This window comes from Pseudomonas sp. GW823-FHT02C02 (assembly GCF_058797635.1).
In genome coordinates this window covers 1-55,337 of sequence record NZ_JBXAJV010000008.1, presented here as the reverse complement: position 1 = coordinate 55,337, position 55,337 = coordinate 1, and the positions used below count along the sequence as shown (strand labels likewise).

Genomic DNA, 55,337 nt, shown 5'->3' with positions numbered 1-55,337 from the left:
TTCCTGGCGCTGATCGTGCTGCTGACGATGCTTGCCCAGCGCATCGAATGGGACGAAGTGTTCCACACCCTGGCCAATTTCAAGGTGCGCACGCTGATCATTGCGTCCGGCCTGACGCTGGTGAGTTTTCTGGTGTATGCCTGTTTTGATCTGATCGGCCGCACCTACATCCGCCAGGACCTGACCTGGAAACAGATCCTGCCGGTGGGGATCATCAGCTACGCCTTCAACCTGAACCTGAGCGCGTGGGTCGGCGGGATTGCCATGCGTTATCGCCTGTATTCGCGGCTAGGGGTGAGCAAAAGCAACATCGCGAAAATCCTCGGGCTGAGCCTGGCGACCAACTGGTTCGGCTACATGGTGATTGCGGGCGCCGTGTTCAGCAGCGGACTGGTCAGAATGCCGCCGGGCTGGAAGTTGAGCAGCGGTGCCTTGCAAGTTGTGGGCGTGTTGTTACTCCTGGTGAGCGCGGGATATCTGGCGGCGTGCCAGTTCTCCAAACGTCGGGAATGGGCGATACGCGGGGTGGAAATCAACCTGCCGTCCTTGCGCATGGCGATGCTGCAACTGGCCCTCGGAGCGCTGAACTGGTCGCTGATGGCGGCGGTGATCTTCACGTTGCTGCCGAGCAAGCTGGATTACCCATTGGTGCTGGGCGTGTTGCTGATCAGTGCGATTGCCGGGGTGATCACGCACATTCCGGCCGGGTTGGGTGTGTTGGAGGCGGTGTTTGTGGCACTGCTGCAACATGAAGCGTCGCGGGGGAGCCTGGTGGCGGGGTTGCTGGCTTATCGGGCGATCTATTTCATCTTGCCGTTGCTGATTACGTTGGTGATGTATCTGGTGGTGGAGGCCAAGGCGAAGTCGCTGCGGATTGCCAAGAAACCTTCCTGAGATTGTTGGGGAGGCGGATGACGCTTTCGCGGGCAAGCCTTCGAAAGCGTCCGCAAACCCACCACTCATTTCGACTGAATAATGCTCAACCGCTCACCCACGACCATCTCGGTAATCCAGTCCACCAGGATCGAGGTGTAGGCCTGTTGCGACACCGGCTCGCTCAACGCATGGTCGGCGCCGTCAATGATCCGGTGCGTCAGCGAATGCGTCTGCTGGCACGCAGCGCGGTAGCTCATGATCGTCGCGTGAGGCACATAGTCGTCGGTCTCGGACTCCACGAGCAGCACATCCCCGGTGAATTGCGAGCACGCATGCAGCGCACGATTGCTGTCGGCGCGTACCAGCGTGTTGCGGTAATCGCGCAAATCAGCCTTGTCCAGTTCACGCTTGGGCGTATGCCATTGATCGTCGCGATACAGCGCCGGCACCCGCAGCGCCAGCCAGCGCACCGGGCGCAATGAAGTCAGTATCGAGGCCAGATAACCGCCATAACTGGTGCCGACCACAGCAATGGCGGAGGTGTCGAGCGCCGGGTGGGCGAGCAAGCGGTCGTATGCCGCCAGCAGGTCGCGCAGGTTGTCTTCGCGCGTTACGCGAGTAAGCGGGATGCCGGTGCCGCCGGTGTGCCCGCGCAAGTCGAACGTCAGGCACACGCATCCCAGACCGGCGATGCCTTTGGCCCGCTCCAGGTCCCGCTCCTGGCTGCCGCCCCAACCGTGCACAAACAACACGCCGGGGACTTTCGATTTGGGGCTCAGAAAGGTCCCGCTCATCTGTTCATCGTCGATGTCGATCTGAATGGTTTCGCTTCTAGCCGTCATAGGATTTGACCGTCACGTACTTGAGAAGAAAGTCACTGTTTTCCGCGGGCCCGCGATACACCTCAATGGCGTCCGGCGGCAGCGGTTGGTCGATGTAGGTTTCCACTGAAGACACGCGAATCGCGCGCATCCCCGGGTTGTTGACGAAGCTCTGCAACGCGGCCACTTCGGCGCTGCTGGCACCGCCCATGCGCCAGGACTGTTCGAGCACGCCGCTGCGCTGTTTGCCACTGCTGTCCAGGCCTTGGGCGATGTCATAGTTGCGGCGCGAGGCGTAAAAACCGGGATAGGCCTCGTCCGCGGCGCTGTCGAACACTTGCGCTTGCCGGATCGCCAGTTGCACATCGTCAGGCAGGTCCAGTTTCAGCAGGTCTTCGTAATACCCCTGCACCACCAGCAGATTGGAACCTCCATAAACCTGCTCGCCCTGACCGTCTTCGGTCAAGTATTGATCACCGCAATAACTCAGCACCTTATCGCCGATAAAACTCTGGCCAACACTGTGGGTGACGACGTTGTCGAGATCCTGTTCAAGCACCACGCCTTCGCTGAACAGTGCCCTGGCATCGGGGCGAGCCAGAACGGCGTCGAACTGGTCGAGGCTTTTGATCACTTCCTGCCCACGTCCGGCGCAGGCATGAATCGGCTTGATGCGGATCGGGCCGGTGTAAAGCAAATGCTCTGCGGCCGGCCGCGCATCGTCGAGCGAGAACACGCTGAGGCCATCGAGCACGACGTTGCGCACACGCTCGGAAAACAACGGAGACCAGCCTTGCGGGGCGTGCGCATGTTGATTGCGCAACCCGTGGCTGATGGCTTTGGTGCAGATGAAATCGTGGTCGACGTAACCGCCCCACAGATCTTCCGGCCCGGTGACGCCCAATGCCCGGGCGGCAGCGACGCCGACCAGGGTCTGGGTCGGCAAGAGATAAAGATCTCGGGCCTTGTGAAGTCCGGGGTCGTAGCTGCCACCGAACTTGAGCCCCAGGATGTGCGCCAGCCAACGGGCCAGCGCGTGATTGGTGTCGACTTCGTGCTGGGGCGCCTCGGGGCGGACTGAGTGGGCGACTACCAGTTTCTTGCGGTTTGTTGGGGTCATGCGTCCCCCTTCAATCGGCTTTTGATGAATGTAGTTGAAGGGGTGCAGAGATCAAGCCATTGAGGGTTGGATAGAAACGGGTTTCTAATCAGGCAGTTGCTGCGAAGGTGATGGCACTGAGCCTGTTTTATTCTGCACGAAGGGTTTTTCTACCCCTGCATTTTGCACGACCAAGCCTTGCACTGAGCCAATGCGGGAGAGAGCCTGCTCGCGAATTCGGCGTGGGTCAGCCTGCATCTAAGTCACTGACATTGCGCCTTCGCGAGCAGGCTCGCTCCCACATTTGGCTTGGCGGTGATCTGGCTACCGCGCGACAGCTGCACCCGGCGTCACGCCAAACCGCGCCCGGTAATCACTTGGCGCCAGCCCGGTGATTTTCTTGAAGGTCGCGCGAAACGCACCGGGGTCTTGATAACCCACGGTCCACGCAATGTGATCGATGGTGCCGTTGGTGAATTCAAGCATTTCCCGCGCCTTGCCGACCCGCAGATGCTGGCAGTACTCGGTGGGTTTCAACCCGGTCGCTGCACGGAAACGGCGCAGGAACGTGCGCTCTTCCAGCCCCGCCCGCTCGGCCATCGCCGTCAGCGATACATCGGTGGCCCCGGTGCTTTGCAGCCAGTGCTGAACCTTGAGAATCGCCGCATCGCCGTGGCTGAGAATCGGTGAAAAATTGCTGCCGCACTCACTCGCGCTGTCGCTGTGTTCCACCACCAGAAAACGCGCGGTGCCGGTGGCAATGCTCGGGCCGAGCAGGCGGTCGACCAGCCGCAACCCCAACTCGGACCAGGCCATCAACCCGGCGGTGGTGATCAGGTCGCCGTCGTCGACGATAGGGGTATCCGCCTTGAGCTTGATGGCCGGGTAACGCTCGGCGAAGGTTTTGGCCGAGGTCCAGTGGGTGGTGGCGCTGCGGCCGTCAAGCAAGCCGCTTTCCGCCAGTAGAATCGAGCCCACGCAGACGCCGCCGAGGGTCGCGCCCCGGGCGTGTTGCTGACGCATCCAGTGGATCAACGCCTGCGGTGCCTGGCCTTCGGAAAATCCGGCAATCGATGGCGGAATCAACACCGCCACCAAGGCGCGGTCGGGCCCGGGATGACTGTCGTACACCCGCTCGGGCGCCTGCTCGCCATCAACTTGCCAATGGCTGACCCGCAGCAGCGGCAATTGCGCAGCCTGATGCTCGGCGGCAATCCGGTTCGCCACCCCGAACAGGTCCGTCAACCCGTGCACCGCCGCCATCTGCGCGCCGGGATAAATCAGCACGCCGAGTTCGACGATTGCCCTTTCTGCGTCCATTGTCAGTTTTCCCCCTTCTATTGTCGGTGCGGCCAATCCTCGGAAGGCCTGCCACGGACAATACTTCTTTCCACGCCCAACCCACACATTTCGAGGAATCAGGCATGGCCAAGCAATCACTCATCGTAGTTGATATCCAAAACGACTACTTCCCTCAAGGCAAGTGGCCGCTGGTCGGCGCCGACGCTGCCGCCGACAACGCCGCCCGTCTGCTCAAAGCGTTTCGCGACGCGGGTGATTCGGTGGTGCACATCCGCCACGAATTCACCTCCGAAGAAGCCCCCTTCTTCACCCCGGGTTCCGAAGGCGCGAAGCTGCACCCCAAAGTTCTGAACCGTGCCGATGAGCCGGTGGTGCTCAAGCACTTCGTCAACTCGTTTCGTGAAACCGAACTGAAATCGATCCTCGACGAGCAAGGCATCAAGGAATTGGTGGTCGTTGGCAGCATGAGCCACATGTGTGTGGACGGCATCACCCGCGCCGCCGCGGACTTTGGCTACACCGTCACGGTGATCCACGACGCCTGCGCCTCACGCGATCTGGAATTCAACGGCGTTACGGTGTCCGCCGCCCATGTTCACGCCGCCTTCATGTCGGCCCTGGGTTTCGCCTATGCGAGCGTGATTTCCACTGATGAATTCCTGGCGGCTAACCACTAACCACATAACGTATTGATCAAATTCCAAAAAGGGCCCGCAGCGTTTTAGCGCTGCGGGCCTTTTTCATGGAGCGGAAAATGTATGACAAGAAATCTCACGCGTGAGCTATTGAGCGTGGCAAAAATTGCCTGTAGTGTTTCTCACGCGTGAGTTTTTCACAACGAGGTCAGCCCCATGAAAAGCAGCTCTCCATCGAGTCCTCCCACAGGGCCCGATACCGATTCGGCAAGCCGCAAGGGAGAGCGCTCCAAACCGTCCGCGAAAAAACCATCGAGCTTTTACATGAAGCAGATGCGCGCGGGCCTGGGTGCCGCCGGTTATGTGAAACACGAGACTTGGGTGCTTCCCGAAAACCGAAGCCTGCTCAAGCAGATGGAGAAACAGCTTCGCCAACCGATTCTGGCTGGCTCATTCATGTCGGAGAATTACATGAGCGCAGGTACAAACTGGAACATCGACCGCCTCTTCAGCGCCCTTCAAGCCCTGGACGAAGTGGTTTCAAACGACATCACGCTTTCTCTCGTTCAAGGCTCCGAGTCCAGCATCAAGCTGGAAATGAACGACTTCGGTGGCTTGCCGATTTACATCGCGGTGGTGGGCGAACAGATCATCGTCGACACCGTTCTGGTCGACATCGAGTCCATCAATGACGTACCGGCCTTCAATGACGCCGTGCTGCGCAGCCGGGAGATGTTCCCGCTGTCCTCGATCGGTATCGAGTCCATGCCGAACGGGCAGATTGTCTACAACATGTTCGGCGCTCTGAGCTCCGACTCCAGCCTGACGAACATCGTGACCGAGGTCAAAACCCTGGTCGACAACGTCCAGCGCGCCAGCGAAGCCTTCGAACGTTTCTTCAATTAATTATTCGGGAACAGGAAATATCCAATGACTCAGTCCATCTGGAGCAAATTGTTCACCGCGCTGCGTGGCGGTGCCAACGAAGTCGGCGAATCGATCGTCGACCAACAGGCCCTGCGCATCCTCGATCAGGAAATTCGCGATGCGGACAGCGCCCTGGCCAACGCCAAGCGTGAGCTCGTCACCATCATGGCCAAGCACAAACTGTCGGCTGACCGCGTCAGCGAGTACAACGCCAAGATCAAGGACCTGGAATCCAAGGCTCTGGCCGCCATCCAGGCCAACCGTGAAGACCTGGCCCTGGAAGTGGCCGAAGCCATTTCGACCCTGACCAACGAGCTGGACGTCGAGCAAAAGCAGGCCACCGAGTTTGGTGGTTACGCTGAAAACATGCGCAAAGACATCACCAAGGCTGAAAGCCGCATCAAAAGCCTGCGCCAGCAAGTGGACATGGCCAAGGCGCGCGAAAGCGTACAGAAAGCCCAGGTCAGCGCTTCGATTGCCAGTGGCGGCGCCAACGGCAAGCTGGAAACCGCCGTCGGTACGCTGAACCGTTTGCAGGCCAAGCAGCAGCAACGCGCCGCTGAACTGGAAGCCCAGGACCAATTGGCCGATGCGTCGACGGGCACTGACCTGGAACGCAAACTGCGCGATGCCGGCATCACCCCGGACGCAGGCAGCGCCAATGCGATCCTGGAGCGCCTGAAGCAAAAATCGGCCGAATAACCGACTCTCGAGTCGAACGCATAACCTGTGGGAGCTAGCCTGCTAGCGATTGCGGTTTGTCAGAAAACATTGATGTCGACTGACACTCCCCCTTCGCGAGCAGGCTCGCTTCTACATGGAATGTGCTGAACTGACAGACATTCAACTGTCGAGGTCAAGGATGGATGCCCTGAAGGGTTTCAAGACAATCGCAGGCCTGGCGCTCTTCATGGTCGCGTTGCAACTGTTCAACGTCGCGACCGGCTACAGCCTCATGGCCTTCGGTTTGATCCCGAGAACCGTGCACGGTCTGCTCGGCATCATCACCTCGCCATTCCTGCACGCTTCCTTTGCGCACCTGAGCGCGAACCTGATTGCCTTTTTGATTCTGGGTACCCTGGTCATCATCGAAGGACTCAACCGGTTCATTGCGGTCAGCGCGATCATTATTCTGCTGGGCGGCGCGCTGGTCTGGCTGTTCGGCTTTGCAGGCGTACACATCGGCGCCAGCGGCTGGGTGTTCGGACTGTGGGCATACCTCTTGTCCCGCGCCTGGTTCCACAGGAGCTGGGGCAACCTGATAACAGCCGGCGTCGTGGCCCTGCTCTACGGCGGTCTGATTTTTGGCTTCCTGCCTCGCCAGGGTGTTTCCTTCGAAGGCCATCTGTTTGGTGCACTCGCCGGATTTATTGCAGCCAAGGTACTTTTCTCGGCGCCGCGCAACAGGTTTAATGCCGCCGGTTGAACGCACTTGCGCAGTCAGACGCCGAGGCGATGACGTCGCCAGGAACAAGTACCCACGGAGTTAGGGACGAAATGTCGATTTTCCTTTTATTGCGCATGTATGCCTCGTCCCTCTTCCACCGTTTCGGCTGGGCAGGCCTGGTCATTGCCTTGGGCGTACACCTGAGCACGGCGTATCTGGGCCTGGTGTTATTGGGCGAACAACACCTCACCGCGCCCGCCACGTTTACTTACTTCTATCTGACCACCACACTCACCGTCGGTTATGGCGATCTCGCGCCGCAGACAGCGGCGGGACGGATATTCGTGGCCACCTGGGTCATGCTCGGGGGCATTGCGCTGCTGACGGCAGCCATCGGCAAAACCACCAGCAGCGTCATCGATGCATGGAGAAAAGGCATGAAGGGCAAAGGCGATTTCACCGGCAAGGTCGGCCATACGGTTCTCATCGGCTGGGAAGGCGCGTCCAGCGAGCGGGTCATTGAGTTGTTGCTCCAGGACGAAACCTCGAACGACAACCTGATCGTCATTTGCGATTGCACCCTTGAAGAAAACCCGATGCCGGGCAAAGCGAGCTTCATCAAAGGTGAAAGCCTGTCCTCCGTGGCCTTGTTGCTGCGCGCGGGCGTTCCCGGTGCCGAGCGCGTTCTGGTGCGAACCCATTCAGACGACCTGACCCTGGCCACCGTGCTGGCGGTCAATCAACTGCAGCCTGTCGGGCATGTGGTCGCCCACTTCAATGACAGTGAAATCGCTGCGCTCGCCAGCGCCTACGCGCCCAGCCTGGAATGCACTTCCAGCATGGCCATCGAGATGTTGGTGCGCGCCTCGCAGGATCCGGGCTCGTCAGTGGTCATCAATGAACTGCTGTGCGTGGGCCAGGGCGCCACTCAATACCTGATGAAACTGCCCGAGGCCTTTGAAGCGACGTTTGGCGATCTGTACACACGGATGAAAGAACATCACAACGCCACGCTCATCGGCTATCGCGCCAAAGGCGCCCGACAACCGTCGATCAACCCGCCCGGCGCCACACGCGTTGAGGGCGGCGAGCTCTTCTACATCGCCTCCACTCGCCTCAAGGAAATCTCCAATGGGATGGTTTAAACAGTTGATGGGGCTTGAGGCCCCGAACGCGACGACAGAGTCGAAATGGACCGCCAGCGAATCCCTGCCCGTCACCGGTCCGCTGGACCTGGCATTGGGCAAAGGCGTGATGTTCGACACCACCCTGAAATTGTTGCTCGACGGCAACACCACGGTGACCATCCCGGGCTCGCAGCAGATCTGGAGCAACGGCACCGTCGATCTCGGGCAGTCGACCTGGCTGTCACGCTACTACATGAACGAGGAAGACTACTGGCTGCAGGTGCATACCACCGGCGAAATCGCCGGGCAGGTTGAGTCGGTCATCCTGTTCAATTACCTCAGTTACATCACCATCAGCAGTGAAGCGGAGTTGCGCCGATTGGCCGGTCCGCAAAGTCTGATCGGGCTGCCGACCTACACCCACAACGGCGTCGAATACACCCGCGAATGGGGCACCGAGGATGGCCAGACAGAATTGGTGGCGTTGAGCGAGCAGCTGAAAAACCCGGAGGAGTCCTACGGCATCGAGCACCGTTCGATGCTGTACGCCCGCGAAACCGGCCTGACCGACCGCCGGGAATTCCTGCTGTTTTCCGTTGAGGAAGACGCCGAAGGCACCATCAGCTTGAGCACGTCGCTGGGCATTTCGCTGTACACAACCGACCTGAATACGTTCTAAAAAAGGAAGCAGTCCATGCTAGAAGCACTCTCTATCTCCTTGAACAAAGCCGCCGTGTTCGGGTTTGTTTCGTACATCCTCGGCGCCGCGGTATTGTTCGCACTGTTCCAGTTCATCTACACCCGCATCACCCCGCACAAGGAATTCGAACTGATCCGTTCCGGCAACGTAGCCGCTGCGATCGCCCTCGGCGGGGCCATCATCGGTTTCGCCATTCCGGCGAGCAACGTGATTGCGTACTCGATCAGCATCCTCGACTTCGTGGTCTGGGCAGTCATCGCAGCCCTCGTTCAATTGCTGGCATTTCTGGTCACCAGCCTGGTGCTCAAAGGCACCTCCGAGCGCATCAAGAAAGGTGAAATCGCGGCGGGCATCTACGTGGCAGCCGTGGCCATCAGCGTCGGCATGTTGAACGCCGCGTGCATGACTCCTTCCCAGAACTGATTGCGCCCGGAGATCCCGATGAAACGAAGCAAGTACGTTCAGCTTTCGCTGGCAGCGTCGGTCGCCATGGCGATATCAGGCTGCGGGCCGACGGAAAAAACCTACGCGGTGCAGAAGAAGTACAACTTCCAGTCCGTTCAGCAGTGTGCCGATGAAAAGCTCCCGGTGGACGTGTGCTCGGACGCCTACATGACGGCCATGGCCGAGCATCGCCGCATTGCGCCGGTGTATGACAGCCAGGCCGATTGCGATGCCGACTTCGTCGCCGACTGGTGCCAACAGGATTCCGCCGGCAAGTTCATCCCCAAGCTTGGCGGCTTCGAACTGACCGCTGATGGCCAGGTGACGCAATCCCAGGTGGACGCGGCCAAGGCTCAATTACCCGCCTCGGAAGCGGCAAACACGGGTGGCTCGGGCTTCTCCACCAGCAGCCTGCTGACCGGCCTGCTGATCGGCAACATGCTGAGCAGCAACCGCAACAGTTACTACTCCGAGCCGGTCTACCGCTATCGCGATGACCGCGGCAGCTACTCGAACTCGACGCTCAGCCAGCGGATTGCCAAGGGCTCGACGTTCACCAAGTCCAATCAGGCAAGGTACGGCAGCAGCAACTACGCCGACTCGGTTCGCTCTTCTACCAGCAAGCCGGTCTCCGTTGCCTCGTCCACCTCCCGTGGCGGCTTCGGCAGCAAGGCCAGTGCACGCAGCGGCTGGGGCGGCGGCGGATCGAGCAGTTAAGGAAACCGGGCCATGAAGAAGATCCATTGCGCAGAGCGTCCTGACTGGAAACAGACCGCCGAGAATCTCGGCTTTCTGTTCCACACCATCGACAACGAACCCTACTGGGATGAGAGCGCGTATTACCAGTTCTCGCTCAAGCAGATCGAGAACGATCTCGAAGACCCGACCACCGAGATCCATGGGATGTGCATGGACCTGGTGGCCCGCGTGGTTCAGAGCGAGGAGTTGCTGGAGCGCCTGAGCATTCCCGCGCCATTCTTCGACATGGTGCGCACCTCATGGCTCGAAGGTCACCCGCACCTGTACGGGCGCATGGATTTCTCCTACAACGGCACCGGGCCCGCCAAGTTGCTGGAACTCAATTACGACACGCCGACCAGCCTGTATGAGGCGGCGGCGTTTCAGTGGGGCTGGCTGGAGCAATGCATCGAACGCGGCTTGCTGCCCAAGCATGCCGACCAGTTCAACAGCATCGACACCAAACTGCATCAGGCCTTCGCTCAATTGCAGCTCAAGCAACCCTTCTATTTTGCCTCGATGAAAGACTCGGTCGAAGACAAGGGCACCACCGACTACCTGCGGCTGGTGGCGGAAAAGGTCGGCATCGAATCACGCCACATCGATATCGAAGACATCGGCCTGACCAGTGACGGACGTTTCGTCGACCTCGAAGATCGCTGGATCCCTCACCTGTTCAAGCTGCACGCCTGGGAGTTCATCTTCCACGAGCCCTTCGGTGCAGCGATTGCCCAGAGTGATACGCAATTTTTCGAACCGGCCTGGAAATCCATCATCTCCAACAAAGGCATCCTGCCGCTGTTGTGGGAATTCAACAAAGGTCATCCAAACCTGCTCGCGGCGCACCTGGATACCGAGCCGGGCAAAGCCGTACCAAAAGGCTGGGTGCGCAAGCCGTTCTTCTCCCGGGAAGGTGCCAATATCGAGCTGCAAACTGCTGACGGCCTGATCGTGAAAGAGGACGGCCCCTACACCGATGCGCCGTTTATCCTTCAGGAGTTCGCGCCGCTTCCGCAGTTCGGCGACAGCTTTACGTTGATTGGCTCCTGGGTAATCGGCGATCAGGCGGCGGGGATCGGTGTACGTGAGGACAACAGCTTGATCACCAAGGATTCGAGCCGGTTCTTGCCGCATCTGATACTCGACTGACCGCTCCATCGCCCACTAAAAAGGCCCGGTGAGGACATATCGACAGACGCCCGCAAGACTTATGGCTGAAATGCCGGATAATGGCGGCCATTCGTTTAGCCGTTATTCTGGTAATCCCCCATGGAAATCAAGGTCAACTTTCTCGACAACCTTCGACTTGAAGCCAAGTTCGACGACTTCACGGTGGTGGCCGATCAACCTATCCGCTACAAGGGCGATGGCTCGGCGCCGGGTCCGTTCGACTATTTCCTGGCGTCATCGGCGTTATGTGCGGCGTATTTCGTGAAGTTGTACTGCGACACTCGCAGTATTCCCACCGAAAACATCCGCCTGTCGCAGAACAACATTGTTGACCCGGAAAACCGCTACAACCAGATTTTCAAGATCCAGGTCGAGTTGCCCGCGGACATCTCCGACAAGGACCGCCAAGGCATCCTGCGTTCCATCGACCGTTGCACCGTGAAAAAAGTGGTGCAAGCCGGGCCTGAGTTTGTGATCGAAGAGGTGGAAAACCTCGACGCCGATGCGCAGGCGTTGCTGATGCCTGCTTCTACCTCAGAGGCGAGCACCTATATTGCGGGCAAGGATCTGCCGCTGGAGCAGACCATCGCCAATATGTCGGCCATTCTGGCGGACCTGGGCATGAAGATTGAAATCGCCTCGTGGCGCAATATCGTGCCCAACGTGTGGTCGCTGCATATCCGCGATGCGCACTCGCCGATGTGTTTTACCAACGGCAAGGGAGCAACCAAGGAAGGCGCGCTGGCGTCGGCGTTGGGCGAGTTTATCGAGCGACTCAACTGCAACTTCTTCTACAACGACCAGTTCTGGGGCGAAGAGATCGCCAACGCGCCGTTTGTGCATTACCCGGATGAACGCTGGTTCAAGCCTGGCCGTAAAGATGAGCTGCCGAGCGAAATACTCGACGCGCACTGCCTGAAGATTTACAACCGCGACGGCGAGTTGCGTGGTTCCCACCTGATCGACACCAACTCGGGCAATGAAGAACGCGGCATCTGCGCGCTGCCCTACGTGCGCCAATCGGACGGCGAAGTGGTGTATTTCCCGTCCAACCTGATTGAAAACCTGTTCCTGAGCAACGGCATGAGTGCCGGTAACACGCTGGCCGAAGCCCAGGTGCAGTGCCTGTCGGAGATCTTCGAGCGCGCGGTAAAACGCGAAATCATCGAAGGTGAATTTGCCCTGCCGGATGTGCCCGCCGATGTGCTGGCGAAGTACCCGGGAATACAGGCCGGTATACAGGCGCTGGAAGAGCAAGGGTTCCCCGTATTGGTGAAGGATGCGTCCCTGGGGGGGGAATTCCCGGTGATGTGCGTCACGTTGATGAACCCGCGTACCGGCGGCGTGTTCGCCTCGTTCGGCGCGCACCCGAGCCTGGAAGTGGCGCTGGAACGCAGCCTGACCGAATTGCTCCAGGGCCGAAGCTTCGAAGGCCTCAACGACTTGCCCCAGCCGACGTTTGAAGGTCATGCGGTGACCGAGCCGAATAACTTCGTCGAGCACTTCATCGATTCCAGCGGCGTGGTGTCGTGGCGCTTCTTCAGTTCCAAGTCGGACTACGAATTCGTGGAGTGGGACTTCTCCGGCCAGGGTGAAAACTCGAATGCCGAGGAAGCCGCGACCTTGTTCGGCATTCTCGAAGGCATGGGCAAGGAAGTGTACATGGCGGTCTACGAGCATATCGGCGCGACGGCATGCCGCATCCTGGTCCCGGACTATTCGGAAATCTATCCCGTGGACGACCTGATTTGGGATAACACCAACAAAGCGCTGTTCTTCCGCGCCGATATCCTGAACCTGCATCGCCTGGACGACGAAGAACTGCAAGCGCTGGCTGAGCGTCTGGTGGAAAGTGAGCTGGACGACTACACCGACATCACCTCCCTGATCGGCATCGAGTTTGACGACAATACCGTTTGGGGTCAGCTGACAATCCTGGAGTTGAAACTGCTGATTTATCTCGCCTTGCAGCAATTTGAAGAGGCCAAAGAGGCGGTGGAGATGTTTCTGCAGTACAACGACAACACGGTTGAGCGCGGCTTGTTCTACCAAGCTGTCAACGCGGTGCTGGAGATGAAGCTGGACGAAGATCTGGAGTTGGAAGACTACGAGGCCAATTTCCGTCGGATGTTTGGTAACGAACGGATGGATGCAGTGATCGGCTCGGTGGACGGCAGTGTACGCTTCCATGGTTTGACGCCGACCAGCACCAAACTGGAGGGGCTCGACAGGCACCTGCGGTTGATCGAAAGCTACAAGAAACTGCACTCGGCACGGGCTAATGTGACCCCGTTGGCCGGTTAACAGCGGCAACAAAAAAGCGAAGCCATATGGCTTCGCTTTTTTTGTCTACGGTTCTGAAAAACTGCGGATCAGAACGGGATATCGTCATCAAAGCTGTCGAAATCCGGAGCCGGTTGTGGCGCTGCCTGCTGTGGAGGCGGAGCCTGACGCGACTGCTGCGGTGCTGACTGCTGCGGGCGCGGAGCCTGCTGGCGTGGAGCCGGGGCGGACTGCTGGTAGTTATTGCCCCCGCCTTGTTGGTCGCCCTGCTGTGGACGGCCGCCGAGCAGTTGCATGGTGCCTTGCATGTCGACCACGATTTCGGTGGTGTAACGCTTGATACCGTCTTTTTCCCACTCGCGGGTCTGCAGCTTGCCTTCGATGTAGACCTGCGAACCTTTACGCAGGTATTCACCGGCGATCTCGGCCACCTTGCCGAACATCGAAACACGGTGCCATTCAGTCTTCTCGACCTTCTGACCGGTTTGCTTGTCGGTCCACTGTTCGCTGGTCGCCAGACTCAGGTTGGTCACGGCGTTACCGTTAGGCAAGTAGCGAACTTCGGGATCCTGGCCGCAAGTGCCGACCAATATGACTTTGTTAACCCCACGGGCCATAACGTTCTCCTAGGCTACGCACGCTGCCCCGGCCGGGTTGTTCACCAGGCGCTCAAGGGTGGTGCGATCCAATAGTTCTGTGTCCAATTTGATGTAAATCGCCGCTTCATCAGCAACGATTACCGCATCTGTTACCCCTACGACGGCCTTCAGGCGGTCAACCAACCCCGCTTCGCGGATCGCCTCGGGCGACAGCGGCAAGCGCAGACTCGTCACGTAGGGAGGTTCGCGCATGGTAACAGCAAAGGCCAGCCAAAGTGCAGCCAGGCCGGCGCATCCGAGGAATACAACCGACAAACCGCCGTGCTGGAACATCCAGCCGCCGAGGATCCCCCCCAGCGCCGAACCGAGGAACTGGCTGGTGGAATAAACCCCCATCGCCGTGCCTTTGCCGCCCGCCGGTGAAACCTTGCTGATCAGCGATGGCAACGAAGCTTCCAGCAAGTTGAACGCGGTAAAGAACACCACCGTCCCGATCACCAGAGCCCGCAGGCTGTCGCCGAACTGCCAGAAGAATAGCTCAGTGAGCATCAGCGTCAGCACTGCGCCCAATAAAACTCGTTTCATTTTGCGTTTCTTCTCGCCGTAGATAATGAACGGGATCATGGCGAAGAAGGAGATCAGCAGCGCGGTGAGGTAGACCCACCAGTGCTGCTCTTTGGGCAGCCCGGCTTTTTGCACCAGAGCCAGGGGCAATGCAACGAAGCTCGACATCAACATCGCGTGCAACACAAAAATGCCAAGGTCCAGGCGCAGCAGGTCCGGGTGCTTTAGCGTCGGCATCAGCGCCGAACGGGCGACGCCGGACTCACGGTGCTGCAACGGTCCGGTGGAACGCGGCACCATGAACATGACGATCACGATGCCGAACAGCGCCATGCCGCCCGTGGCGAGGAACAACCCCGACAGGCCGAAGGCGCGGGTCAACAGCGGCCCGACAACCATGGCCACTGCGAAGGACAGACCAATCGTCATGCCGATCATGGCCATGGCTTTGGTCCGGTGCTGCTCGCGGGTCAGGTCTGAAAGCAACGCCATCACTGCGGCGGAAATAGCCCCGGCGCCTTGCAGGATGCGTCCGGCGATGACGCCCCAGATCGAATCGGCATTGGCTGCCAGCACGCTACCGAGGGCGAAGATGATCAGCCCGAGGTAAATCACCGGACGACGGCCGATGCGGTCGGAAATGAAGCCGAAAGGAATCTGAAAGATTGCCTGGGTCAGGCCGTAAGCGCCAATCGCCAGTCCGATGAGGGCCGGGGTCGCTCCTGCCAGATCCATCCCATAGGTCGCCAGTACCGGCAACACCATGAACATGCCAAGCATACGGAAGGCGAACACCAGGGCCAGCCCGCTTGCTGCGCGGGTCTCACTGCCACTCATGCGTTCGCTGTGGGGATCGTGCATGGAAAAACCTCATGTGAACCGGCGGCGATTCTACCAGTCCCATCGATTGACGGGGTATATCGCGACGCTTTGACGCGCTCCGCTGACAGACTCTTCATGTAAGACACAACTCCGCTCGTTTGATAGTGTGCATCCATCCAGTATTTGGCCGTATACTCCTACGTTTTCGACGCCCGCCAAGCGAGGCCACTTTGGACAAGATCCTGATTCGTGGGGCCCGAACCCACAACCTGAAGAACATCGACCTGACCCTGCCACGGGACAAACTGATCGTCATCACCGGCCTTTCCGGATCCGGCAAATCGTCCCTGGCGTTTGACACGCTGTATGCCGAAGGCCAACGCCGCTATGTCGAATCACTGTCGGCCTATGCCCGGCAGTTTTTGTCGATGATGGAAAAGCCTGACGTCGACACCATCGAAGGTTTGTCGCCAGCCATTTCCATCGAACAGAAATCGACCTCGCATAACCCGCGCTCGACGGTCGGCACCATCACCGAAATCTACGACTACCTGCGCCTGCTGTACGCACGCGTGGGTATTCCACGTTGCCCGGATCACGACATTCCGCTGGAAGCGCAAACCGTCAGCCAGATGGTCGACCTGGTCCTCGCGCAACCGGAGGGCAGCAAGCTGATGCTGCTGGCCCCGGTGATTCGCGAGCGCAAAGGCGAACACCTTTCGGTCTTCGAAGAACTGCGCGCCCAGGGCTTTGTCCGGGCCCGGGTCAACGGCAGGATCTGCGAACTGGATGAGCTGCCGAAGCTGGATAAGCAAAAGAAGCACTCGATTGATGTAATAGTCGACCGCTTCAAGGTCCGCGCCGATCTGCAGCAGCGCCTGGCCGAGTCGTTCGAAACCGCGCTGAAACTGGCGGACGGGATCGCACTGGTCGCGCCGATGGACGACGAGCCCGGCGAAGAGATCATCTTCTCCGCGCGCTTCGCCTGCCCGATTTGCGGCCATGCGATCAGCGAGCTGGAACCCAAGCTGTTCTCCTTCAACAACCCCGCCGGCGCTTGCCCGACCTGCGATGGTCTGGGGGTCAAGCAGTTCTTCGACATCAAGCGTCTGGTGAACGGCGAGTTGACGCTGGCCGAGGGCGCTATTCGCGGCTGGGACAGGCGCAACGTCTATTACTTCCAGATGCTCGGGTCGCTGGCTTCGCACTACAAGTTCAGCCTGGAAGTGCCCTTCAACGACCTTTCGGCGGATCAGCAGAAATTCATTCTGCATGGCAGCGGTTCGCAAAACGTCGACTTCAAGTACCTGAACGACCGCGGCGATATCGTCAAACGCTCGCACCCGTTCGAAGGCATCGTGCCGAACCTGGAACGCCGCTATCGCGAAACCGAGTCGGCTTCAGTGCGTGAAGAGCTGGCCAAGTTCCTCAGCACCCAGCCCTGCCCGGATTGCCGTGGCACGCGCTTGCGTCGTGAGGCGCGGCACGTCTGGGTGGGCGAGAAGACGCTGCCGGCGGTGACCAATCTGCCGATTGGCGATGCTTGCGAGTATTTCGGCATACTGAAGCTCACGGGCCGTCGCGGTGAAATTGCCGACAAGATTCTCAAGGAGATCCGCGAGCGCCTGCAGTTCCTGGTCAACGTAGGCCTCGACTATCTTTCGCTGGATCGCAGTGCCGACACGTTGTCCGGCGGTGAAGCTCAGCGGATTCGCCTGGCCAGCCAGATTGGCGCCGGCCTGGTGGGGGTTCTGTACATCCTCGATGAGCCGTCGATCGGTCTGCATCAACGTGATAACGATCGGTTGCTCGGCACACTCAAGCACCTGCGCGACATCGGCAACACGGTGATCGTGGTCGAGCATGACGAAGACGCTATTCGCCTGGCCGACTACGTGGTGGACATCGGGCCGGGCGCGGGGGTCCACGGTGGGCATATTGTTGCCGAAGGGACGCCGGCCGAAGTGATGGCGCATCCTGATTCGTTGACCGGCAAGTACCTGTCGGGCCGAGTAAAGATTGCCGTTCCAGCCAAACGCACACCGCGCAACAAGAAGTTGTCACTGTCGCTCAAGGGCGCTCGCGGTAACAACTTGCGCAATGTCGACCTGGACATTCCGATAGGTCTGTTGACGTGCGTGACCGGTGTGTCCGGCTCGGGCAAATCGACGCTGATCAACAATACGCTGTTTCCCTTGAGCGCTACGGCACTCAACGGTGCAACGACGCTTGAGGCGGCCGCCCACGACAGCATCAAGGGACTGGAGCATCTGGATAAGGTCGTCGATATCGACCAGAGCCCTATCGGCCGAACGCCGCGCTCCAATCCGGCGACCTACACCGGGCTGTTCACGCCGATTCGCGAACTGTTCGCCGGCGTACCGGAATCACGCTCACGCGGTTATGGTCCGGGACGCTTCTCCTTCAACGTGAAGGGCGGACGCTGCGAAGCGTGTCAGGGCGATGGCCTGATCAAGGTGGAAATGCACTTCCTGCCGGACATCTATGTCCCGTGCGACGTCTGCAAGAGCAAGCGTTACAACCGCGAGACACTGGAAATCAAGTACAAGGGCAAGAGCATCCACGAAACCCTCGAGATGACCATCGAGGAAGCGCGGGTGTTCTTTGACGCGGTTCCTGCGCTAGCGCGCAAGCTTCAGACATTGATGGACGTAGGTCTGTCCTACATCAAGCTGGGGCAATCGGCGACGACGTTGTCGGGCGGTGAAGCCCAAAGGGTGAAGCTCTCCCGTGAACTGTCCAAGCGCGATACCGGCAAGACGCTGTACATCCTCGATGAACCAACCACTGGCTTGCACTTCGCGGATATTCAGCAATTGCTCGACGTACTGCATAGACTGCGCGACCACGGCAACACTGTGGTGGTGATCGAGCACAACCTAGACGTGATCAAGACCGCCGACTGGTTGGTGGACCTGGGGCCGGAAGGCGGCTCCAAGGGCGGCCAGATCATTGCGGTTGGTACCCCGGAGGAAGTGTCCGAGATGAAGCAATCTCACACCGGCTTCTACCTCAAGCCGCTGCTGGCTCGCGACAAGGCCTGAATCGGGCCCACGAAAAAGCCCCTGTCACTTCATCGGTGACAGGGGCTTTTTTGTATAGGGAGCAATCAGGCGTGAGATTGCAGGTAGTTCTCAAGACCGATCAACTTGATCAGACCCATCTGCTTTTCAAGCCAGTAGGTGTGGTCTTCTTCAGTGTCATGCAATTGAACCCGCAGCATCTCGCGGCTGACATAGTCCTGGTGTTGCTCGCAGAGTTTGATGCCCTTGCAGAGCGCGGCGCGGACTTTATATTCAAGTCGCAGGTCAGCGGCGAGCATGTCCGGCACAGTGGTGCCAACATCAAGGTCGTCGGGACGCATGCGCGGCGTGCCTTCGAGCATCAGAATCCGACGCATCAGGGCATCAGCGTGCCCGGCCTCTTCTTCCATCTCGTGGTTGATGCGTTCGTAGAGCTTGGTGAAACCCCAGTCCTCATACATCCGCGAATGGACGAAATACTGATCACGCGCCGCCAGTTCGCCGGTCAGCAACGTGTTGAGGTAATCGATTACGTCTGGGTGCCCTTGCATCGCCCTACATCTCCCTGCATGAAAGTCTGTAGTTTGAACCAAGGCGACTGTTTGGTCACTCCGTTTACGCGATAAAAGCGAAGATATTCTGAGAAAAGTGGTTCAAATAACGCAAAAACCGCCCAAATGAGGGCGGTTCTGCTTCTCGTTTAGACTTCGTTAAGCTGTACACCCAACGCCCTTGCAATTGCTTCTCCATACGCCGGATCGGCCTTGAAGAAGTGCTGCAATTGACGATCAATCACATCACCGGAAACGCCGGCCATGGCTCCGGCAATGTTGTTGGTCAGCAGCGCTTTCTGCTCGTCACTCATGAGTCGGAACAGAGCACCGGCATGGCTGTAGTAGTCGGAGTCTTCACGATGATCGTAACGATCAGCGGCACCGCTCAATGCCAACGGTGGCTCAGCGTAGCGAGGCGCTTGTTTCGGCGAATCGACGTAGCTGTTCGGCTCATAGTTAGGTGCTGCACCGCCATTGCTGCCGAATGCCATCGAACCATCACGCTGATAGCTATTCACCGGGCTGCGGGGCGCATTCACCGGTAGTTGCTGATGATTGGTGCCAATGCGGTAGCGGTGCGCGTCGGCATAAGCGAACACGCGGCCCTGGAGCATGCGATCCGGAGAAAGACCAACGCCCGGGACCATGTTGCTCGGGCCGAATGCCGCTTGCTCGACTTCGGCAAAGTAGTTTTGCGGATTGCGATTGAGCTCCAGCTCGCCGACTTCGATCAGCGGAAACTCTTTCTGCGACCAGGTTTTGGTCACATCGAACGGGTTCTCATAGTGCGCCGCGGCCTGAGCCTCGGTCATGATCTGAATGCACACACGCCATTTCGGGAAGTCACCGCGCTCAATCGCCCCGAACAGGTCACGCTGCGCGTAATCCGGATCGGTACCGGCCAAACGTGCCGCTTCTGCAGGCGCCAGGTTTTTGATGCCTTGCTGAGTCTTGTAGTGCCACTTCACCCAATGCCGCTCGCCATTGGCGTTGATCAAGCTGTAGGTGTGGCTACCAAAGCCGTGCATGTGACGATAGCCGTCAGGAATGCCACGGTCGGAGAACAGAATAGTGACCTGGTGCAGCGCCTCAGGCGAGTGCGACCAGAAGTCCCACATCATCTGCGCGCTTTTCAGATTGCTCTGCGGCAGACGCTTTTGGGTGTGGATAAAGTCCGGAAATTTCAACGGATCACGGATGAAGAACACGGGCGTGTTGTTGCCGACGATGTCCCAGTTACCTTCCTCGGTGTAGAACTTCAGGGCAAAGCCACGCGGATCGCGCTCGGTATCGGCCGAACCCCGTTCGCCGCCAACCGTAGAAAAGCGCAGGAACGTCGGAGTTTGCTTGCCGACCGATTCAAACAGTTTAGCGCTGGTGTACGGGGTGATGTCGCGAGTGACAGTAAACGTGCCGTAAGCACCCGAGCCCTTGGCGTGTACACGGCGCTCAGGGATGTTCTCGCGATTGAAGTGGGCAAGCTTTTCGATCAGGTGAAAGTCGTCGAGCAGCAGCGGGCCACGAGGGCCGGCGGAACGGGAATTCTGGTTGTCGGCGACAGGAGCGCCACTGGCGGTGGTCAGCGTTTTATTTTGACTCATGCGATCTCTTCCTCTGTCAGTCTTTAACTGCCGGCTATCGGCTGAGGGGGAGTATTGATCAGGAACGTTACAGCTACAAATTCATTGCGTTGCGACTATCGATAGAAAATTACTAATTACCTTTCTATTCATGCATTGATGGCAATGCTTTTCGAGCGCGCACAAAAAACCGGGCACTAGGCCCGGTTCTTCGTTTCAGACTGACGTCTTACTCAGCGGATACAGCTTCACCACCGGCAGGACGATCAACCAACTCGACATACGCCATAGGCGCGTTGTCGCCAGTGCGGAAACCGCACTTGAGGATGCGCAGGTAGCCACCCTCACGGGTAGCGTAACGCTTGCCCAGGTCGTTGAAGAGCTTACCAACGATAGCTTTCGAACGAGTACGGTCGAAAGCCAGACGGCGGTTAGCCAGGCTGTCTGTCTTGGCCAAAGTGATCAGCGGCTCAGCAACGCGACGCAGTTCTTTAGCTTTTGGCAGTGTAGTTTTGATCAGCTCGTGCTCGAACAGCGACACCGCCATGTTTTGAAACATGGCCTTGCGGTGCGAGCTGGTGCGGCTCAGGTGACGACCACTTTTACGATGACGCATGGTTCATTCCTTACCAAACACAACGTTCGGTGATTACGACGATCAGGCAGTCGCCTTGTCGTCCTTCTTAAGACTTGCAGGCGGCCAGTTGTCGAGGCGCATGCCGAGGGACAGACCGCGGGAGGCCAGAACGTCCTTGATTTCAGTCAAGGATTTCTTGCCAAGGTTCGGAGTCTTCAACAGCTCTACTTCGGTACGCTGAATCAGGTCACCGATGTAGTAGATGTTTTCCGCCTTAAGGCAGTTAGCCGAACGTACAGTCAGTTCCAGATCGTCAACCGGGCGAAGCAGGATCGGATCGATCTCGTCTTCCTGCTCGATAACCACTGGCTCACTGTCACCTTTGAGGTCGACGAACGCAGCCAGCTGCTGTTGCAGAATGGTTGCAGCGCGGCGGATAGCCTCTTCAGGATCCAGGGTACCGTTGGTTTCCAGATCAATAACCAGCTTGTCCAGGTTAGTACGCTGCTCGACACGGGCGTTTTCCACCACGTATGCGATACGGCGAACCGGGCTGAACGAAGAGTCAAGCTGCAAGCGACCGATGCTGCGGCTTTCGTCTTCATCGCTCTGACGCGAGTCTGCCGGTTCATAACCACGACCACGAGCTACGGTGAGCTTCATGTTCAGGGCGCCGTTAGACGCCAGGTTAGCGATTACGTGATCGGGGTTAACGATCTCGACATCATGATCCAGCTGAATATCGGCAGCGGTAACCACCCCCGAACCCTTCTTCGACAAGGTCAGCGTAACTTCGTCACGACCGTGCAGCTTGATAGCCAGACCTTTAAGGTTCAACAGGATTTCAATTACGTCTTCCTGTACGCCTTCGATGGCGCTGTACTCATGGAGCACACCGTCAATCTCGGCCTCGACTACTGCACAGCCGGGCATTGAGGACAACAGGATGCGTCGCAGCGCGTTGCCCAGGGTGTGGCCGAAACCACGCTCGAGAGGCTCGAGAGTGATCTTGGCGCGGGTTGGACTGACAACCTGCACATCAATATGGCGGGGTGTCAGGAACTCATTTACCGAAATCTGCATGGATGCACCTATTTTCTAGCCCTTACTTGGAGTAGAGCTCGACAATCAGGCTTTCGTTGATGTCGGCGGACAGATCACTGCGAGCAGGAACGTTCTTGAAAACGCCCGACTTCTTCTCAGTGTCTACTTCTACCCATTCTACGCGGCCACGTTGGGCACACAGATCGAGAGCTTGGACAATGCGAAGTTGGTTCTTTGCTTTCTCGCGAATCGCGACCACGTCACCAGCACGAACCTGGTAGGACGGTACGTTTACGGTCTGACCGTTAACGCTGACGGATTTGTGCGATACCAGCTGACGGGATTCGGCACGAGTAGAGCCAAAACCCATACGGTATACAACGTTGTCCAGACGGCATTCGAGCAGTTGCAGCAGGTTTTCACCGGTTGCACCTTTCTTGCCAGCAGCTTCTTTGTAGTAGCCGCTGAATTGACGCTCGAGAACGCCGTAGATACGACGGACCTTCTGCTTTTCACGCAGTTGGGTGCCGTAATCGGACTGGCGACCGCGGCGTTGGCCGTGGATACCAGGTGCTGCTTCGATGTTGCACTTCGATTCGATCGCGCGCACGCCGCTCTTCAGAAAGAGATCGGTGCCTTCGCGACGAGCGAGTTTGCATTTTGGACCAATGTAACGAGCCATTCTTTACAATCTCCTGGATTACACGCGGCGCTTCTTCGGCGGACGGCACCCGTTGTGCGGGATTGGCGTCACGTCGGTGATGCTGGCGATCTTGTAGCCACAGCCGTTCAAAGCGCGGACTGCAGATTCACGACCTGGGCCTGGACCTTTGACGTTAACGTCGAGGTTTTTCAGACCGTATTCCAGCGCAGCTTGACCAGCACGTTCAGCAGCTACTTGAGCAGCAAACGGGGTGGACTTGCGGGAACCGCGGAAACCCGAACCACCGGAGGTAGCCCAGGAAAGAGCGTTGCCTTGACGGTCGGTGATGGTCACGATTGTGTTGTTAAAAGATGCATGGATGTGGGCGATGCCATCAACCACTGTCTTTTTAACTTTTTTACGAGGACGAGCAGCAGGTTTAGCCATGATTAATTTCCTGTCGATTCGCTGGGGCGATTACTTGCGGATCGGCTTACGCGGACCTTTACGGGTACGCGCGTTAGTCTTGGTACGCTGACCGCGCACTGGAAGACCACGACGATGACGCAGACCGCGATAGCAACCGAGGTCCATCAAACGCTTGATTTTCATGTTGATTTCGCGACGCAGGTCACCTTCAGTGGTGAACTTCGCCACTTCGCCACGCAGCTGTTCAATCTGCTCGTCGCTCAGATCCTTGATCTTTGCGGCTGGGTTTACCCCAGTCACTGCACAGATCTTCTGCGCAGTAGTGCGACCAACACCATAGATGTAGGTCAGCGAGATAACAGTATGCTTGTTATCTGGAATGTTAACGCCTGCAATACGGGCCATTCAGTGGGACTCCAATTGACAGCTACCTACGCCCCGGAAGCCAAGAAATAGGGCGCGAGATAATATCGCTGTAATAACAAATAATCAACCCGGTAGCGCACTAGCTACCGGGCTTGAAGCACAATCACACTCAGCCTTGGCGCTGTTTGTGACGCGGTTCCGCGCTGCAAATTACTCGAACAACACCTTCGCGGCGAATAATCTTGCAGTTGCGGCACAGCTTTTTCACCGATGCACGAACTTTCATCACCAACTCCTCGAACCTTATGGGTACTCAGCGCAACATGCCGCTGCCGTAACCCTTCAGGTTGGCTTTCTTCATCAGGGATTCGTACTGGTGCGAAACGAGGTGCGATTGTACTTGGGACATGAAGTCCATCACAACCACGACGACGATCAGCAACGAGGTCCCGCCAAGGTAGAACGGAACGTTTGCTGCAACCACCAGGAACTGGGGCAACAGGCATACGGCCGTCATATATAGAGCACCGAACAGGGTCAAACGAGTCAGAACGCCATCAATGTAGCGCGCAGACTGCTCACCTGGACGGATGCCCGGAATAAAGGCACCGGACTTCTTCAGGTTTTCCGCTACGTCTTTCGGATTGAACATCAACGCCGTATAGAAGAAGCAGAAGAAAATAATCCCTGCACTAAACAGCAGAATATTCAACGGCTGACCAGGAGCGATCGACTGCGAGATGTCCTGCAGCCAGCCCATACCTTCAGACTGACCGAACCAGGTACCCAACGAAGCCGGGAACAGCAAAATGCTGCTCGCGAAAATGGCCGGAATAACACCGGCCATGTTCACCTTCAACGGCAAGTGGCTAGTCTGCGCAGCAAAGACCTTACGACCCTGCTGACGCTTGGCGTAATGAACAGCAATACGACGCTGACCACGCTCAATGAACACCACAAAACCGATAATCGCTACTGCCAGCAAACCGATGGCAACCAAGGCAAAAATGTTGATATCACCCTGACGCGCAGACTCGAAAGACTGCCCGATCGCTCTCGGAAGACCGGCGACGATACCTGCGAAAATCAACATCGAGATACCGTTGCCAACACCACGCTCAGTAATCTGCTCACCCAGCCACATCATGAACATCGCACCAGCCACAAACGTGGATACCGCGACGAAATGGAAGCCAAAGTCACCAGTGAACGCAACGCCCTGCCCCGCCAGACCAATGGACATGCCAATTGCCTGAACGAGAGCGAGGACGACAGTGCCGTAGCGGGTGTACTGGGCAATCTTGCGACGCCCAGCTTCACCTTCCTTCTTCAACTGCTCCAGCTGCGGGCTGACGGCTGTCATCAGTTGCATGATGATCGATGCCGAAATGTACGGCATGATCCCCAGTGCAAAGATACTCATCCGCTCCAGCGCGCCGCCGGAAAACATGTTGAACAAGCTAAGAATGGTCCCCTCATTCTGTCGAAACAGGTCCGCGAGTCGGTCCGGGTTGATACCTGGAACCGGGATGTGTGCGCCTATTCGGTAGACGATAATCGCCAGGAACAGAAAACGCAGACGAGCCCAGAGTTCAGACATACCGCCTTTGCCGAGCGCAGAGAGAGCACCTTGCTTAGCCATTTATTCCTCGAACTTGCCGCCAGCTGCTTCGATAGCCGAACGCGCACCTTTGGTGGCGCCGATTCCCTTTCCGATGGTAACAGCGCGAGTAACTTCGCCGGACAGCATGATTTTCACACGCTGTACGTTGACGTTGATCACGTTGGCATCTTTCAGGGACTGCACAGTGACGATGTCGCCTTCCACTTTAGCCAGCTCGGACAGACGCACTTCTGCGCGGTCCATGGCCTTCAGGGAAACGAAACCGAACTTTGGCAGGCGACGATGCAGCGGCTGTTGACCGCCTTCAAAGCCTGGAGCAATGGTGCCACCGGAGCGGGAGGACTGACCTTTGTGGCCACGGCCACCGGTCTTGCCCAAACCACTACCGATACCACGGCCCGGACGATGCTTTTCGCGACGGGAACCCGGCGCTGGACTCAGATCATTGAGTTTCATCGATTAACCCTCGACACGCAGCATGTAGTAAGCCTTGTTGATCATCCCGCGATTCTCGGGAGTATCAAGTACTTCTACAGTGTGACCGATGCGACGCAGACCCAGACCCTTAACGCACAGTTTGTGGTTAGGGATGCGGCCGGTCATGCTTTTGATCAGCGTAACTTTAACGGTAGCCATGATCAGAAGATCTCCTTGACGCTTTTGCCACGCTTGGCGGCAATGGATTCAGGAGACTGCATAGCTTTCAAACCTTTGAAAGTGGCGTGAACCACGTTTACCGGGTTAGTCGAGCCGTAGCACTTGGCCAGAACGTTCTGAACGCCAGCAACTTCGAGGACAGCACGCATAGCGCCGCCAGCGATGATACCGGTACCTTCAGAAGCAGGCTGCATGTACACCTTCGAAGCGCCGTGACCGGACTTCATTGCGTACTGCAGAGTGGTGCCGTTCAGATCAACTTGGATCATGTTGCGACGAGCAGCTTCCATTGCCTTCTGGATCGCAGCAGGCACTTCACGTGACTTGCCACGGCCGAAGCCAACACGCCCTTTACCATCACCTACCACGGTCAACGCGGTGAAAGTGAAGATACGGCCGCCTTTAACGGTTTTGGCTACGCGGTTAACTTGAACCAGCTTCTCAATGTAGCCTTCGTCGCGCTTTTGGTCGTTATTTGACATAACTTAGAACTCCAGCCCAGCTTCACGAGCAGCATCAGCCAGCGCCTTGACGCGGCCGTGGTACTTGAAGCCAGAGCGGTCGAAAGCCACCTGCGAGACGCCAGCGGCTTTTGCACGCGTAGCGACCAGCTGGCCAACCTTAGTGGCCGCGTCGATGTTGCCAGTGGCGCCATCACGCAGTTCTTTATCCAAAGTCGAGGCAGATGCCAGGACTTTGTTGCCGTCGGCCGAAATGACCTGGGCGTAGATGTGCTGCGACGAGCGGAACACGCAGAGACGCACGACTTCGAGTTCGTGCATTTTCAGGCGTGCTTTGCGAGCGCGACGCAGTCGAGTAACTTTTTTGTCGGTCATTTGCTATGCCCTACTTCTTCTTGGCTTCTTTACGACGGACGACTTCGTCCGCGTAGCGCACACCTTTGCCTTTGTACGGCTCTGGTGGACGGAAGTCGCGGATCTCGGCGGCCACTTGACCTACCAGCTGCTTATCGATGCCCTTGATCAGGATATCGGTCTGGCTAGGAGTCTCAGCGGTGATGCCTTCCGGCAGTTCATAATCCACTGGGTGCGAGAAGCCAAGAGCCAGGTTCAGCACTGTGCCTTTTGCTTGCGCTTTGTAACCAACACCGACCAGCTGGAGCTTACGCTCGAAGCCTTGGCTTACGCCTTGGACCATGTTGTTTACCAACGCACGAGTGGTACCAGCCATTGCGCGAGTTTGTTGATCGCCATTGCGAGCAGCGAAACGCAGCTCACCAGCTTCTTCAACGATCTCAACGGACGAATGGATGTTCAGTTCGAGAGTGCCCTTGGCACCCTTCACCGAAAGCTGTTGGCCTGCGAATTTTACTTCGACACCGGCTGGCAGCTTAACGGGGTTCTTAGCGACGCGTGACATGCTTATCCCCCCTTAGAACACAGTGCAAAGAACTTCGCCGCCGACACCGGCAGCGCGCGCAGCACGATCCGTCATCACACCTTTGTTGGTGGAGACGATAGACACACCGAGACCGCCACGAACTTTTGGCAGATCATCGACGGACTTGTACTGACGCAGGCCTGGACGGCTAACGCGCTTCACTTCCTCGATGACCGGACGGCCTTCGAAGTACTTCAGCTCGATGGACAGCAGTGGCTTGATTTCGCTGCTGATCTGATAACCCGCAATGTAACCTTCGTCCTTCAGGACTTTGGCAACAGCTACCTTCAAAGTAGAAGATGGCATGCTTACGACGGACTTTTCAGCCATCTGGGCATTACGGATTCGAGTTAGCATGTCCGCTAACGGGTCCTGCATACTCATGGGCTAGACGCTCCTAATACAAAAAAATTAGCCTTGCGGCTACTACTTGTCGCCGAGCTCATCCATGCGAAAAAAGCACGGGCTCAGGCGAGCCGGGTATTCTAGACACACCCCACAAATGAATCAAGCCCCAAAAGGGGCTTGATTCAAGTTCAAGGTCACCGGTGGTCAGGATCTTGCGATCCCGAACACCGAGACTTTGATAGTGCTTACCAGCTGGCTTTAACCAGACCAGGTACGTCACCACGCATTGCAGCTTCACGCAGTTTGTTACGGCCGAGGCCGAACTTGCGGTAAACGCCGTGTGGACGACCGGTCAGGCGGCAGCGGTTACGCATGCGCGAGGCGCTTGCGTCACGTGGCTGCTTCTGCAGAGCAACTGTAGCTTCCCAACGCGCTTCTGGACTTGCGTTCAGATCAACGATGATTGCTTTCAGTGCTGCACGCTTTTTGGCGTACTTGGCAACCGTGAGCTGACGCTTCAGCTCGCGGTTTTTCATGCTCATCTTGGCCATTTTCCTACTCCAATCAGTTGCGGAACGGGAATTTGAAAGCACGCAGCAGCGCGCGACCTTCATCATCGTTCTTGGCAGTGGTGGTCAGGGTAATGTCCAGACCGCGGAGAGCATCGATCTTGTCGTAGTCGATTTCCGGGAAGATGATCTGCTCTTTTACGCCCATGCTGTAGTTACCACGACCATCGAAGGACTTGGCATTCAGGCCGCGGAAGTCGCGAACCCGAGGCAGGGAGATCGACAGCAGACGATCCAGGAATTCGTACATACGCTCACGGCGCAGAGTCACTTTGACGCCGATCGGCCAACCTTCACGGACTTTAAAGCCAGCGATGGATTTCCGAGCGTAAGTCACAACGACTTTCTGACCGGTGATCTTTTCCAGGTCGGCAACAGCGTGCTCGATGACTTTTTTGTCACCGACAGCTTCGCCCAGACCCATGTTCAGGGTGATTTTGGTAACGCGTGGAACTTCCATCACGTTCGAAAGCTTAAGTTCTTCCTTAAGCTTCGGTGCGATTTCCTTCCAGTAAATCTCTTTTAGTCGTGCCATGGTCTTCTACCTAGCAGTGTTCAAGCATCAACCGCTTTTTGGGTCGACTTGAAGACACGAATTTTCTTGCCGTCTTCTACTTTGAAACCAACGCGGTCAGCCTTGTTGGTTTCGCCGTTGAAAATGGCGACGTTAGAAGCGTCCAGTGGAGCTTCTTTTTCGACGATACCGCCTTGTACGCCCGACATCGGGTTAGGCTTGGTATGACGCTTAACCAGGTTCAGACCACCAATAACCAGACGGTTATTAGCGAGAACCTTAAGCACCTTACCGCGCTTACCTTTGTCTTTGCCGGCGATCACGATGATCTCGTCGTCACGACGAATCTTTTGCATGTCGGATCTCCTTACAGCACTTCTGGGGCGAGCGAGACGATCTTCATGAACTTCTCAGTACGAAGTTCACGGGTCACTGGCCCAAAGATACGGGTGCCGATCGGCTCTTGCTTGTTGTTCAGAAGAACAGCAGCGTTGCCATCAAAGCGGATAATGGAGCCATCAGCACGGCGTACACCGTGACGAGTGCGGACTACAACAGCAGTCATCACTTGGCCTTTTTTCACTTTACCGCGAGGAATTGCTTCCTTGACGGTAACTTTGATGATGTCACCGATACCAGCGTAACGACGATGGGAGCCACCCAGCACCTTGATGCACATAACACGGCGAGCGCCGCTGTTATCGGCCACATCGAGCATGGATTGAGTCTGAATCATATAATTTCTCCGACCCCTAGTCCTTAGACTTCCACAGCGCGTTCGAGAACATCAACCAGCGCCCAAGACTTGGTCTTGGCCAAAGGACGAGTTTCACGAATAGTGACTTTGTCGCCGATGTGGCACTGATTGGTTTCGTCGTGCGCGTGCAGCTTAGTCGAACGCTTAACGTATTTACCGTAGATCGGGTGCTTAACGCGACGCTCGATCAGAACGGTGATGGTTTTGTCCATCTTGTCGCTGACAACACGGCCAGTCAGCGTACGGACAGTTTTTTCGGCTTCAGCCATGATTACTTACCTGCCTGCTGGTTGAGCACAGTCTTCACGCGAGCGATGTCACGCTTAACTTGCGAGAGCAGATGAGACTGCCCCAACTGGCCAGTTGCTTTCTGCATACGCAGATTGAACTGGTCGCGCAGCAAGCCGAGCAGTTGCTCGTTCAGCTGCTGTGCGGATTTTTCACGAAGTTCATTCGCTTTCATCACATCACCGTCCGTTTAACAAAGGCGGTGGCGAGCGGCAGCTTTGCAGCAGCCAGGGCAAAAGCCTCACGCGCCAGCTCTTCAGAAACACCCTCGATTTCATACAGGACTTTGCCTGGCTGAATCTGGGCAACCCAGTACTCCACACTACCCTTACCTTTACCCATCCGAACTTCGAGTGGCTTTTTGGAAATAGGCTTGTCCGGGAATACACGGATCCAGATCTTGCCGCCACGTTTAACGTGACGGGTCAGAGCACGACGCGCTGACTCGATCTGACGAGCGGTGAGACGACCACGAGCTACAGACTTCAGCGCGAACTCGCCGAAGCTGACTTTGCTACCGCGCTGAGCCAGACCACGGTTGTGGCCTGTCATCTGCTTGCGGAACTTCGTACGCTTTGGTTGCAACATTTGGCGTACCCCTTACTTAGCAGCTTTTTTACGAGGCGCTGGTGCTTGTGGTTTCAGTTCTTCTTGGCGACCACCAATTACTTCGCCTTTGAAGATCCAAACCTTTACACCGATCACACCGTAAGTGGTGTGAGCTTCGTAGTTGGCATAGTCGATGTCGGCACGCAGGGTGTGCAGTGGCACACGACCTTCGCGATACCATTCAGTACGTGCGATTTCAGCACCGCCGAGACGACCGCTCACTTGGATTTTGATGCCTTTGGCACCAATGCGCATGGCGTTTTGTACAGCGCGCTTCATAGCGCGACGGAACATTACGCGACGCTCCAGCTGCTGAGCTACGCTCTGCGCAACCAACATACCGTCGAGTTCCGGCTTGCGGATTTCTTCGATATTGATGTGCACAGGCACACCCATTTGTTTGGTCAGGTCCTGACGCAGTTTCTCAACATCTTCACCTTTCTTCCCGATAACGATACCTGGACGAGCGGTGTGGATGGTGATACGTGCAGTTTGAGCCGGACGATGGATATCGATACGGCTTACGGACGCGCTTTTTAGTTTGTCTTGGAGATACTCACGCACCTTCAGATCAGCGAACAAATAGTCCGCATAAGTCCGACCGTCTGCGTACCAGACGGAGGTGTGTTCCTTGACGATTCCCAGGCGAATGCCAATGGGATGTACTTTCTGACCCATCTCTTCGACTCCGTTACTTGTCAGCAACCTTGACAGTGATATGGCAAGACCGCTTGACGATGCGATCAGCACGGCCTTTGGCACGTGGCATGATTCGCTTCAGCGAACGCCCTTCGTTGACGAAAACGGTGCTGACCTTGAGGTCATCAACGTCTGCGCCTTCGTTATGCTCGGCGTTGGCTACGGCCGACTCCAGCACTTTCTTCATGATCTCGGCGGCTTTCTTACTGCTGAAAGCCAACAGGTTGAGCGCTTCGCCCACCTTCTTCCCGCGGATCTGGTCGGCGACCAAGCGGGCTTTCTGGGCGGAGATTCGAGCGCCCGACAACTTAGCGGCTACTTCCATCGTTCCTTACCCCTTAACGCTTGGCTTTCTTGTCTGCCACGTGCCCACGATATGTGCGGGTACCGGCAAACTCGCCTAGTTTGTGGCCGACCATGTCTTCGTTCACGAGAACTGGAACATGTTGACGACCGTTATGAACTGCAATGGTCAGACCGACCATTTGTGGCAGGATCATCGAACGACGCGACCAGGTTTTAACTGGTTTGCGATCGTTCTTTTCCGCCGCCACTTCGATCTTCTTCAGTAGGTGAAGATCAATAAAAGGACCTTTTTTCAGAGAACGTGGCACTGTCGTATCCCTCTATTTACTTGCGACGACGGACGATCATTTTGTCGGTACGCTTATTACCACGAGTCTTCGCGCCCTTAGTCGGGAAGCCCCATGGCGATACCGGATGACGACCACCAGAGGTACGACCTTCACCACCACCATGTGGGTGGTCAACCGGGTTCATGGCAACACCACGAACGGTTGGGCGAACGCCACGCCAGCGTTTGGCACCAGCTTTACCCAGCGAACGCAGGCTGTGCTCGGAGTTCGAGACTTCACCCAGGGTCGCGCGGCATTCAGCCAGCACTTTACGCATCTCACCAGAACGCAGACGCAGGGTCACGTAGACACCTTCACGAGCGATCAGCTGAGCCGAAGCACCAGCGGAACGAGCGATTTGCGCGCCTTTACCTGGCTTCAATTCGATGCCGTGTACGGTGCTACCAACTGGAATGTTACGCAGTTGCAGAGCGTTGCCCGGCTTGATCGGCGCCAAAGCACCTGCGATCAGCTGGTCGCCAGCACTCACGCCTTTAGGGGCGATGATGTAGCGACGCTCGCCATCTGCGTACAGCAGCAGAGCGATGTGAGCAGTACGGTTTGGATCGTATTCGATACGCTCGACAGTGGCAGAGATGCCATCTTTGTCGTTGCGACGGAAATCGACCAGACGATAATGCTGCTTATGGCCACCACCGATGTGACGAGTGGTAATGCGACCATTGTTGTTACGACCACCAGTCTTCGATTTTTTCTCGAGCAGCGGTGCGTGAGGAGCGCCTTTATGCAGCTCCTGGTTGACCACCTTGACCACAAAACGGCGGCCAGGGGAAGTCGGTTTGCATTTAACGATTGCCATGATGCACCCCTTCCTTACTCAGCACTGCTGCTGAAATCGAGATCTTGGCCTGGCTGAAGGGAGATAACTGCCTTCTTCCAGTCATTACGCTTGCCCAGACCGCGAGCAGTGCGCTTGCTCTTACCCAGAACATTCAGGGTAGTAACACGCTCTACTTTCACGCTGAACAGGCTTTCGACGGCCTTCTTGATTTCCAGCTTGGTTGCGTCAGTTGCAACCTTGAAAACGAACTGGCCTTTCTTGTCAGCCAGAACCGTAGCCTTCTCGGAAACGTGCGGGCCAAGCAGAACTTTAAATACGCGTTCCTGGTTCATCCCAGCAGCTCCTCGAATTTCTTCACGGCCGACACGGTGATCAACACCTTGTCGTATGCGATCAGACTAACTGGATCGGAACCCTGCACGTCACGTACATCAACGTGTGGCAGGTTACGAGCAGCCAGGTACAGGTTCTGATCAACTACTTCAGACACGATCAAGACGTCAGTCAGGCCCATGCCGGTCAGTTTGTTCAGCAGATCTTTGGTCTTCGGTGCATCAACAGCGAAGTCCTGAACCACAACCAGACGATCAGTACGCACCAGCTCAGCAAGGATGGAACGCATTGCTGCGCGATACATCTTCTTGTTCAGCTTCTGGGTGTGATCCTGAGGACGAGCTGCGAAAGTGGTACCGCCGCCACGCCAGATTGGGCTACGGATAGTACCGGCACGAGCACGGCCAGTACCTTTCTGACGCCATGGGCGCTTACCGCCACCACGAACGTCGGAACGGGTCTTTTGCTGCTTGCTACCTTGACGGCCGCCGGCCATGTAGGCCACGACTGCTTGGTGAACCAGCGTCTCGTTGAATTCGCCGCCAAATGTCAGTTCGGAAACTTCGATCGCTTGAGCGTCATTTACATTTAATTGCATGTCAGCTTCCCCTTAACCGCGAGCCTTGGCTGCTGGACGTACAACCAAGTTGCCGCCAGTAGCGCCAGGAACAGCACCCTTGACCAACAACAGATTGCGTTCAGCGTCCACGCGCACTACTTCGAGGGACTGCACGGTCACGCGCTCAGCGCCCATATGACCGGACATTTTTTTGCCCTTGAATACACGACCAGGAGTCTGGCACTGGCCGATAGAGCCTGGAACGCGGTGGGACACGGAGTTACCGTGGGTATTATCTTGCCCGCGGAAGTTCCAACGCTTGATCGTACCCTGGAAGCCTTTACCCTTGGACTGACCGGTTACATCAACCAGTTGACCAGCGGCGAAGATTTCAGCGTTGATCAGATCGCCGGCCTGGTACTCGCCTTCTTCAAGGCGGAATTCCATTACGGTACGACCAGCGGCAACGTTCGCTTTAGCGAAGTGGCCAGCTTGAGCAGCTGTAACACGCGAAGCACGACGCTCGCCTACAGTGACTTGCACTGCACGATAGCCATCGGTCTCTTCAGTTTTGAACTGGGTGACGCGATTCGGCTCGATCTCAATGACCGTGACCGGAATGGAGACACCTTCTTCGGTGAAAATACGGGTCATACCGCATTTACGACCGACTACACCAATAGTCATGTTGTAAACCTCATGAGTGTACGGGGCTTTCACCCGCTATGGCCGCCCATTTCAGAGCGTTACACGACTAAGACCGAGTCTTAGCCGAGGCTGATCTGTACTTCCACACCGGCCGCCAGATCAAGCTTCATAAGAGCATCAACGGTTTTATCCGTTGGCTGGACGATGTCCAGTACGCGCTTATGAGTACGGATCTCGTACTGGTCACGCGCGTCTTTGTTGACGTGCGGGGAGACCAGAACGGTGAACCGCTCTTTACGGGTAGGCAGTGGAATTGGACCACGCACTTGAGCACCAGTACGTTTCGCGGTTTCCACGATTTCCTGGGTGGATTGGTCGATCAGGCGATGGTCAAAAGCCTTCAACCTGATACGGATTTGCTGATTTTGCATTGGATTTCAGACTCCGGCTGCTATTCCCACCGAGCGCAATACGCCCGTTAAAAGGAGGCGCAATTCTATAGACGCCCCATATAGGTGTCAACCCAATAAAAAAGCCCCCGCTAAGCGGGGGCTTTTTCAATTCATCAAAGCCAACTCGAAAAGAGCTTACTCGATGATTTTGGCTACGACGCCAGCGCCGACGGTACGACCGCCTTCACGGATAGCGAAACGCAGACCGTCTTCCATTGCGATGGTCTTGATCAGGGTGACAACCATTTTGATGTTGTCGCCCGGCATTACCATTTCAACGCCTTCCGGCAGTTCGCAGTTACCAGTCACGTCAGTAGTACGGAAGTAGAACTGTGGACGGTAGCCTTTGAAGAACGGAGTGTGACGACCGCCTTCTTCTTTGCTCAGAACGTAGACTTCAGCTTCGAACTTGGTGTGCGGCTTGACCGAACCTGGCTTAACCAGAACCTGGCCACGCTCAACGTCGTCACGCTTGGTACCACGCAGCAGAACGCCGCAGTTCTCGCCAGCACGACCTTCGTCGAGCAGCTTACGGAACATTTCAACACCGGTGCAGGTGGTGACGGTAGTATCACGCAGACCAACGATTTCCAGTGGATCCTGAACCTTGACGATACCGCGCTCGATACGGCCAGTTACAACAGTACCGCGACCGGAGATCGAGAATACGTCTTCGATTGGCATCAGGAACGGCTTGTCGATAACGCGAACTGGATCTGGAATGTAGCTGTCCAGAGTCTCAACCAGCTTACGAACGGCAGTGGTGCCCATTTCGTTGTCGTCTTGGCCGTTCAGAGCCATCAGAGCCGAACCGATGATGATCGGAGTGTCGTCACCTGGGAAGTCGTAAGTGCTCAGCAGGTCGCGCACTTCCATCTCAACCAGTTCCAGCAGCTCAGCGTCGTCAACCATGTCAGCCTTGTTCAGGAAGACAACGATGTACGGAACGCCAACCTGACGGGACAGCAGGATGTGCTCACGGGTTTGTGGCATCGGACCATCAGCGGCCGAGCAAACCAGGATAGCGCCGTCCATCTGAGCAGCACCGGTGATCATGTTCTTCACGTAGTCAGCGTGACCTGGGCAGTCAACGTGAGCGTAGTGACGGATCAGCGAGTTGTATTCAACGTGCGCGGTGTTGATGGTGATACCACGAGCCTTTTCTTCCGGAGCGCTGTCGATTTTGTCGAAAGCAACAACGGCCGAACCGAAAACTTCGGAGCAGACGCGAGTCAGAGCAGCGGTCAGCGTGGTTTTACCGTGGTCGACGTGACCGATGGTGCCAACGTTGACGTGCGGGAGGGTACGGTCAAATTTTTCTTTAGCCACGACAATTAACTCCTAGCCTAAAGGGGCTGAATCAGCCTTGTTTTTTGGTAACGGTTTCGACGATGTGCGACGGAGCCGTATTGTATTTTTTGAATTCCATAGAGTAGCTTGCGCGACCTTGGGACATGGAACGGACGTCAGTTGCATAACCGAACATCTCGCCCAGCGGAACCTCAGCACGAATTACTTTGCCGGAGACCGTGTCTTCCATACCCAGGATCATGCCGCGACGACGGTTAAGGTCGCCCATCACGTCACCCATATAGTCTTCAGGTGTAACAACCTCTACCGCCATGATCGGCTCAAGCAACTCACCACCGCCCTTCTGGGCCAGTTGCTTGGTTGCCATGGAAGCAGCCACCTTAAACGCCATCTCGTTGGAGTCGACGTCGTGGTAAGAACCATCAAACACGGTAGCCTTCAGGCCGATTAGCGGATAGCCGGCCACAACGCCGTTCTTCATCTGCTCTTCGATACCCTTCTGGATAGCCGGGATGTATTCCTTAGGAACCACACCACCCACTACTTCGTTCAGGAATTGCAGACCTTCCTGACCTTCGTCAGCAGGAGCAAAACGAATCCAGCAGTGACCGAACTGGCCACGACCGCCGGACTGACGAACGAACTTGCCTTCAATTTCGCAGCTCTTCGTGATGCGCTCACGGTACGAAACTTGTGGCTTACCGATGTTGGCTTCGACGTTGAACTCACGGCGCATCCGGTCAACCAGGATGTCCAGGTGCAACTCGCCCATGCCGGAGATGATCGTTTGACCAGTCTCTTCATCAGTCTTGACGCGGAAAGATGGATCTTCCTGAGCGAGCTTGCCCAGAGCGATACCCATTTTTTCCTGGTCATCCTTGGTCTTAGGCTCTACGGCAACCGAAATAACCGGCTCCGGGAAGTCCATGCGAACCAGGATGATTGGCTTGTCAGCGTTGCACAAAGTCTCACCAGTGGTGACGTCCTTCATGCCGATCAAGGCCGCGATGTCACCAGCGCGTACTTCCTTGATTTCTTCACGGGCGTTTGCGTGCATTTGCACCATACGACCCACACGCTCTTTCTTGCCTTTAACCGAGTTGATCACGCCGTCGCCGGAGGCCAACACGCCCGAGTAAACTCGAACGAAGGTCAAGGTACCCACGAATGGGTCGGTAGCGATCTTGAACGCCAGAGCCGAGAACGGCTCGCTGTCGTCTGCGTGACGCTCCATTTCCTTGGTCTCGTCATCCGGGTCTGTACCCTTGATGGCAGGAATGTCGGAAGGAGCAGGCAGGTAGTCGATCACGGCGTCGAGAACCAGGGGAACACCCTTGTTCTTGAAGGAAGAACCGCAAACAGCCAGAACGATCTCACCAGCGATAGTACGCTGACGCAGAGCGGCCTTGATTTCCGCGTTGGTGAGTTCTTCACCTTCGAGGTACTTGTTCATCAGCTCTTCGCTGGCTTCAGCCGCAGCTTCAACCATATTGCCGCGCCATTCGTCAGCCAGTTCCTGCAGTTCTGCAGGGATAGGCTTGCGAACTGGAACCATGCCTTTGTCAGAATCATTCCAGTAAACAGCTTCCATAGCCATCAGGTCGATCTGACCCTGGAAGTTGTCTTCGGAACCGATAGCCAACTGGATTGGAACCGGGGTGTGACCCAGACGCTGTTTGATCTGACCGATCACGCGCAGGAAGTTCGCACCAGCACGGTCCATCTTGTTTACATAAACAAGACGTGGAACGCCGTACTTGTTGGCCTGACGCCATACGGTTTCCGACTGAGGCTCAACACCCGAGGTGCCGCAGAACACAACGACCGCGCCGTCGAGAACACGCAAGGAACGCTCAACTTCAATAGTGAAGTCAACGTGGCCCGGGGTGTCGATGACGTTGAAGCGATACTGGTCTTTGTGCTGCTTCTCGGAACCCTGCCAGAAGGCGGTAATAGCAGCAGAAGTAATGGTAATACCACGCTCCTGCTCCTGCACCATCCAGTCTGTGGTCGCGGCGCCGTCATGCACCTCGCCCATTTTGTGACTTTTGCCAGTGTAAAAAAGGACGCGCTCGGTGGTGGTGGTTTTACCAGCATCCACGTGAGCAACGATACCAATGTTACGGTAGCGATTAATCGGTGTAGTACGAGCCATAAAGCCCTCGCAAAATTAGTGACGCTAAAATTAGAAGCGGTAGTGCGAGAAAGCCTTGTTGGCTTCAGCCATACGGTGCACGTCTTCACGCTTCTTAACTGCAGCACCTTTGCCTTCAGCAGCGTCCAACAGTTCGCCAGCCAAACGCAGAGCCATAGACTTCTCGCCGCGCTTACGGGCGAAGTCTACCAACCAGCGCATTGCCAGAGCGTTACGACGGGACGGACGAACTTCGACCGGAACCTGGTAAGTAGCACCGCCTACACGGCGCGACTTTACTTCGACCAGCGGAGCGATGGCGTCGAGAGCTTTCTCGAAGATTTCCAGGGGATCGCTGTTCTTGCGTTCTTTAACCTTTTCCAGCGCGCCATAAACGATACGCTCGGCAACGGCTTTCTTGCCGCTTTCCATTACGTGGTTCATGAACTTGGCCAGGATCTGGCTGCCGTATTTTGGATCGTCAAGCACTTCGCGCTTGGCTGCTACGCGTCTTCTTGGCATGGATAAGCCCTCAAACGGTCTTCAGGTTCGCTCGGAATCGGTGCCCTTTCGGGACGCCTCCGACCTTACTCTTATCGACTCAGAAAAATAGAAAATCAGTTCTTACAAAAAGCCGCTACTACTTAGGCTTCTTGGTACCGTACTTCGAACGACCCTGGTTACGACCTTTAACGCCGGAAGTATCCAAAGAACCGCGTACGGTGTGGTAACGAACACCTGGCAAGTCTTTTACACGACCGCCGCGGATCAGTACCACGCTGTGCTCTTGCAGGTTGTGGCCTTCACCGCCGATGTACGAGGAAACCTCGAAACCGTTGGTCAGACGCACACGGCATACTTTACGCAGTGCCGAGTTAGGTTTTTTCGGCGTGGTGGTATACACACGGGTGCATACGCCACGACGTTGCGGGCAGTTCTGCAGCGCAGGCACGTCGGATTTCTCGACGATACGCTTACGCGGCTGACGTACCAGCTGGTTGATAGTTGCCATCTACTAGCTCCACTGTTGTCTTGCGACGCTATTGTCTTGCAAGAAAAGCAAAATGGCAGGAACGAATTCCCGCCAAATTTAGGGGTACAAGAGTCTAAAGAGGATCTTGTCCCCAGTCAAGGCAAGGCCCCGACCTCCCCGCTCATCCAACCTCGACAAATTGTCTCGATTCGATGAACGGAACGACCGGGGCCCCACACTCATTTACCGCAGAACTCAGTTACCGCTCGAGTTCAGTGCTTCGGTCAGTGCAGCTTCCACTTCACTGGCGCTAACGCGCAACGGTTTGTCAGCATCACGGCGGCGCTTGCGCTCGCTGTGATAAGCCAGACCGGTACCGGCCGGGATCAGACGACCCACGACTACGTTTTCTTTCAGGCCGCGCAGGTAATCGCGCTTGCCGGTTACCGCCGCTTCGGTCAGTACGCGAGTGGTTTCCTGGAAGGAAGCCGCCGAGATGAACGATTCGGTGGACAACGACGCCTTGGTGATACCCAGCAGCACGCGAGTGAACTTGGAAACGAATTTCTCGTCGCCAGCCAGACGCTCGTTCTCTACCAGAACGTGAGTCAATTCCATCTGGTCGCCCTTGATGAAACTGGAATCGCCGGATTCAGCGATTTCAACTTTACGCAGCATCTGACGCAGGATGGTCTCGATGTGCTTATCGTTGATCTTCACGCCTTGCAGACGATAAACGTCCTGGATCTCGTTCACGATGTACTTGGCCAGCGCACTCACACCCAGCAGACGCAGGATGTCGTGTGGATCGCTTGGGCCGTCGGAGATAACTTCGCCGCGGTTTACCTGTTCGCCTTCGAAGACGTTCAGGTGACGCCACTTCGGAATCAGCTCTTCATACGGATCGCTACCGTCGTTCGGGGTAATGACCAGACGGCGCTTGCCCTTGGTCTCTTTACCGAACGCGATGGTGCCGCTGACTTCAGCCAGAATCGAGGCTTCTTTCGGACGACGGGCTTCGAACAAGTCGGCAACACGCGGCAGACCACCGGTGATGTCACGGGTTTTCGAAGTCTCTTGCGGAATACGAGCGATAACATCACCGATCGCGATTTTCGCGCCGTCCGCTACACCGACCAGGGCGTTAGCAGGCAGGAAGTACTGAGCAATTACGTCGGTACCCGGCAGCAAGAGATCCTTGCCGCTGTCATCAACCATCTTCACAGCAGGACGGATATCTTTACCGGCAGCTGGACGGTCTTTGGCGTCGAGTACTTCAATGTTGGTCATACCGGTCAATTCGTCAGTCTGACGCTTGATCGTGATGCCTTCTTCCATGCCCACGTAGGTCACGGTACCTTTCATTTCGGTAACGATTGGGTGAGTGTGCGGATCCCACTTGGCCACGATTGCGCCAGCGTCGACCTTGTCACCTTCTTTAACCGAAATCACAGCACCGTACGGCAGCTTGTAACGCTCGCGCTCACGACCGAAGTCATCAGCGATCGCCAGCTCACCGGAACGGGACACAGCAACCAGGCAACCATCCACTCGCTCAACGTGTTTCAGGTTATGCAGACGGACGGTACCGCCATTCTTCACCTGAACGCTATCAGCTGCGGAGGTCCGGCTTGCCGCACCACCGATGTGGAACGTACGCATGGTCAGCTGGGTACCCGGCTCACCGATGGACTGGGCAGCGATAACGCCGACCGCTTCACCGATGTTCACCTGGTGACCACGAGCCAAGTCACGGCCGTAGCACTTGGCGCAAATGCCATAGCGGGTTTCGCAGCTGATCGGCGAACGCACGATCACTTCGTCGATGCTGTTCAGCTCGATGAACTCGACCCACTTCTCGTCTACCAGCGTGCCGGCAGGAACGATGATTTCTTCGGTACCTGGCTTGAACACGTCACGAGCAATGACACGACCCAATACGCGCTCACCCAACGGCTCGACAACGTCACCGCCTTCAATGTGCGGAGTCATTACCAGGCCATGTTCGGTGCCGCAATCGATCTCGGTCACAACCAGATCCTGCGCCACGTCTACCAGACGACGAGTCAGGTAACCGGAGTTCGCAGTTTTCAACGCGGTATCCGCCAAACCTTTACGAGCACCGTGAGTGGAGATGAAGTACTGAAGTACGCTCAAACCTTCACGGAAGTTCGCAGTAATCGGCGTTTCGATGATGGAACCGTCCGGCTTGGCCATCAGGCCACGCATACCGGCGAGCTGACGGATCTGCGCAGCAGAACCCCGTGCGCCCGAGTCGGCCATCATGTACATCGAGTTGAAGGACTCTTGGTCGACTTCGACGCCATGACGGTCGATGACTTTCTCTTTCGAGAGGTTGGCCATCATCGCCTTGGAAACTTCGTCGTTCGCCTTGGACCAAAGGTCGATCACTTTGTTGTACTTCTCGCCCTGGGTTACCAGGCCGGAGGCGTACTGACTTTCGATCTCTTTCACTTCGTCGGTAGCAGCACCGATGATGCGGGCTTTTTCATCCGGGATAACGAAGTCGTTAACACCGATGGAAACGCCGGAGATGGTCGAATAAGCAAAACCGGTGTACATCAACTGGTCAGCGAAGATCACGGTCTCTTTCAAACCAACCACGCGGTAGCACTGGTTGATCAGCTTGGAGATCGCCTTTTTCTTCATCGGCTGGTTGACGACGTCGTATGACAGGCCAGGTGGAACAACCTGGAACAACAGCGCACGGCCGACAGTGGTGTCGACGATACGGGTGTTCTTGACGCTGCCACCATCGCGATCGTTGACGGTTTCGTTGATCCGCACTTTGACCTTGGCGTGCAGTGCGGCTTCGCCGGCACGGAACACACGGTCAACTTCTTGCAGATCAGCGAACACACGACCTTCGCCCTTGGCGTTGATCGCTTCACGAGTCATGTAGTACAGACCCAATACAACGTCCTGCGACGGAACGATGATTGGCTCACCGTTGGCTGGCGACAGAATGTTGTTGGTCGACATCATCAACGCACGCGCTTCCAACTGGGCTTCCAGTGTCAGCGGTACGTGCACGGCCATTTGGTCGCCGTCGAAGTCGGCGTTGTACGCAGCACAGACCAGAGGGTGCAGCTGGATAGCCTTACCTTCGATCAGTACCGGTTCAAACGCCTGGATACCCAGACGGTGAAGGGTCGGTGCACGGTTGAGGAGAACCGGGTGTTCACGGATCACTTCAGCGAGAACGTCCCAAACCTCTGGCAGCTCGCGCTCGACCATCTTCTTGGCAGCTTTGATGGTGGTAGCGAGACCACGCATTTCCAGCTTGCCGAAGATGAACGGCTTGAACAGCTCGAGGGCCATTTTCTTCGGCAGACCGCACTGGTGTAGACGCAAGGTCGGACCTACGGTAATTACCGAACGACCGGAGTAGTCAACACGCTTACCGAGCAAGTTCTGACGGAAACGACCTTGCTTACCCTTGATCATGTCAGCCAGGGATTTCAGAGGACGCTTGTTCGAACCGGTGATAGCGCGGCCACGACGACCGTTGTCGAGCAGTGCATCGACAGCTTCCTGCAACATACGCTTTTCGTTGCGCACGATGATGTCCGGAGCGGACAGATCGAGCAGACGCTTCAAGCGGTTGTTACGGTTGATCACTCGACGATACAGATCGTTGAGGTCGGAAGTCGCGAAGCGACCGCCATCCAGCGGGACCAGTGGACGCAGATCTGGCGGCAGAACCGGCAGAACGGTCAGCACCATCCATTCTGGAAGGTTGCCGGAACCCTGGAAGGCTTCCATCAACTTCAGACGCTTGGACAGCTTCTTGATTTTGGTTTCGGAGTTGGTTTGCGGAATTTCTTCGCGCAGACGGCCAATCTCGTGTTCCAGGTCGATAGCGTGCAGCAGTTCACGGACAGCTTCGGCACCCATGCGGGCATCGAAATCGTCGCCGAACTCTTCCAGCGCTTCGAAGTACTGCTCGTCGTTGAGCAGCTGACCTTTTTCAAGGGTGGTCATGCCTGGATCGATAACGACATAGCTCTCGAAATAGAGAACGCGTTCGATATCACGCAGGGTCATGTCCATCAGCAAGCCGATACGCGACGGCAGCGATTTCAAGAACCAGATGTGGGCAACTGGCGAGGCCAGTTCGATGTGCGCCATGCGCTCACGACGAACTTTAGCCAGCGCGACTTCAACGCCGCACTTCTCGCAGATCACGCCACGGTGCTTCAAGCGCTTGTACTTACCGCACAGGCACTCGTAATCCTTTACCGGGCCAAAGATCTTGGCGCAGAACAGGCCGTCACGTTCAGGTTTGAACGTACGGTAGTTGATGGTTTCCGGCTTTTTAACTTCACCGAACGACCACGAACGGATCATCTCAGGCGATGCCAATCCAATACGGATGGCGTCGAACTCTTCGACTTGACCCTGGTTTTTCAGCAAATTCAGTAGGTCTTTCAAGGCCTTTCCTCCTGGCGGAGCAGAGAGCGGGCAATCCTGCCCCGCTCTCGATTCGCGTCACGTGTTATTCGGTTTCCAGATCGATATCGATGCCGAGGGAACGAATTTCCTTGATCAACACGTTGAAAGACTCGGGCATGCCCGGCTCCATACGGTGATCGCCATCCACGATGTTTTTGTACATCTTGGTACGGCCGTTCACATCGTCCGACTTCACTGTGAGCATTTCTTGCAGAGTGTAAGCAGCACCGTATGCTTCCAGTGCCCAGACCTCCATCTCCCCGAAACGCTGACCACCGAACTGTGCCTTACCACCCAGCGGCTGCTGGGTAACCAGGCTGTACGAACCGGTAGAACGAGCGTGCATCTTGTCGTCTACCAAGTGGTTCAGCTTCAGCATGTACATGTAGCCAACAGTAACCGGGCGCTCGAACTTGTTGCCGGTACGGCCGTCGGTCAGCTGCATCTGGCCGCTTTCTGGCAGGTCTGCCAGTTTCAACATGGCCTTGATTTCGCTTTCCTTGGCGCCGTCGAACACTGGAGTGGCCATTGGAACGCCACCACGCAGGTTCTTCGCCAGATCCAGGATTTCCTGGTCGGAGAAGCTATCCAGATCTTCGTTACGACCGCCGATCTGGTTGTAGATCTCGTCGAGGAATTTACGAAGCTCAGCGACTTTGCGCTGCTCTTCGATCATCCGGTTGATCTTCTCGCCCAGACCTTTGGCCGCGAGGCCCAGGTGGGTTTCAAGGATCTGACCAACGTTCATACGCGAAGGTACGCCCAACGGGTTGAGGACGACGTCGACCGGAGTGCCATTGGCATCGTGCGGCATGTCTTCAACCGGCATGATCACGGAGACCACACCCTTGTTACCGTGACGACCGGCCATCTTGTCGCCCGGCTGGATGCGGCGACGGATTGCCAGGTAAACCTTGACGATTTTCAGCACGCCTGGAGCCAGGTCATCGCCCTGCTGCAGTTTGCGCTTCTTGTCTTCGAACTTGTCGTCCAGCAGACGGCGGCGATCAACGATGTAGGCCTGAGCCTTCTCAAGCTGCTCGTTCAGAGCATCTTCAGCCATGCGCAGTTTGAACCACTGACCATGCTCAAGACCGTCGAGAACTTCGTCGGTGATGTCCTGACCTTTCTTCAGGCCGGCGCCGCCTTCGGCTTTGTGGCCGACCAGAGCGGAACGCAGACGTTCGAAAGTGGCGCCTTCAACGATACGGAACTCTTCGTTCAGGTCCTTGCGGATCTCGTCGAGTTGAGTCTTCTCGATCGACAGTGCACGAGCATCACGCTCAACGCCGTCGCGGGTGAAGACCTGTACGTCGATGACGGTACCCTTGGTGCCGGTAGGCACGCGCAGGGAGGTGTCTTTAACGTCGCTGGCTTTTTCACCGAAGATGGCACGCAGCAGCTTTTCTTCCGGAGTCAGCTGGGTCTCGCCTTTCGGAGTGACCTTACCAACCAGGATGTCGCCTGCGCCTACTTCAGCACCTACGTAAACGATACCGGCTTCGTCCAGCTTGTTCAGTGCAGCTTCACCCACGTTCGGGATGTCTGCAGTGATTTCCTCTGGCCCAAGCTTGGTGTCACGTGCCACACAGGTCAGTTCCTGAATGTGGATCGTGGTGAAGCGATCTTCCTGAACCACACGCTCGGACAGGCAGATGGAGTCTTCGAAGTTGAAGCCGTTCCATGCCATGAACGCGATGCGCATGTTCTGACCCAGAGCCAGCTCACCCATATCGGTGGACGGACCGTCGGCCATGATGTCGCTACGCTGAACCCGATCACCTTTACGCACCAGCGGACGCTGGTTGATGCAGGTGTTCTGGTTGGAGCGGGTGTACTTGGTCAGGTTGTAGATGTCGACACCAGCTTCGCCGGTTTCAACTTCGTCATCAGCAACTCGAACCACGATACGGCTGGCGTCGACGGAATCGATAACGCCACCACGACGAGCCACGACGCAAACGCCGGAGTCACGGGCTACGTTACGCTCCATGCCGGTACCGACCAGCGGCTTGTCAGCGCGCAGAGTTGGTACAGCTTGACGCTGCATGTTCGAACCCATCAACGCACGGTTGGCGTCGTCGTGCTCGAGGAACGGGATCAGCGACGCAGCAACCGAAACTACCTGCTTCGGCGATACGTCCATCAAGGTGACGTCTTCCGGCGCCTTGACGGTGAATTCGTTCAAGTGACGAACAGCTACCAGCTCGTCGATCAGGACTTTCTTGTCGTTCATCGTGGCCGAAGCCTGAGCGATCACGTGATCAGCTTCTTCGATGGCGGACAGGAACACGATCTCGTCGGTGACCAGAGCGTCTTTCACCACACGGTACGGGCTCTCGAGGAAGCCGTACTGGTTGGTGCGCGCATAGGCAGCCAGGGAGTTGATCAGACCGATGTTCGGACCTTCCGGCGTTTCAATCGGGCATACACGACCATAGTGAGTCGGGTGTACGTCACGAACTTCAAAGCCAGCACGCTCACGAGTCAAACCGCCAGGGCCGAGTGCAGACACACGACGCTTGTGGGTGATCTCGGACAGCGGGTTGTTCTGGTCCATGAACTGGGAAAGCTGGCTGGAACCGAAGAACTCTTTCACCGCCGCAGCCACTGGCTTGGCGTTGATCAGGTCTTGCGGCATCAGGCCTTCGCTTTCAGCCATCGACAGACGCTCTTTGACCGCACGCTCAACACGTACCAAGCCAACGCGGAACTGGTTCTCGGCCATTTCGCCTACGCAGCGAACACGACGGTTACCCAGGTGGTCGATGTCATCGACGATGCCTTTACCGTTACGGATGTCGACCAGAGTCTTCAGTACCGCGACGATGTCTTCTTTGCACAACACGCCCGAACCTTCGATCTCGGTACGACCGATACGACGGTTGAACTTCATCCGGCCGACCGCAGACAGGTCATAGCGCTCAGGGCTGAAGAACAGGTTGTTGAACAGAGTCTCGGCAGCGTCTTTGGTTGGCGGCTCGCCTGGACGCATCATGCGATAGATCTCGACCAGCGCTTCCAATTGGTTGCTGGTGGAGTCGATCTTCAGGGTGTCGGAAACGAACGGACCGCAGTCGATATCGTTGGTGTACAGAGTTTCGATGCGAACAACCTGGGCCTTGGCAATTTTTGCCAGGATCTCGGTGTTCAGCTCGGTGTTGCACTCTGCCAGGATTTCGCCGGTTGCCGGATGCACGATGGCCTTGGCGGTAGTGCGGCCCAGGACGTAGTCCAGAGGCACTTCCAGGGTCTTGAGACCGGCTTTTTCGATCTGGTTGATGTGGCGCGCAGTAATACGGCGACCAGCCTCAACGATGACCTTGCCCTTCTCATCCTGAATATCAAGAACAGCGATTTCACCACGCAGACGCGAAGCAATCAGTTCCAGACTGAGGGTTTCGCCGCTCAGGCGGAAAACGTTGGTGGTGTAGAACGCGTCGAGCACTTCTTCAGTGGTATAGCCGAGCGCGCGCAGCAGTACCGATGCAGGCAGCTTGCGACGACGGTCGATACGCACGAACACGCAGTCTTTCGGGTCGAACTCGAAGTCCAGCCACGAACCGCGGTAAGGAATGATGCGCGCGGAGTACAGCAGTTTGCCGGAGCTGTGCGTCTTGCCACGGTCGTGGTCGAAGAACACGCCCGGGGAACGGTGCAGCTGGGAAACGATTACACGCTCGGTACCGTTGATTACGAAGGTACCGTTCTCAGTCATCAGGGGGATTTCACCCATGTAGACTTCTTGCTCTTTAATGTCCTTGATCGCTTTGTTCGACGATTCTTTGTCGAAAATGATCAGGCGCACTTTTACCCGCAAAGGTACGGCGTAAGTCACACCGCGCAATACGCATTCTTTGACATCAAATGCCGGTTCGCCCAGGCGATAACCGACGTACTCCAGCGCAGCATTGCCGGAGTAGCTGATGATCGGGAAAACGGATTTGAAGGCCGCATGCAGGCCCACGTCGCGGAACTGATCTTTAGTCGCTCCCGCTTGCAAGAATTCACGATACGAATCCAGCTGGATGGCCAGGAGGTACGGCACATCCATGACGTCCGGCAACTTGCTAAAGTCCTTGCGGATACGTTTTTTCTCAGTATATGAGTAAGCCATCAGCGTTCCCCAGCTTGGTCACCTGCTTGTTTGGCCCCTCCCGACGGGAGCAGCCAGAAAATCGTGCAAACCCCATGGTTTGCGCCACCGCATCGGGTGGTTACAGCTCGTTACCAGCACCGACCCAGTCGGCTGCCAATAACGGAAAAAGGCCGGTGGCAAGAGCCACCAGCCATCAGCCTTTCGCTTAACGCTCGGGCTGGAGGAGCAAAGTCGATGCTTACTTCAGCTCGACTTTAGCGCCTGCTTCTTCCAGAGTGGCTTTGGCTTTGTCAGCTGCGTCTTTCGAAACAGCTTCCAGAACGATGCCAGGAGCGCCGTCAACTACAGCCTTGGCTTCTTTCAGGCCCAGACCGGTCAGTTCACGTACTGCCTTGATCACGTTAACTTTCTTCTCGCCAGCTTCCAGCAGCATGACGTTGAATTCAGTTTGTTCTTCAACAACAGCAGCGACAGCAGCTGGACCAGCGGAAGCAGCGGCAGCAGAAACGCCGAACTTCTCTTCCATGGCCTTGATCAGCTCAACGATTTCCAGAACGGATTTTTCGCCGATTGCTTCGATGATTTGGTCGTTAGTCAGAGACATGACTATAAATTCCTGTATTGGGGTGACAGCCTACGCGGCCGTCGAAATAAACAATAAACGCTGAAAGGTGTCGCTCAGCCTTAGGCTGCAGCGGCTTCTTTCTGGTCGCGAAGAGCCGCCAGAGTACGAGCCAATTTGCTGGTTGCGCCTTGAATCACGCTCATCAGCTGAGAAATTGCTTCGTCACGGGTCGGCAGGCTTGCCAGTACGTCGATCTGATTAGCCGCGAGGAACTTGCCCTCGAACGCAGCTGCCTTGATCTCGAACTTATCCTGACCTTTTGCGAACTCTTTGAAGATACGAGCAGCAGCGCCCGGATGTTCTTTGGAGAATGCAATCAAGGTCGGGCCAGTGAACACGTCGTTGAGCACGTCATATTGAGTGCCAGCAACGGCGCGCTTGAGCAGGGTGTTACGTACAACACGTACGTAAACGCCAGCTTCACGAGCCTCTTTACGGAGTCCGGTCATAGCGCCTACTGTTACGCCACGGGCATCAGCCACGACAGCGGACAGAGCAACTTGGGCAGCCTTGTTGACTTCAGCGACGATGGCCTTCTTGTCTTCAAGTTTAATTGCCACGGGAAAAACTCCTGCTTGTTACCGTTTCATCCAACCGAGGCCAGATGTCGTTTTGGTGTCTGATTCGGTAAGGAACCGGGAGCACCATCTGCGTAGGCTTGAGGTTTAAGACTTGCGTCGCCTACGGTCTTGGATAGCCCCCGCCAGGCAGGGACCCCAATCTTTCAATTGGCGCAATCGCTTGCGCCAACCTGTGTCTTACGCGTCGAGCGAGCCTTGGTCGATGACCAGACCTGGACCCATGGTGGTGCTCAGGGTAACGCGCTTGACGTAAATACCTTTCGAGGAAGCTGGCTTGATACGCTTCAGATCAGCGATCAGGGCTTCAACGTTTTCCTTCAGCTTGACGGCATCAAAGCCGACTTTGCCAACGGAGGTGTGAATGATGCCGTTTTTGTCGGTGCGATAACGAACCTGACCAGCCTTGGCGTTTTTAACCGCGGTAGCTACGTCTGGCGTTACGGTGCCGACTTTAGGGTTAGGCATCAGGCCGCGCGGGCCCAGGATCTGACCCAACTGACCAACAACGCGCATGGCATCCGGGGATGCGATAACTACGTCATAGTTCAGGTCGCCGCCTTTCATTTCGGCAGCCAGGTCGTCCATACCTACACGGTCAGCGCCGGCAGCCAGAGCGGCCTCAGCAGCTGGACCCTGGGTGAACACAGCTACGCGAACGGTCTTGCCAGTGCCGTGTGGCAGCACAGTAGCGCTACGAACAACCTGGTCAGATTTACGCGGGTCAACACCCAAGTTTACAGCAACGTCGAACGACTCGCTGAACTTCACAGTCGACAGCTCAGCCAGCAGGGCGGCAGCATCTACAAAGTTGTAGGACTTGCCCGCTTCGATTTTGCCGGCGATAGCCTTTTGACGCTTGGTCAACTTAGCCATTACACACCCTCCACGTTAAGGCCCATGCTACGAGCAGAACCGGCGATAGTACGCACGGCTGCGTCCATATCAGCTGCAGTCAGATCCGCGTTTTTGGTTTTCGCGATTTCTTCCAGCTGAGCACGGGTCACGGTGCCAACCTTAACGGTGTTCGGACGAGCGGAACCGCTAGTCAGACCAGCAGCCTTCTTCAGCAGAACCGAAGCAGGGGTGGACTTGGTTTCGAAAGTGAAGCTACGGTCGCTGTAGACAGTGATGATCACTGGAGTCGGCAGACCTGGTTCAATACCCTGAGTACGGGCGTTGAAAGCCTTGCAGAATTCCATGATGTTCACGCCGTGCTGACCCAAAGCAGGACCAACAGGTGGGCTTGGGTTAGCCTGAGCGGCCTTCACTTGCAGCTTGATGTAAGCGGTAATCTTCTTGGCCATGAGGCACTCCAATTACGGGTTCGAACGCCTCGAAAGGCTCCCCGGTTACTTGCGCGTTTATCCCAGTGACGACAAAACCCCACAGCCTAGGGCTGCGGGGTTGGGATGCTTGCTCAGCTAGACCTTTTCGACCTGACTGAACTCTAACTCTACCGGAGTAGAGCGACCGAAAATGAGCACTGCCACTTGGATCCGGCTCTTTTCGTAGTTAACTTCTTCGACCGTGCCAGTGAAATCAGCAAACGGCCCGTCATTGACACGTACCGACTCACCCGGCTCGAACAACGTCTTCGGCTTCGGCTTGTCGCTACCATCAGCAACACGACGCAAAATCGCTTCTGCCTCTTTATCAGTGATCGGCGCAGGTTTATCAGCTGTACCACCGATGAAACCCATCACCCGAGGAGTATCCTTGACCAAGTGCCAAGTACCCTCATTCATGTCCATCTGAACCAGCACATAACCTGGGAAGAATTTGCGCTCGCTTTTGCGTTTCTGGCCATTACGCATTTCAACCACTTCTTCAGTGGGAACCAGAATCTCGCCAAAGCCATCTTCCATGCCAGCCAGCTTTACGCGCTCTACCAACGAGCGCATGACATGCTTCTCGTAACCGGAGTAAGCATGCACAACGTACCAACGCTTAGCCACGGGACACCCTTAGCCGACAATCAAGGAAACAAGCCAGCCGAGCAGGGAATCAAGCCCCCACAACAGCAACGCCATAACCAGAACAACAGCCACAACAATCAGCGTGGTCTGCGTGGTTTCTTGGCGAGTTGGCCACACGACTTTACGAATTTCGGTGCGAGCTTCCTTAACCAGTACAAAGAAAGACTTGCCCTTGACTGTCTGCAGGCCTACAAAGGCAGCTACGGCAGCAATGGCGAGCAATGCAAGTACGCGGTACAGGATCGGCGAAGCAGAGTAATACTGATTGCCAACAACGCCAACAACCACCAAGGCGACTACTACAAGCCACTTGAGCAGATCGAAGCGAGAGCCTTGAGCTTCAGCTTTAGGAGTCATCTATGAAGATCCTGTGAAAAGAAAGCCAGACACACCAAGTGAATCTGGCAGGTCAGGAGGGAATCGAACCCCCAACCTACGGTTTTGGAGACCGTCGCTCTGCCAATTGAGCTACTGACCTAAAACAAAATCAGGCCGACCATTATGCCGGCCCGAAAAAGACATTACAACAATTTACTCGATAACTTTGGCTACGACACCAGCGCCGACGGTACGACCGCCTTCACGGATAGCGAAACGCAAGCCATCTTCCATCGCGATGGTTTTGATCAGAGTGACAGTCATTTGAATGTTGTCACCTGGCATCACCATTTCAACGCCTTCTGGCAATTCGCAGTTACCAGTCACATCAGTTGTACGGAAGTAGAACTGCGGACGATAACCCTTGAAGAACGGAGTATGACGCCCTCCTTCTTCCTTGCTCAGAACGTAAACCTCAGCAGTGAACTTGGTATGCGGCTTGACTGTGCCCGGCTTGACCAGTACCTGGCCACGCTCGACATCATCACGCTTGGTACCGCGCAGCAGAACGCCGCAGTTCTCGCCAGCACGACCTTCGTCGAGCAGCTTGCGGAACATCTCAACACCAGTACAAGTAGTTTTGACAGTGTCACGAAGACCAACAATCTCAACTTCTTCCTGAATGCGGACAATGCCACGCTCAACACGACCAGTCACAACAGTGCCGCGACCGGAGATCGAGAACACATCCTCGATCGGCATCAAGAACGGCTTATCAATAGCACGCTCAGGCTGCGGAATATATGTATCCAGCGTCTCGACCAACTTCTTGACGGCAGTGGTACCCATCTCGTTGTCGTCTTGACCGTTCAACGCCATCAGCGCCGAACCAATGATGATAGGTGTGTCGTCGCCTGGGAAATCGTAAGTGCTCAACAGATCGCGCACTTCCATCTCAACCAGCTCCAACAGCTCAGCATCGTCAACCATGTCAGCCTTGTTCAGGAAGACAACGATGTACGGAACGCCAACCTGACGGGACAACAGGATGTGCTCACGGGTTTGCGGCATCGGACCATCAGCGGCCGAGCAAACCAGAATAGCGCCATCCATCTGAGCAGCACCGGTAATCATGTTCTTTACGTAGTCGGCATGACCTGGACAGTCAACGTGTGCGTAGTGACGCACAGCCGAATCGTACTCAACGTGAGCTGTGTTAATGGTGATACCACGTGCTTTTTCTTCTGGGGCGCTATCGATCTTGTCGAAGTCAACCTTTGCCGAACCGAAAACCTCGGAGCAGACACGGGTCAGCGCAGCGGTCAGGGTAGTTTTGCCATGGTCTACGTGACCAATGGTGCCTACGTTGACGTGCGGCTTATTACGTTCGAACTTTTCCTTAGCCATCGAAGCAACCCCCAGCAGAAGATTTAAACAGTAATACCAGCCATTAAAACAAAGGCAGATATTTTCATATCTGCCTTGTTATATGGAGCTCTTGAGCGGATTTGAACCGCTGACCTCACCCTTACCAAGGGTGTGCTCTACCAACTGAGCTACAAGAGCGTAACGCCTTTGCAGGACCTGCAAACTTGGAGCGGGTAGCGGGAATCGAACCCGCATCATCAGCTTGGAAGGCTGAGGTTCTACCACTAAACTATACCCGCGGAGCTTGCAGCTCTCGCTAAAAATGGTGGAGGGGGAAGGATTCGAACCTTCGAAGTCGTAGACGTCAGATTTACAGTCTGATCCCTTTGGCCGCTCGGGAACCCCTCCTAAGCGAGCCGGCATTCTATATCATGCCGACCTTCTGTCAAGCATTTTCTCATTAAAAACCTGAGGTTAGCTGCGTTGACACCGCTTCGTACCGCTGACCGTTAAAGGTCTTCACTGCGAAGCGGGCGCCATTCTATGCAAACTATTCCGAAGGCGCAACCCCCTCGCACGGCATTATTTTATGTTTTAACTCATTGAATTCTTTGGAAAGGTTTAGCAACTGAAGATCATCCACTAAACGCCGGCTTTCAGGTGCTACACGGAGCCAGTAGCCAGACGGATCAGAGGAGTCTTTTGGCAAGGCTTGAACTTTGATATCCATCCTACCCAGTCGGCGCTCAGCTGCCAGGGCGACCTCCTGACGGGTGAAACCACCCAAATAAAGGCAGCCACTATCGGTCGACGCCAACTTTACCTTCTCACGCCCCGCATCAGCTGCCTCGCTTAGCAAACGGATATCCTGGTGCGATCCTCGATACAAACTCAAAGGCGTTACATCTTTCGCACGCAGCGGGGCCTCTTGTTGATGCCAGATGTAATAGAAGACATTGAGAACCAGCAACAGCAGGAACAACCAACGCATAAGAACCTCAAGACAAAGGGCATGCCATCGCCAGACCTACAAACACCAGGTCTGGAACCAGCCTGGCATCCGGTACGATTTCAGAGACGAGCGTCGCATCGCCTCCCGTGAGGAATACCGCAAAATCCTCCCCCCAATAACTACGCGCCATTTCCAGCTGAGTCAGGACAAACCCCCTCAACATCAGCGAACATCCACGCTCAACCGCCTCAACAGTTGTGCGACCAGGCACGAGGCTTTCCAGCGCACGCTCGGCCGCGATATCGCCATAGCGAATCTTACGGGTATGAGTTCGCAACTGGTTGCGCATCAGAGGCATTCCAGGGCAAATAAACCCGCCAAGATGCTCTCCGTCCCCCGCAATAAAATCAGCAGTCACTGCCGTACCGAAATCGAGCACCAGACACGCTCCTGGGGAAAGATGAAATCCACCAAGCATCGCAAGCCATCGATCGAGTCCCAACCGCTCGAACTCTTCGTATCCATTTCGAACGCCAGCCATCTCGCGCGCCGGCGCGGCACATATCGCGGACACTGAGAACGTTTGTGCCAGCAGAGAAGTCAATGCAGCAGTCTCTTCGGTCGTTCTCACGCTGACCAACCGACAATGTTTGAGGGACAGCCCCTCAAGTCGATTCAGGCTTTCCAGCAACGCGAGATCCGAATCCACCACCCCCTCTCCAAACACCTGCTTGGCATCCGCATAGAGAACGCGCCACTTTATAAAACTGTTTCCGCAGTCGAGCTCAAGAATCATCACGCAACCTCAGGCTGAGCTCACCACCACTAAAGACTTTTTCCACACCATTTACCTTCAAGCGTAAGGCACCCTGGCTGTCGATACCCAACACCTCACCATCAATCTGGTTGACACCAGCAATCAACGAGACTGCCCGCCCTTGCCAAAGATGGTTCTGCTCCCATTCCCGCTGAATGGCGGAAAACCCATCAATCTGATGACGGGTCAGATATTTCTGAAGCATCAACCCTAATTGCGCGACAAGGTGATTGCGATCAAGCACCCCGCCCGACTCCAGCCGCACGGATGTCCATTGCTGATCAATCTCATCGGTTGCCTGCATGTTCACATTAATTCCAACACCCAGCACCACGTGACACACATCAGCAGGATCACCCACCAACTCGAGCAATATCCCGGCGATCTTTTTCTGACCAACCAGAACATCGTTGGGCCACTTCAAGCCCGCGCCCGGGATACCGAGATCTCTCAACGTTTGCATGACAGCAAGCCCGACCACAAGACTCAACCCTTCAAGCTGACGCATTCCACCTTCGATGCGCAATACGAGGCTGTAATAGATGTTTTCTGCGAAAGGACTGGCCCAATTTCGCCCACGTCGGCCGCGACCCGCAGTCTGCCGTTCGGAGAGCACCAAAAATGGTGCAGCCTGGCCTCGGTGTATTGCGCGCAACGCTTCAGCATTAGTGGAGTCAATTGAGTCGAAGAGCAGAATAGGCCAGTCGCACGAGGGCGCCTGTTCTTTTATGCGGGCAGGATCAAGCAGCGTCAGTGGCGTAGCCAATTGATAGCCACGTCCGCGCACCTTGTGGATAGACAAGCCAAGCTCAGCTTCTAAATGCTGTAGCTGCTTCCATACCGCACTACGACTGATGCCCAAGGCGACGCCCAGGGCCTGACCCGAATGGAACTTGCCATCCTTAAGAAGCTTTAACAACGTCAGCATGCAAGTCTCGCCTCACAATGAGGCCCGCATGATAGCCATGCCCCGGGCCGTTGCATAGAAACCCGGAGAGCCAGATTTTCCTGCGGACAAAACAAAACCCCTACCTGCATACGCAGATAGGGGTTTCGGAATTTAATCTTGACGATGACCTAC

Annotated in this window: 63 protein-coding genes and 4 tRNA genes (1 of these 67 running past the window's edge); 12 read left to right on the top strand and 55 right to left on the bottom strand. The window is 56.3% G+C overall.

Annotated elements, in window-relative coordinates; all coding sequences use genetic code 11:
- Positions 1-894, top strand: partial view of a lysylphosphatidylglycerol synthase domain-containing protein gene (locus tag AC1ROI_RS16010; RefSeq protein ID WP_102593804.1) — the 3' portion only. Its footprint begins 108 nt before the window's first position; the window shows 894 of its 1,002 coding nt (coding positions 109-1,002); its start codon lies off the left edge, out of view; it ends in the stop codon at positions 892-894.
- Positions 895-959: 65 nt separating this feature from the next.
- Here the strand turns inward: AC1ROI_RS16010 and AC1ROI_RS16005 are convergent, their stop codons facing one another.
- From AC1ROI_RS16005 to AC1ROI_RS15995, 3 genes are all read right to left on the bottom strand, one after another.
- On the bottom strand, positions 960-1,718 hold the full coding sequence (locus AC1ROI_RS16005) for an alpha/beta hydrolase family protein (protein WP_010467301.1): 759 nt from the start codon (positions 1,716-1,718) through the stop codon (positions 960-962).
- Complete coding sequence (locus AC1ROI_RS16000) at positions 1,708-2,817, bottom strand: DUF3182 family protein (RefSeq protein WP_102593803.1); 1,110 nt, start codon at positions 2,815-2,817, stop codon at positions 1,708-1,710. The genes AC1ROI_RS16005 and AC1ROI_RS16000 overlap by 11 nt, the downstream gene beginning before the upstream one ends.
- A gap of 303 nt (positions 2,818-3,120) precedes the next feature.
- Positions 3,121-4,116, bottom strand: coding sequence for a GlxA family transcriptional regulator (locus AC1ROI_RS15995; RefSeq protein WP_102593802.1), 996 nt, complete (start codon positions 4,114-4,116; stop codon positions 3,121-3,123).
- Positions 4,117-4,220: 104 nt separating this feature from the next.
- Here AC1ROI_RS15995 and AC1ROI_RS15990 point away from each other — a divergent pair, with 104 nt between their 5' ends.
- The 10 genes from AC1ROI_RS15990 to AC1ROI_RS15945 all read left to right on the top strand — a co-directional run bounded on the left by AC1ROI_RS15990 (position 4,221) and on the right by AC1ROI_RS15945 (position 13,530).
- A complete protein-coding gene (locus AC1ROI_RS15990) occupies positions 4,221-4,775 on the top strand; it encodes a cysteine hydrolase family protein (protein WP_102593801.1) in 555 nt (184 codons plus the stop codon).
- A gap of 282 nt (positions 4,776-5,057) precedes the next feature.
- Positions 5,058-5,639, top strand: coding sequence for a YjfI family protein (locus AC1ROI_RS15985; protein ID WP_010467297.1), 582 nt, complete (start codon positions 5,058-5,060; stop codon positions 5,637-5,639).
- A gap of 24 nt (positions 5,640-5,663) precedes the next feature.
- Entirely contained in the window at positions 5,664-6,362 is a 699-nt protein-coding gene (locus AC1ROI_RS15980; protein WP_010467296.1) for a PspA/IM30 family protein, read from the top strand.
- Positions 6,363-6,522: 160 nt separating this feature from the next.
- On the top strand, positions 6,523-7,086 hold the full coding sequence (locus AC1ROI_RS15975) for a rhomboid family intramembrane serine protease (protein WP_077749252.1): 564 nt from the start codon (positions 6,523-6,525) through the stop codon (positions 7,084-7,086).
- 71 nt (positions 7,087-7,157) lie between these two features.
- The gene (locus tag AC1ROI_RS15970) at positions 7,158-8,192 is read left to right on the top strand and encodes an ion channel (protein WP_102593800.1); all 1,035 of its coding nucleotides are present in this window, start codon (positions 7,158-7,160) and stop codon (positions 8,190-8,192) included.
- Positions 8,179-8,853, top strand: a complete 675-nt coding sequence (locus AC1ROI_RS15965) for a DUF2491 family protein (protein ID WP_077749254.1) — start codon at positions 8,179-8,181, stop codon at positions 8,851-8,853. The genes AC1ROI_RS15970 and AC1ROI_RS15965 overlap by 14 nt, the downstream gene beginning before the upstream one ends.
- Before the next feature lie 15 nt (positions 8,854-8,868).
- A complete protein-coding gene (locus AC1ROI_RS15960) occupies positions 8,869-9,297 on the top strand; it encodes a DUF350 domain-containing protein (protein WP_010467290.1) in 429 nt (142 codons plus the stop codon).
- A gap of 18 nt (positions 9,298-9,315) precedes the next feature.
- Complete coding sequence (locus tag AC1ROI_RS15955; RefSeq protein ID WP_010467288.1) at positions 9,316-10,035, top strand: DUF1190 domain-containing protein; 720 nt, start codon at positions 9,316-9,318, stop codon at positions 10,033-10,035.
- 12 nt (positions 10,036-10,047) lie between these two features.
- Positions 10,048-11,205 (top strand): glutathionylspermidine synthase family protein, encoded by a 1,158-nt coding sequence (locus AC1ROI_RS15950; RefSeq protein WP_010467286.1) that lies wholly within the window; start codon positions 10,048-10,050, stop codon positions 11,203-11,205.
- A 120-nt stretch (positions 11,206-11,325) separates the two neighbouring features.
- Complete coding sequence (locus AC1ROI_RS15945) at positions 11,326-13,530, top strand: OsmC domain/YcaO domain-containing protein (RefSeq protein WP_102593799.1); 2,205 nt, start codon at positions 11,326-11,328, stop codon at positions 13,528-13,530.
- 68 nt (positions 13,531-13,598) lie between these two features.
- Here the strand turns inward: AC1ROI_RS15945 and AC1ROI_RS15940 are convergent, their stop codons facing one another.
- Positions 13,599-14,126, bottom strand: coding sequence for a single-stranded DNA-binding protein (locus AC1ROI_RS15940; protein ID WP_010467282.1), 528 nt, complete (start codon positions 14,124-14,126; stop codon positions 13,599-13,601).
- 9 nt (positions 14,127-14,135) lie between these two features.
- A complete protein-coding gene (locus tag AC1ROI_RS15935) occupies positions 14,136-15,533 on the bottom strand; it encodes an MFS transporter (RefSeq protein WP_010467280.1) in 1,398 nt (465 codons plus the stop codon).
- A gap of 191 nt (positions 15,534-15,724) precedes the next feature.
- Here AC1ROI_RS15935 and uvrA point away from each other — a divergent pair, with 191 nt between their 5' ends.
- Positions 15,725-18,559: an excinuclease ABC subunit UvrA gene (gene uvrA / locus AC1ROI_RS15930; protein ID WP_010467278.1), complete on the top strand. Its 2,835-nt coding sequence runs from the start codon at positions 15,725-15,727 to the stop codon at positions 18,557-18,559.
- 65 nt (positions 18,560-18,624) lie between these two features.
- Here uvrA and bfr read toward each other — a convergent pair whose 3' ends face one another.
- The 50 genes from bfr to birA all read right to left on the bottom strand — a co-directional run bounded on the left by bfr (position 18,625) and on the right by birA (position 55,184).
- Positions 18,625-19,089, bottom strand: a complete 465-nt coding sequence (bfr, locus tag AC1ROI_RS15925; RefSeq protein WP_010467276.1) for a bacterioferritin — start codon at positions 19,087-19,089, stop codon at positions 18,625-18,627.
- A 149-nt stretch (positions 19,090-19,238) separates the two neighbouring features.
- Positions 19,239-20,693 carry a catalase gene (locus AC1ROI_RS15920; protein ID WP_010467275.1) on the bottom strand — a complete coding sequence of 485 codons (1,455 nt, stop codon included), beginning with the start codon at positions 20,691-20,693 and terminating at the stop codon, positions 19,239-19,241.
- Positions 20,694-20,901: 208 nt separating this feature from the next.
- Positions 20,902-21,288 (bottom strand): 50S ribosomal protein L17, encoded by a 387-nt coding sequence (gene rplQ, locus AC1ROI_RS15915; RefSeq protein WP_008145500.1) that lies wholly within the window; start codon positions 21,286-21,288, stop codon positions 20,902-20,904.
- 42 nt (positions 21,289-21,330) lie between these two features.
- Positions 21,331-22,332, bottom strand: a complete 1,002-nt coding sequence (locus tag AC1ROI_RS15910) for a DNA-directed RNA polymerase subunit alpha (RefSeq protein WP_003176403.1) — start codon at positions 22,330-22,332, stop codon at positions 21,331-21,333.
- Positions 22,333-22,354: 22 nt separating this feature from the next.
- The gene (rpsD, locus tag AC1ROI_RS15905) at positions 22,355-22,975 is read right to left on the bottom strand and encodes a 30S ribosomal protein S4 (protein WP_003210056.1); all 621 of its coding nucleotides are present in this window, start codon (positions 22,973-22,975) and stop codon (positions 22,355-22,357) included.
- A gap of 18 nt (positions 22,976-22,993) precedes the next feature.
- Positions 22,994-23,383: a 30S ribosomal protein S11 gene (rpsK, locus tag AC1ROI_RS15900; RefSeq protein ID WP_002555466.1), complete on the bottom strand. Its 390-nt coding sequence runs from the start codon at positions 23,381-23,383 to the stop codon at positions 22,994-22,996.
- Between the two features lie 30 nt (positions 23,384-23,413).
- Positions 23,414-23,770 (bottom strand): 30S ribosomal protein S13, encoded by a 357-nt coding sequence (gene rpsM / locus AC1ROI_RS15895; RefSeq protein ID WP_003186020.1) that lies wholly within the window; start codon positions 23,768-23,770, stop codon positions 23,414-23,416.
- A 130-nt stretch (positions 23,771-23,900) separates the two neighbouring features.
- Positions 23,901-24,017 (bottom strand): 50S ribosomal protein L36, encoded by a 117-nt coding sequence (gene rpmJ / locus AC1ROI_RS15890; protein ID WP_002555468.1) that lies wholly within the window; start codon positions 24,015-24,017, stop codon positions 23,901-23,903.
- A 27-nt stretch (positions 24,018-24,044) separates the two neighbouring features.
- Entirely contained in the window at positions 24,045-25,373 is a 1,329-nt protein-coding gene (gene secY, locus AC1ROI_RS15885; RefSeq protein WP_007896784.1) for a preprotein translocase subunit SecY, read from the bottom strand.
- Positions 25,374-25,811: a 50S ribosomal protein L15 gene (gene rplO, locus AC1ROI_RS15880; RefSeq protein WP_010467269.1), complete on the bottom strand. Its 438-nt coding sequence runs from the start codon at positions 25,809-25,811 to the stop codon at positions 25,374-25,376.
- A gap of 3 nt (positions 25,812-25,814) precedes the next feature.
- The gene (gene rpmD / locus AC1ROI_RS15875) at positions 25,815-25,991 is read right to left on the bottom strand and encodes a 50S ribosomal protein L30 (protein WP_003186033.1); all 177 of its coding nucleotides are present in this window, start codon (positions 25,989-25,991) and stop codon (positions 25,815-25,817) included.
- 2 nt (positions 25,992-25,993) lie between these two features.
- Positions 25,994-26,494, bottom strand: coding sequence for a 30S ribosomal protein S5 (gene rpsE / locus AC1ROI_RS15870; RefSeq protein WP_007943782.1), 501 nt, complete (start codon positions 26,492-26,494; stop codon positions 25,994-25,996).
- Between the two features lie 3 nt (positions 26,495-26,497).
- Positions 26,498-26,848, bottom strand: a complete 351-nt coding sequence (rplR, locus tag AC1ROI_RS15865) for a 50S ribosomal protein L18 (RefSeq protein WP_003186037.1) — start codon at positions 26,846-26,848, stop codon at positions 26,498-26,500.
- Between the two features lie 10 nt (positions 26,849-26,858).
- The gene (gene rplF / locus AC1ROI_RS15860) at positions 26,859-27,392 is read right to left on the bottom strand and encodes a 50S ribosomal protein L6 (RefSeq protein ID WP_003176412.1); all 534 of its coding nucleotides are present in this window, start codon (positions 27,390-27,392) and stop codon (positions 26,859-26,861) included.
- Positions 27,393-27,404: 12 nt separating this feature from the next.
- Positions 27,405-27,797, bottom strand: coding sequence for a 30S ribosomal protein S8 (rpsH, locus tag AC1ROI_RS15855; protein WP_003186040.1), 393 nt, complete (start codon positions 27,795-27,797; stop codon positions 27,405-27,407).
- A 209-nt stretch (positions 27,798-28,006) separates the two neighbouring features.
- Entirely contained in the window at positions 28,007-28,312 is a 306-nt protein-coding gene (gene rpsN, locus AC1ROI_RS15850) for a 30S ribosomal protein S14 (protein WP_003176414.1), read from the bottom strand.
- A 13-nt stretch (positions 28,313-28,325) separates the two neighbouring features.
- On the bottom strand, positions 28,326-28,865 hold the full coding sequence (gene rplE, locus AC1ROI_RS15845; protein WP_003176415.1) for a 50S ribosomal protein L5: 540 nt from the start codon (positions 28,863-28,865) through the stop codon (positions 28,326-28,328).
- Positions 28,866-28,885: 20 nt separating this feature from the next.
- A complete protein-coding gene (gene rplX / locus AC1ROI_RS15840; protein WP_003176416.1) occupies positions 28,886-29,200 on the bottom strand; it encodes a 50S ribosomal protein L24 in 315 nt (104 codons plus the stop codon).
- Between the two features lie 11 nt (positions 29,201-29,211).
- The gene (rplN, locus tag AC1ROI_RS15835; protein WP_002555479.1) at positions 29,212-29,580 is read right to left on the bottom strand and encodes a 50S ribosomal protein L14; all 369 of its coding nucleotides are present in this window, start codon (positions 29,578-29,580) and stop codon (positions 29,212-29,214) included.
- 23 nt (positions 29,581-29,603) lie between these two features.
- Positions 29,604-29,870, bottom strand: a complete 267-nt coding sequence (gene rpsQ / locus AC1ROI_RS15830; RefSeq protein WP_003176419.1) for a 30S ribosomal protein S17 — start codon at positions 29,868-29,870, stop codon at positions 29,604-29,606.
- A 2-nt stretch (positions 29,871-29,872) separates the two neighbouring features.
- Positions 29,873-30,064, bottom strand: a complete 192-nt coding sequence (gene rpmC, locus AC1ROI_RS15825) for a 50S ribosomal protein L29 (protein ID WP_002555481.1) — start codon at positions 30,062-30,064, stop codon at positions 29,873-29,875.
- Positions 30,064-30,477: a 50S ribosomal protein L16 gene (rplP, locus tag AC1ROI_RS15820; RefSeq protein ID WP_007896757.1), complete on the bottom strand. Its 414-nt coding sequence runs from the start codon at positions 30,475-30,477 to the stop codon at positions 30,064-30,066. The genes rpmC and rplP overlap by 1 nt, the downstream gene beginning before the upstream one ends.
- Before the next feature lie 12 nt (positions 30,478-30,489).
- Complete coding sequence (gene rpsC / locus AC1ROI_RS15815) at positions 30,490-31,176, bottom strand: 30S ribosomal protein S3 (protein WP_003176422.1); 687 nt, start codon at positions 31,174-31,176, stop codon at positions 30,490-30,492.
- Between the two features lie 13 nt (positions 31,177-31,189).
- Positions 31,190-31,522: a 50S ribosomal protein L22 gene (gene rplV, locus AC1ROI_RS15810; protein ID WP_003103908.1), complete on the bottom strand. Its 333-nt coding sequence runs from the start codon at positions 31,520-31,522 to the stop codon at positions 31,190-31,192.
- 13 nt (positions 31,523-31,535) lie between these two features.
- Entirely contained in the window at positions 31,536-31,811 is a 276-nt protein-coding gene (rpsS, locus tag AC1ROI_RS15805; RefSeq protein ID WP_002555486.1) for a 30S ribosomal protein S19, read from the bottom strand.
- Positions 31,812-31,827: 16 nt separating this feature from the next.
- Positions 31,828-32,652 (bottom strand): 50S ribosomal protein L2, encoded by an 825-nt coding sequence (gene rplB / locus AC1ROI_RS15800; RefSeq protein ID WP_003176423.1) that lies wholly within the window; start codon positions 32,650-32,652, stop codon positions 31,828-31,830.
- Between the two features lie 14 nt (positions 32,653-32,666).
- The gene (rplW, locus tag AC1ROI_RS15795; RefSeq protein ID WP_002555488.1) at positions 32,667-32,966 is read right to left on the bottom strand and encodes a 50S ribosomal protein L23; all 300 of its coding nucleotides are present in this window, start codon (positions 32,964-32,966) and stop codon (positions 32,667-32,669) included.
- Positions 32,963-33,565 (bottom strand): 50S ribosomal protein L4, encoded by a 603-nt coding sequence (rplD, locus tag AC1ROI_RS15790; protein WP_007896707.1) that lies wholly within the window; start codon positions 33,563-33,565, stop codon positions 32,963-32,965. The genes rplW and rplD overlap by 4 nt, the downstream gene beginning before the upstream one ends.
- 12 nt (positions 33,566-33,577) lie before the next feature.
- Complete coding sequence (gene rplC, locus AC1ROI_RS15785) at positions 33,578-34,213, bottom strand: 50S ribosomal protein L3 (RefSeq protein WP_003186059.1); 636 nt, start codon at positions 34,211-34,213, stop codon at positions 33,578-33,580.
- A gap of 80 nt (positions 34,214-34,293) precedes the next feature.
- A complete protein-coding gene (gene rpsJ, locus AC1ROI_RS15780) occupies positions 34,294-34,605 on the bottom strand; it encodes a 30S ribosomal protein S10 (RefSeq protein ID WP_003186070.1) in 312 nt (103 codons plus the stop codon).
- Positions 34,606-34,761: 156 nt separating this feature from the next.
- Complete coding sequence (gene tuf / locus AC1ROI_RS15775) at positions 34,762-35,955, bottom strand: elongation factor Tu (RefSeq protein WP_007896660.1); 1,194 nt, start codon at positions 35,953-35,955, stop codon at positions 34,762-34,764.
- Between the two features lie 31 nt (positions 35,956-35,986).
- Positions 35,987-38,092, bottom strand: a complete 2,106-nt coding sequence (gene fusA / locus AC1ROI_RS15770) for an elongation factor G (protein WP_010467261.1) — start codon at positions 38,090-38,092, stop codon at positions 35,987-35,989.
- A 30-nt stretch (positions 38,093-38,122) separates the two neighbouring features.
- On the bottom strand, positions 38,123-38,593 hold the full coding sequence (gene rpsG, locus AC1ROI_RS15765; protein ID WP_002555493.1) for a 30S ribosomal protein S7: 471 nt from the start codon (positions 38,591-38,593) through the stop codon (positions 38,123-38,125).
- Between the two features lie 118 nt (positions 38,594-38,711).
- Entirely contained in the window at positions 38,712-39,083 is a 372-nt protein-coding gene (rpsL, locus tag AC1ROI_RS15760) for a 30S ribosomal protein S12 (protein WP_002555494.1), read from the bottom strand.
- 216 nt (positions 39,084-39,299) lie between these two features.
- Entirely contained in the window at positions 39,300-43,499 is a 4,200-nt protein-coding gene (gene rpoC / locus AC1ROI_RS15755; protein ID WP_102593798.1) for a DNA-directed RNA polymerase subunit beta', read from the bottom strand.
- 64 nt (positions 43,500-43,563) lie between these two features.
- A complete protein-coding gene (gene rpoB / locus AC1ROI_RS15750; protein ID WP_102593797.1) occupies positions 43,564-47,637 on the bottom strand; it encodes a DNA-directed RNA polymerase subunit beta in 4,074 nt (1,357 codons plus the stop codon).
- Between the two features lie 220 nt (positions 47,638-47,857).
- Positions 47,858-48,223 (bottom strand): 50S ribosomal protein L7/L12, encoded by a 366-nt coding sequence (gene rplL / locus AC1ROI_RS15745; RefSeq protein ID WP_077749256.1) that lies wholly within the window; start codon positions 48,221-48,223, stop codon positions 47,858-47,860.
- An 80-nt stretch (positions 48,224-48,303) separates the two neighbouring features.
- Positions 48,304-48,804, bottom strand: coding sequence for a 50S ribosomal protein L10 (gene rplJ / locus AC1ROI_RS15740; protein WP_010467255.1), 501 nt, complete (start codon positions 48,802-48,804; stop codon positions 48,304-48,306).
- A 198-nt stretch (positions 48,805-49,002) separates the two neighbouring features.
- Positions 49,003-49,698, bottom strand: a complete 696-nt coding sequence (gene rplA, locus AC1ROI_RS15735; RefSeq protein WP_007896626.1) for a 50S ribosomal protein L1 — start codon at positions 49,696-49,698, stop codon at positions 49,003-49,005.
- Positions 49,698-50,129, bottom strand: coding sequence for a 50S ribosomal protein L11 (rplK, locus tag AC1ROI_RS15730; protein ID WP_003210097.1), 432 nt, complete (start codon positions 50,127-50,129; stop codon positions 49,698-49,700). Before rplK ends, rplA begins: the two co-directional genes overlap by 1 nt.
- Positions 50,130-50,246: 117 nt before the next feature.
- On the bottom strand, positions 50,247-50,780 hold the full coding sequence (gene nusG, locus AC1ROI_RS15725) for a transcription termination/antitermination protein NusG (RefSeq protein WP_007896622.1): 534 nt from the start codon (positions 50,778-50,780) through the stop codon (positions 50,247-50,249).
- A 9-nt stretch (positions 50,781-50,789) separates the two neighbouring features.
- A complete protein-coding gene (gene secE, locus AC1ROI_RS15720; protein WP_008145488.1) occupies positions 50,790-51,158 on the bottom strand; it encodes a preprotein translocase subunit SecE in 369 nt (122 codons plus the stop codon).
- A gap of 45 nt (positions 51,159-51,203) precedes the next feature.
- Positions 51,204-51,279: transfer RNA gene (locus AC1ROI_RS15715), tRNA-Trp, on the bottom strand.
- A 53-nt stretch (positions 51,280-51,332) separates the two neighbouring features.
- Entirely contained in the window at positions 51,333-52,526 is a 1,194-nt protein-coding gene (gene tuf, locus AC1ROI_RS15710) for an elongation factor Tu (RefSeq protein WP_010467251.1), read from the bottom strand.
- 83 nt (positions 52,527-52,609) lie between these two features.
- Positions 52,610-52,685 (bottom strand) — tRNA-Thr (locus AC1ROI_RS15705).
- A gap of 27 nt (positions 52,686-52,712) precedes the next feature.
- Positions 52,713-52,786, bottom strand: a tRNA-Gly gene (locus tag AC1ROI_RS15700).
- Positions 52,787-52,810: 24 nt separating this feature from the next.
- Positions 52,811-52,895, bottom strand: a tRNA-Tyr gene (locus tag AC1ROI_RS15695).
- Between the two features lie 142 nt (positions 52,896-53,037).
- Complete coding sequence (locus tag AC1ROI_RS15690) at positions 53,038-53,478, bottom strand: hypothetical protein (protein WP_010467249.1); 441 nt, start codon at positions 53,476-53,478, stop codon at positions 53,038-53,040.
- Between the two features lie 7 nt (positions 53,479-53,485).
- Positions 53,486-54,235, bottom strand: a complete 750-nt coding sequence (locus tag AC1ROI_RS15685; protein ID WP_010467247.1) for a pantothenate kinase — start codon at positions 54,233-54,235, stop codon at positions 53,486-53,488.
- Positions 54,225-55,184: a bifunctional biotin--[acetyl-CoA-carboxylase] ligase/biotin operon repressor BirA gene (birA, locus tag AC1ROI_RS15680; protein WP_077749258.1), complete on the bottom strand. Its 960-nt coding sequence runs from the start codon at positions 55,182-55,184 to the stop codon at positions 54,225-54,227. Before birA ends, AC1ROI_RS15685 begins: the two co-directional genes overlap by 11 nt.
- Positions 55,185-55,337: the final 153 nt, after the last annotated feature.

Excerpts from the sequence above, each read along its gene's own strand:
- AC1ROI_RS16005 (WP_010467301.1), bottom strand. The coding sequence starts at position 1,718 with ATGACGGCTAGAAGCGAAACCATTCAGATCGACATCGACGATGAACAG.
- AC1ROI_RS16000 (WP_102593803.1), bottom strand. The coding sequence starts at position 2,817 with ATGACCCCAACAAACCGCAAGAAACTGGTAGTCGCCCACTCAGTCCGC.
- AC1ROI_RS15995 (WP_102593802.1), bottom strand. The coding sequence starts at position 4,116 with ATGGACGCAGAAAGGGCAATCGTCGAACTCGGCGTGCTGATTTATCCC.
- AC1ROI_RS15990 (WP_102593801.1), top strand. The coding sequence starts at position 4,221 with ATGGCCAAGCAATCACTCATCGTAGTTGATATCCAAAACGACTACTTC.
- AC1ROI_RS15985 (WP_010467297.1), top strand. The coding sequence starts at position 5,058 with ATGAAGCAGATGCGCGCGGGCCTGGGTGCCGCCGGTTATGTGAAACAC.
- AC1ROI_RS15980 (WP_010467296.1), top strand. The coding sequence starts at position 5,664 with ATGACTCAGTCCATCTGGAGCAAATTGTTCACCGCGCTGCGTGGCGGT.
- AC1ROI_RS15975 (WP_077749252.1), top strand. The coding sequence starts at position 6,523 with ATGGATGCCCTGAAGGGTTTCAAGACAATCGCAGGCCTGGCGCTCTTC.
- AC1ROI_RS15970 (WP_102593800.1), top strand. The coding sequence starts at position 7,158 with ATGTCGATTTTCCTTTTATTGCGCATGTATGCCTCGTCCCTCTTCCAC.
- AC1ROI_RS15965 (WP_077749254.1), top strand. The coding sequence starts at position 8,179 with ATGGGATGGTTTAAACAGTTGATGGGGCTTGAGGCCCCGAACGCGACG.
- AC1ROI_RS15960 (WP_010467290.1), top strand. The coding sequence starts at position 8,869 with ATGCTAGAAGCACTCTCTATCTCCTTGAACAAAGCCGCCGTGTTCGGG.
- AC1ROI_RS15955 (WP_010467288.1), top strand. The coding sequence starts at position 9,316 with ATGAAACGAAGCAAGTACGTTCAGCTTTCGCTGGCAGCGTCGGTCGCC.
- AC1ROI_RS15950 (WP_010467286.1), top strand. The coding sequence starts at position 10,048 with ATGAAGAAGATCCATTGCGCAGAGCGTCCTGACTGGAAACAGACCGCC.
- AC1ROI_RS15945 (WP_102593799.1), top strand. The coding sequence starts at position 11,326 with ATGGAAATCAAGGTCAACTTTCTCGACAACCTTCGACTTGAAGCCAAG.
- AC1ROI_RS15940 (WP_010467282.1), bottom strand. The coding sequence starts at position 14,126 with ATGGCCCGTGGGGTTAACAAAGTCATATTGGTCGGCACTTGCGGCCAG.
- AC1ROI_RS15935 (WP_010467280.1), bottom strand. The coding sequence starts at position 15,533 with ATGCACGATCCCCACAGCGAACGCATGAGTGGCAGTGAGACCCGCGCA.
- bfr (WP_010467276.1), bottom strand. The coding sequence starts at position 19,089 with ATGCAAGGGCACCCAGACGTAATCGATTACCTCAACACGTTGCTGACC.
- AC1ROI_RS15920 (WP_010467275.1), bottom strand. The coding sequence starts at position 20,693 with ATGAGTCAAAATAAAACGCTGACCACCGCCAGTGGCGCTCCTGTCGCC.
- rplQ (WP_008145500.1), bottom strand. The coding sequence starts at position 21,288 with ATGCGTCATCGTAAAAGTGGTCGTCACCTGAGCCGCACCAGCTCGCAC.
- AC1ROI_RS15910 (WP_003176403.1), bottom strand. The coding sequence starts at position 22,332 with ATGCAGATTTCGGTAAATGAGTTCCTGACACCCCGCCATATTGATGTG.
- rpsD (WP_003210056.1), bottom strand. The coding sequence starts at position 22,975 with ATGGCTCGTTACATTGGTCCAAAATGCAAACTCGCTCGTCGCGAAGGC.
- rpsK (WP_002555466.1), bottom strand. The coding sequence starts at position 23,383 with ATGGCTAAACCTGCTGCTCGTCCTCGTAAAAAAGTTAAAAAGACAGTG.
- rpsM (WP_003186020.1), bottom strand. The coding sequence starts at position 23,770 with ATGGCCCGTATTGCAGGCGTTAACATTCCAGATAACAAGCATACTGTT.
- rpmJ (WP_002555468.1), bottom strand. The coding sequence starts at position 24,017 with ATGAAAGTTCGTGCATCGGTGAAAAAGCTGTGCCGCAACTGCAAGATT.
- secY (WP_007896784.1), bottom strand. The coding sequence starts at position 25,373 with ATGGCTAAGCAAGGTGCTCTCTCTGCGCTCGGCAAAGGCGGTATGTCT.
- rplO (WP_010467269.1), bottom strand. The coding sequence starts at position 25,811 with ATGAAACTCAATGATCTGAGTCCAGCGCCGGGTTCCCGTCGCGAAAAG.
- rpmD (WP_003186033.1), bottom strand. The coding sequence starts at position 25,991 with ATGGCTACCGTTAAAGTTACGCTGATCAAAAGCATGACCGGCCGCATC.
- rpsE (WP_007943782.1), bottom strand. The coding sequence starts at position 26,494 with ATGTCAAATAACGACCAAAAGCGCGACGAAGGCTACATTGAGAAGCTG.
- rplR (WP_003186037.1), bottom strand. The coding sequence starts at position 26,848 with ATGACCGACAAAAAAGTTACTCGACTGCGTCGCGCTCGCAAAGCACGC.
- rplF (WP_003176412.1), bottom strand. The coding sequence starts at position 27,392 with ATGTCACGCGTCGCTAAGAACCCCGTTAAGCTGCCAGCCGGTGTCGAA.
- rpsH (WP_003186040.1), bottom strand. The coding sequence starts at position 27,797 with ATGAGTATGCAGGACCCGTTAGCGGACATGCTAACTCGAATCCGTAAT.
- rpsN (WP_003176414.1), bottom strand. The coding sequence starts at position 28,312 with ATGGCCAAGATGAGCATGAAAAACCGCGAGCTGAAGCGTCAGCTCACG.
- rplE (WP_003176415.1), bottom strand. The coding sequence starts at position 28,865 with ATGGCACGACTAAAAGAGATTTACTGGAAGGAAATCGCACCGAAGCTT.
- rplX (WP_003176416.1), bottom strand. The coding sequence starts at position 29,200 with ATGCAAAAGATTCGTCGTGACGACGAGATCATCGTGATCGCCGGCAAA.
- rplN (WP_002555479.1), bottom strand. The coding sequence starts at position 29,580 with ATGATTCAGACTCAATCCATGCTCGATGTGGCCGATAACAGCGGCGCT.
- rpsQ (WP_003176419.1), bottom strand. The coding sequence starts at position 29,870 with ATGGCTGAAGCCGAAAAAACTGTCCGTACGCTGACTGGCCGTGTTGTC.
- rpmC (WP_002555481.1), bottom strand. The coding sequence starts at position 30,064 with ATGAAAGCGAATGAACTTCGTGAAAAATCCGCACAGCAGCTGAACGAG.
- rplP (WP_007896757.1), bottom strand. The coding sequence starts at position 30,477 with ATGTTGCAACCAAAGCGTACGAAGTTCCGCAAGCAGATGACAGGCCAC.
- rpsC (WP_003176422.1), bottom strand. The coding sequence starts at position 31,176 with ATGGGTCAGAAAGTACATCCCATTGGCATTCGCCTGGGAATCGTCAAG.
- rplV (WP_003103908.1), bottom strand. The coding sequence starts at position 31,522 with ATGGAAGTAGCCGCTAAGTTGTCGGGCGCTCGAATCTCCGCCCAGAAA.
- rplB (WP_003176423.1), bottom strand. The coding sequence starts at position 32,652 with ATGGCAATCGTTAAATGCAAACCGACTTCCCCTGGCCGCCGTTTTGTG.
- rplW (WP_002555488.1), bottom strand. The coding sequence starts at position 32,966 with ATGAACCAGGAACGCGTATTTAAAGTTCTGCTTGGCCCGCACGTTTCC.
- rplD (WP_007896707.1), bottom strand. The coding sequence starts at position 33,565 with ATGCAATTAAATGTAAATGACGCTCAAGCGATCGAAGTTTCCGAACTG.
- rplC (WP_003186059.1), bottom strand. The coding sequence starts at position 34,213 with ATGACTATTGGTGTAGTCGGTCGTAAATGCGGTATGACCCGTATTTTC.
- rpsJ (WP_003186070.1), bottom strand. The coding sequence starts at position 34,605 with ATGCAAAATCAGCAAATCCGTATCAGGTTGAAGGCTTTTGACCATCGC.
- fusA (WP_010467261.1), bottom strand. The coding sequence starts at position 38,092 with ATGGCTCGTACTACACCGATTAATCGCTACCGTAACATTGGTATCGTT.
- rpsG (WP_002555493.1), bottom strand. The coding sequence starts at position 38,593 with ATGCCAAGAAGACGCGTAGCAGCCAAGCGCGAAGTGCTTGACGATCCA.
- rpsL (WP_002555494.1), bottom strand. The coding sequence starts at position 39,083 with ATGGCAACTATCAACCAGCTGGTACGTCAGCCGCGTAAGCGTATCGTC.
- rpoB (WP_102593797.1), bottom strand. The coding sequence starts at position 47,637 with ATGGCTTACTCATATACTGAGAAAAAACGTATCCGCAAGGACTTTAGC.
- rplL (WP_077749256.1), bottom strand. The coding sequence starts at position 48,223 with ATGTCTCTGACTAACGACCAAATCATCGAAGCAATCGGCGAAAAATCC.
- rplA (WP_007896626.1), bottom strand. The coding sequence starts at position 49,698 with ATGGCTAAGTTGACCAAGCGTCAAAAGGCTATCGCCGGCAAAATCGAA.
- rplK (WP_003210097.1), bottom strand. The coding sequence starts at position 50,129 with ATGGCCAAGAAGATTACCGCTTACATCAAGCTGCAAGTGAAGGCCGCT.
- secE (WP_008145488.1), bottom strand. The coding sequence starts at position 51,158 with ATGACTCCTAAAGCTGAAGCTCAAGGCTCTCGCTTCGATCTGCTCAAG.
- tuf (WP_010467251.1), bottom strand. The coding sequence starts at position 52,526 with ATGGCTAAGGAAAAGTTCGAACGTAATAAGCCGCACGTCAACGTAGGC.
- AC1ROI_RS15690 (WP_010467249.1), bottom strand. The coding sequence starts at position 53,478 with ATGCGTTGGTTGTTCCTGCTGTTGCTGGTTCTCAATGTCTTCTATTAC.
- AC1ROI_RS15685 (WP_010467247.1), bottom strand. The coding sequence starts at position 54,235 with ATGATTCTTGAGCTCGACTGCGGAAACAGTTTTATAAAGTGGCGCGTT.
- birA (WP_077749258.1), bottom strand. The coding sequence starts at position 55,184 with ATGCTGACGTTGTTAAAGCTTCTTAAGGATGGCAAGTTCCATTCGGGT.